Origin of the sequence: Paraburkholderia acidipaludis NBRC 101816 (assembly GCF_000684975.1) — a bacterium.
GTDB classification, from domain to species: domain Bacteria; phylum Pseudomonadota; class Gammaproteobacteria; order Burkholderiales; family Burkholderiaceae; genus Paraburkholderia; species Paraburkholderia acidipaludis.
Genome location: NZ_BAXZ01000019.1, coordinates 114,675 through 171,684 on the forward strand (window position 1 = coordinate 114,675; position 57,010 = coordinate 171,684).

The 57,010-nt window shown below is 65.7% G+C and carries 51 protein-coding genes, 2 tRNA genes and 1 pseudogene (2 of these 54 only partly in view); 34 read left to right on the plus strand and 20 right to left on the minus strand.

The features are described 5' to 3' along the window. The 10 genes in view from BAC01S_RS21000 to BAC01S_RS21045 are tightly spaced (at most 48 nt apart) and all read left to right on the plus strand, a layout consistent with a single transcriptional unit that may run on beyond the window. Positions 1-806, plus strand: the 3' portion of a protein-coding gene (locus BAC01S_RS21000; protein WP_027796530.1) for a type II and III secretion system protein family protein. 577 nt of this gene lie to the left of the window's left edge; the window shows 806 of its 1,383 coding nt (coding positions 578-1,383); the start codon falls outside the window, past its left edge; it ends in the stop codon at positions 804-806. Positions 807-854: 48 nt separating this feature from the next. Beyond that, entirely contained in the window at positions 855-2,081 is a 1,227-nt protein-coding gene (locus BAC01S_RS21005) for a fimbrial protein (protein ID WP_027796531.1), read from the plus strand. 3 nt (positions 2,082-2,084) lie between these two features. After that, positions 2,085-3,419, plus strand: a complete 1,335-nt coding sequence (locus BAC01S_RS21010) for a CpaF family protein (RefSeq protein WP_027796532.1) — start codon at positions 2,085-2,087, stop codon at positions 3,417-3,419. After that, a complete protein-coding gene (locus BAC01S_RS21015; RefSeq protein ID WP_027796533.1) occupies positions 3,412-4,428 on the plus strand; it encodes a type II secretion system F family protein in 1,017 nt (338 codons plus the stop codon). The genes BAC01S_RS21010 and BAC01S_RS21015 overlap by 8 nt, the downstream gene beginning before the upstream one ends. Beyond that, complete coding sequence (locus BAC01S_RS21020) at positions 4,425-5,558, plus strand: type II secretion system F family protein (protein WP_027796534.1); 1,134 nt, start codon at positions 4,425-4,427, stop codon at positions 5,556-5,558. Before BAC01S_RS21015 ends, BAC01S_RS21020 begins: the two co-directional genes overlap by 4 nt. Positions 5,559-5,591: 33 nt before the next feature. Further along, positions 5,592-6,461: a tetratricopeptide repeat protein gene (locus tag BAC01S_RS21025; RefSeq protein WP_027796535.1), complete on the plus strand. Its 870-nt coding sequence runs from the start codon at positions 5,592-5,594 to the stop codon at positions 6,459-6,461. Positions 6,462-6,503: 42 nt separating this feature from the next. Then, positions 6,504-6,848 carry a DUF3613 domain-containing protein gene (locus BAC01S_RS32100; RefSeq protein WP_043203111.1) on the plus strand — a complete coding sequence of 115 codons (345 nt, stop codon included), beginning with the start codon at positions 6,504-6,506 and terminating at the stop codon, positions 6,846-6,848. A 1-nt stretch (position 6,849) separates the two neighbouring features. Beyond that, positions 6,850-8,685 carry a pilus assembly protein TadG-related protein gene (locus BAC01S_RS32105; protein WP_043203072.1) on the plus strand — a complete coding sequence of 612 codons (1,836 nt, stop codon included), beginning with the start codon at positions 6,850-6,852 and terminating at the stop codon, positions 8,683-8,685. Positions 8,686-8,694: 9 nt separating this feature from the next. Then, positions 8,695-10,083, plus strand: a complete 1,389-nt coding sequence (locus BAC01S_RS21040; protein WP_027796536.1) for a sigma 54-interacting transcriptional regulator — start codon at positions 8,695-8,697, stop codon at positions 10,081-10,083. 48 nt (positions 10,084-10,131) lie between these two features. Next, entirely contained in the window at positions 10,132-10,869 is a 738-nt protein-coding gene (locus BAC01S_RS21045; RefSeq protein WP_027796537.1) for a DUF2968 domain-containing protein, read from the plus strand. Between the two features lie 189 nt (positions 10,870-11,058). Here the strand turns inward: BAC01S_RS21045 and BAC01S_RS21050 are convergent, their stop codons facing one another. The 3 genes from BAC01S_RS21050 to hfq form a co-directional block, all read right to left on the minus strand. Further along, complete coding sequence (locus BAC01S_RS21050) at positions 11,059-12,252, minus strand: low temperature requirement protein A (RefSeq protein ID WP_027796538.1); 1,194 nt, start codon at positions 12,250-12,252, stop codon at positions 11,059-11,061. A 98-nt stretch (positions 12,253-12,350) separates the two neighbouring features. Further along, complete coding sequence (locus tag BAC01S_RS21055) at positions 12,351-12,542, minus strand: hypothetical protein (RefSeq protein ID WP_027796539.1); 192 nt, start codon at positions 12,540-12,542, stop codon at positions 12,351-12,353. Positions 12,543-12,711: 169 nt separating this feature from the next. After that, a complete protein-coding gene (gene hfq / locus BAC01S_RS21060) occupies positions 12,712-13,188 on the minus strand; it encodes an RNA chaperone Hfq (protein ID WP_027796540.1) in 477 nt (158 codons plus the stop codon). 483 nt (positions 13,189-13,671) lie between these two features. Here hfq and BAC01S_RS34780 point away from each other — a divergent pair, with 483 nt between their 5' ends. After that, positions 13,672-13,815, plus strand: a complete 144-nt coding sequence (locus tag BAC01S_RS34780; protein WP_156954490.1) for a hypothetical protein — start codon at positions 13,672-13,674, stop codon at positions 13,813-13,815. 25 nt (positions 13,816-13,840) lie between these two features. Here the strand turns inward: BAC01S_RS34780 and BAC01S_RS21070 are convergent, their stop codons facing one another. After that, on the minus strand, positions 13,841-15,643 hold the full coding sequence (locus BAC01S_RS21070) for an AMP-binding protein (protein ID WP_027796541.1): 1,803 nt from the start codon (positions 15,641-15,643) through the stop codon (positions 13,841-13,843). A 218-nt stretch (positions 15,644-15,861) separates the two neighbouring features. Continuing rightward, positions 15,862-17,079, minus strand: a complete 1,218-nt coding sequence (locus BAC01S_RS21075) for an MFS transporter (RefSeq protein ID WP_027796542.1) — start codon at positions 17,077-17,079, stop codon at positions 15,862-15,864. A 383-nt stretch (positions 17,080-17,462) separates the two neighbouring features. Here BAC01S_RS21075 and BAC01S_RS21080 point away from each other — a divergent pair, with 383 nt between their 5' ends. After that, a complete protein-coding gene (locus BAC01S_RS21080; RefSeq protein ID WP_027796543.1) occupies positions 17,463-18,236 on the plus strand; it encodes an SDR family oxidoreductase in 774 nt (257 codons plus the stop codon). Between the two features lie 171 nt (positions 18,237-18,407). Continuing rightward, positions 18,408-20,090: a long-chain fatty acid--CoA ligase gene (locus BAC01S_RS21085; RefSeq protein WP_245616639.1), complete on the plus strand. Its 1,683-nt coding sequence runs from the start codon at positions 18,408-18,410 to the stop codon at positions 20,088-20,090. Between the two features lie 22 nt (positions 20,091-20,112). Here the strand turns inward: BAC01S_RS21085 and BAC01S_RS21090 are convergent, their stop codons facing one another. Continuing rightward, complete coding sequence (locus tag BAC01S_RS21090; protein WP_027796545.1) at positions 20,113-20,502, minus strand: hypothetical protein; 390 nt, start codon at positions 20,500-20,502, stop codon at positions 20,113-20,115. Between the two features lie 402 nt (positions 20,503-20,904). On the opposite strand from BAC01S_RS21090, the gene oxc reads away from it, so the two are divergent. From oxc to oxlT, 4 genes are all read left to right on the plus strand, one after another. After that, the gene (gene oxc / locus BAC01S_RS21095; protein WP_027796546.1) at positions 20,905-22,650 is read left to right on the plus strand and encodes an oxalyl-CoA decarboxylase; all 1,746 of its coding nucleotides are present in this window, start codon (positions 20,905-20,907) and stop codon (positions 22,648-22,650) included. A gap of 47 nt (positions 22,651-22,697) precedes the next feature. Next, positions 22,698-23,948 (plus strand): formyl-CoA transferase, encoded by a 1,251-nt coding sequence (frc, locus tag BAC01S_RS21100; protein WP_027796547.1) that lies wholly within the window; start codon positions 22,698-22,700, stop codon positions 23,946-23,948. 137 nt (positions 23,949-24,085) lie between these two features. Continuing rightward, entirely contained in the window at positions 24,086-24,520 is a 435-nt protein-coding gene (locus BAC01S_RS21105) for a PAS domain-containing protein (protein WP_027796548.1), read from the plus strand. A 67-nt stretch (positions 24,521-24,587) separates the two neighbouring features. Continuing rightward, a complete protein-coding gene (gene oxlT / locus BAC01S_RS32110) occupies positions 24,588-25,895 on the plus strand; it encodes an oxalate/formate MFS antiporter (protein WP_156954493.1) in 1,308 nt (435 codons plus the stop codon). Between the two features lie 25 nt (positions 25,896-25,920). Here the strand turns inward: oxlT and BAC01S_RS32115 are convergent, their stop codons facing one another. Continuing rightward, a complete protein-coding gene (locus BAC01S_RS32115; protein ID WP_052408803.1) occupies positions 25,921-26,709 on the minus strand; it encodes an alpha/beta fold hydrolase in 789 nt (262 codons plus the stop codon). A gap of 256 nt (positions 26,710-26,965) precedes the next feature. Between BAC01S_RS32115 and BAC01S_RS21120 the strand changes: the two genes are divergently transcribed. The 7 genes from BAC01S_RS21120 to BAC01S_RS21150 all read left to right on the plus strand — a co-directional run bounded on the left by BAC01S_RS21120 (position 26,966) and on the right by BAC01S_RS21150 (position 35,005). Then, positions 26,966-27,643, plus strand: coding sequence for a heavy metal response regulator transcription factor (locus BAC01S_RS21120; protein ID WP_027796549.1), 678 nt, complete (start codon positions 26,966-26,968; stop codon positions 27,641-27,643). After that, complete coding sequence (locus tag BAC01S_RS21125; RefSeq protein ID WP_027796550.1) at positions 27,640-29,028, plus strand: heavy metal sensor histidine kinase; 1,389 nt, start codon at positions 27,640-27,642, stop codon at positions 29,026-29,028. The genes BAC01S_RS21120 and BAC01S_RS21125 overlap by 4 nt, the downstream gene beginning before the upstream one ends. A 172-nt stretch (positions 29,029-29,200) precedes the next feature. Then, a complete protein-coding gene (locus BAC01S_RS21130) occupies positions 29,201-29,989 on the plus strand; it encodes an alpha/beta hydrolase (RefSeq protein ID WP_027796551.1) in 789 nt (262 codons plus the stop codon). Between the two features lie 149 nt (positions 29,990-30,138). Next, on the plus strand, positions 30,139-30,426 hold the full coding sequence (locus BAC01S_RS21135; RefSeq protein ID WP_027796552.1) for a hypothetical protein: 288 nt from the start codon (positions 30,139-30,141) through the stop codon (positions 30,424-30,426). Between the two features lies 1 nt (position 30,427). Further along, positions 30,428-31,480: a multidrug transporter subunit MdtN gene (gene mdtN / locus BAC01S_RS21140; protein ID WP_027796553.1), complete on the plus strand. Its 1,053-nt coding sequence runs from the start codon at positions 30,428-30,430 to the stop codon at positions 31,478-31,480. Continuing rightward, positions 31,461-33,455 carry an FUSC family protein gene (locus BAC01S_RS32120; RefSeq protein WP_043203076.1) on the plus strand — a complete coding sequence of 665 codons (1,995 nt, stop codon included), beginning with the start codon at positions 31,461-31,463 and terminating at the stop codon, positions 33,453-33,455. Before mdtN ends, BAC01S_RS32120 begins: the two co-directional genes overlap by 20 nt. Next, positions 33,446-35,005 (plus strand): TolC family protein, encoded by a 1,560-nt coding sequence (locus tag BAC01S_RS21150; RefSeq protein ID WP_027796554.1) that lies wholly within the window; start codon positions 33,446-33,448, stop codon positions 35,003-35,005. The genes BAC01S_RS32120 and BAC01S_RS21150 overlap by 10 nt, the downstream gene beginning before the upstream one ends. 137 nt (positions 35,006-35,142) lie before the next feature. Here BAC01S_RS21150 and BAC01S_RS21155 read toward each other — a convergent pair. From BAC01S_RS21155 to BAC01S_RS21160, 3 genes are all read right to left on the minus strand, one after another. Then, positions 35,143-35,229: transfer RNA gene (locus BAC01S_RS21155), tRNA-Leu, on the minus strand. Between the two features lie 45 nt (positions 35,230-35,274). Continuing rightward, complete coding sequence (locus tag BAC01S_RS34785; RefSeq protein ID WP_156954491.1) at positions 35,275-35,454, minus strand: hypothetical protein; 180 nt, start codon at positions 35,452-35,454, stop codon at positions 35,275-35,277. Continuing rightward, positions 35,445-35,531, minus strand: a tRNA-Leu gene (locus tag BAC01S_RS21160). The genes BAC01S_RS34785 and BAC01S_RS21160 overlap by 10 nt, the downstream gene beginning before the upstream one ends. A 396-nt stretch (positions 35,532-35,927) precedes the next feature. Here BAC01S_RS21160 and rnr point away from each other — a divergent pair. The 3 genes from rnr to rpiA all read left to right on the plus strand — a co-directional run bounded on the left by rnr (position 35,928) and on the right by rpiA (position 40,141). Continuing rightward, positions 35,928-38,396 carry a ribonuclease R gene (gene rnr / locus BAC01S_RS21165; RefSeq protein ID WP_027796555.1) on the plus strand — a complete coding sequence of 823 codons (2,469 nt, stop codon included), beginning with the start codon at positions 35,928-35,930 and terminating at the stop codon, positions 38,394-38,396. A 164-nt stretch (positions 38,397-38,560) separates the two neighbouring features. Continuing rightward, positions 38,561-39,304: a 23S rRNA (guanosine(2251)-2'-O)-methyltransferase RlmB gene (gene rlmB / locus BAC01S_RS21170; RefSeq protein ID WP_027796556.1), complete on the plus strand. Its 744-nt coding sequence runs from the start codon at positions 38,561-38,563 to the stop codon at positions 39,302-39,304. A 141-nt stretch (positions 39,305-39,445) separates the two neighbouring features. Further along, positions 39,446-40,141, plus strand: a complete 696-nt coding sequence (gene rpiA, locus BAC01S_RS21175) for a ribose-5-phosphate isomerase RpiA (protein WP_027796557.1) — start codon at positions 39,446-39,448, stop codon at positions 40,139-40,141. A gap of 82 nt (positions 40,142-40,223) precedes the next feature. Here the strand turns inward: rpiA and BAC01S_RS21180 are convergent, their stop codons facing one another. Continuing rightward, positions 40,224-40,958, minus strand: a complete 735-nt coding sequence (locus tag BAC01S_RS21180; RefSeq protein ID WP_027796558.1) for a Crp/Fnr family transcriptional regulator — start codon at positions 40,956-40,958, stop codon at positions 40,224-40,226. Between the two features lie 709 nt (positions 40,959-41,667). Between BAC01S_RS21180 and BAC01S_RS21185 the strand changes: the two genes are divergently transcribed. The 3 genes from BAC01S_RS21185 to BAC01S_RS21195 all read left to right on the plus strand — a co-directional run bounded on the left by BAC01S_RS21185 (position 41,668) and on the right by BAC01S_RS21195 (position 45,410). Next, positions 41,668-43,236 (plus strand): mannose-1-phosphate guanylyltransferase/mannose-6-phosphate isomerase, encoded by a 1,569-nt coding sequence (locus BAC01S_RS21185; RefSeq protein ID WP_027796559.1) that lies wholly within the window; start codon positions 41,668-41,670, stop codon positions 43,234-43,236. A gap of 328 nt (positions 43,237-43,564) precedes the next feature. Beyond that, complete coding sequence (locus tag BAC01S_RS21190) at positions 43,565-44,293, plus strand: FadR/GntR family transcriptional regulator (RefSeq protein ID WP_027796560.1); 729 nt, start codon at positions 43,565-43,567, stop codon at positions 44,291-44,293. Positions 44,294-44,432: 139 nt separating this feature from the next. Then, positions 44,433-45,410, plus strand: coding sequence for a Gfo/Idh/MocA family protein (locus BAC01S_RS21195; protein ID WP_027796561.1), 978 nt, complete (start codon positions 44,433-44,435; stop codon positions 45,408-45,410). Between the two features lie 41 nt (positions 45,411-45,451). Here BAC01S_RS21195 and BAC01S_RS21200 read toward each other — a convergent pair whose 3' ends face one another. The 6 genes from BAC01S_RS21200 to BAC01S_RS21225 all read right to left on the minus strand — a co-directional run bounded on the left by BAC01S_RS21200 (position 45,452) and on the right by BAC01S_RS21225 (position 50,562). Continuing rightward, positions 45,452-46,111, minus strand: a complete 660-nt coding sequence (locus BAC01S_RS21200; RefSeq protein WP_027796562.1) for an amino acid ABC transporter permease — start codon at positions 46,109-46,111, stop codon at positions 45,452-45,454. Positions 46,112-46,248: 137 nt separating this feature from the next. Beyond that, complete coding sequence (locus BAC01S_RS21205) at positions 46,249-47,046, minus strand: transporter substrate-binding domain-containing protein (protein WP_027796563.1); 798 nt, start codon at positions 47,044-47,046, stop codon at positions 46,249-46,251. Positions 47,047-47,128: 82 nt separating this feature from the next. Further along, positions 47,129-48,163 carry a quinone-dependent dihydroorotate dehydrogenase gene (locus tag BAC01S_RS21210; RefSeq protein ID WP_027796564.1) on the minus strand — a complete coding sequence of 345 codons (1,035 nt, stop codon included), beginning with the start codon at positions 48,161-48,163 and terminating at the stop codon, positions 47,129-47,131. 132 nt (positions 48,164-48,295) lie between these two features. Then, positions 48,296-49,072 (minus strand): arginyltransferase, encoded by a 777-nt coding sequence (locus BAC01S_RS32125; RefSeq protein WP_043203080.1) that lies wholly within the window; start codon positions 49,070-49,072, stop codon positions 48,296-48,298. 179 nt (positions 49,073-49,251) lie between these two features. Then, positions 49,252-50,004, minus strand: coding sequence for a leucyl/phenylalanyl-tRNA--protein transferase (gene aat, locus BAC01S_RS21220; protein ID WP_027796565.1), 753 nt, complete (start codon positions 50,002-50,004; stop codon positions 49,252-49,254). 12 nt (positions 50,005-50,016) lie between these two features. Continuing rightward, positions 50,017-50,562 carry an NUDIX hydrolase gene (locus tag BAC01S_RS21225; RefSeq protein WP_027796566.1) on the minus strand — a complete coding sequence of 182 codons (546 nt, stop codon included), beginning with the start codon at positions 50,560-50,562 and terminating at the stop codon, positions 50,017-50,019. Between the two features lie 806 nt (positions 50,563-51,368). Here BAC01S_RS21225 and BAC01S_RS21235 point away from each other — a divergent pair. Both BAC01S_RS21235 and BAC01S_RS32130 read left to right on the plus strand, forming a co-directional pair. Beyond that, entirely contained in the window at positions 51,369-52,523 is a 1,155-nt protein-coding gene (locus tag BAC01S_RS21235) for a phage major capsid protein (RefSeq protein ID WP_027796567.1), read from the plus strand. Between the two features lie 204 nt (positions 52,524-52,727). Next, positions 52,728-53,627 carry a DUF2971 domain-containing protein gene (locus BAC01S_RS32130; RefSeq protein ID WP_043203082.1) on the plus strand — a complete coding sequence of 300 codons (900 nt, stop codon included), beginning with the start codon at positions 52,728-52,730 and terminating at the stop codon, positions 53,625-53,627. 134 nt (positions 53,628-53,761) lie between these two features. Here the strand turns inward: BAC01S_RS32130 and BAC01S_RS21245 are convergent, their stop codons facing one another. Then, entirely contained in the window at positions 53,762-54,463 is a 702-nt protein-coding gene (locus BAC01S_RS21245; protein WP_218001739.1) for a hypothetical protein, read from the minus strand. A gap of 906 nt (positions 54,464-55,369) precedes the next feature. Between BAC01S_RS21245 and BAC01S_RS35160 the strand changes: the two genes are divergently transcribed. Continuing rightward, on the plus strand, positions 55,370-55,594 hold the full coding sequence (locus tag BAC01S_RS35160) for a hypothetical protein (RefSeq protein WP_027796569.1): 225 nt from the start codon (positions 55,370-55,372) through the stop codon (positions 55,592-55,594). Between the two features lie 3 nt (positions 55,595-55,597). Next, positions 55,598-55,729: pseudogene (locus BAC01S_RS35830) on the plus strand (AAA family ATPase); the annotation flags it as partial. An 88-nt stretch (positions 55,730-55,817) separates the two neighbouring features. On the opposite strand, the gene BAC01S_RS32135 reads toward BAC01S_RS35830, so the two are convergent. After that, complete coding sequence (locus tag BAC01S_RS32135) at positions 55,818-56,432, minus strand: TubC N-terminal docking domain-related protein (protein WP_169740142.1); 615 nt, start codon at positions 56,430-56,432, stop codon at positions 55,818-55,820. Then, positions 56,429-57,010 carry the 3' portion of an AAA family ATPase gene (locus tag BAC01S_RS32140; protein ID WP_407667945.1) on the minus strand. The gene runs 399 nt beyond the window's last position, so 582 of the gene's 981 nt are visible here — the last part of the coding sequence; the start codon falls outside the window, past its right edge — the gene reads right to left on this strand; its stop codon occupies positions 56,429-56,431. Before BAC01S_RS32140 ends, BAC01S_RS32135 begins: the two co-directional genes overlap by 4 nt.

Sequence of the window (57,010 nt, forward strand, 5' to 3'; positions counted from 1 at the left end):
TCAAGCAGATCGGATTCAACTTTTTCCGCCAGAACAACGGTTTTTCGTTCGGCTCGTTCGGACCTTCGTCGCTGTCGTCGGGCGCGAACAATACGGCAGCGCCCACGGCGCTCACGGGGATCACGCCGATCTCTTCGGCGTTCAATCTCGTGTTCTCGTCGGCGTCGCATGGGCTGTTTTCGGATCTGAGCCTCATGGAGACGAACAATCTCGCGCGTGTGCTGGCCGAGCCGACGCTCGTGGCGCTCTCGGGGCAGAACGCGAGTTTTCTCGCGGGCGGCGAAATTCCCGTGCCGGTGCCGCAGGCGCTCGGCGCGACGTCGATCGAATACAAGCCGTACGGCATCGGGCTCACGCTCACGCCTACCGTGCTTTCGCCGCAGCGCATCGCGCTGAAGGTCGCGCCCGAGGCGAGCCAGCTGGACTACACGAACGCCGTGACGATCAGCGGCGTTTCGGTGCCGGCGATCACGACGCGCCGTGCGGAAACGACCGTCGAGCTGGGTGATGGCGAGAGTTTCGTGATCGGCGGCCTGATCGACCGCGAGACGTCGTCGAATGTGAACAAGGTGCCGCTCCTGGGCGATCTGCCGGTGATCGGCACGTTCTTCAAGCAGCTGCAGTATCAGCAGACCGACAACGAACTGGTCATCATCGTGACGCCGCATCTGGTTTCACCGCTCGCGAAGAACGCCACGCTGCCTGCGACGCCTGGTGAGCAGTCCGAACAGCGCGACGGCCCGGTCTGGCGCGCGTTGCTGGGCGGTGCGGCCTCGCGCGATCCGGTGCCGGGATTTTCGCCGTGAGCGGGCCGGGGATGCCGGCGGCGCAGCAGCAAAAATGGGAGAGCAGTCATGAACGCGAGAGTGCACTTGCAGGCTGACCGTACGGTTGCGGATTCCTTCGTATTCGCGTCGCCGGACGAAGCGCACGCGCGCTGGATCGCACGCTCGATCGGAGCGGCCGGCAAGATCGATGCCGTGGTGCTCGATCCGGCGCAGGTGACGCAGCGCATTGCGATGCACATGCCCTCGCTCCTGCTGGTGGACTTTTCGGAAGGGCGCGGCGCGGCGGCGAGTGCGGTGGCCGCGGCCGCGCACGCGGCATTTCCGGGGCTGCAGGTCATTGCGGTGGGCACGCTTGCCGAACCCGAGAGCGCCCTTGCCGCGCTGCGCGCCGGCGTGCGCGATTTCGTCGATATGGCGGCCGACGGCAGCGACGCGCTGCGTATCGTGCGCCAGGTGCTCGACAACCGCATCGAGCCGGTGAGCCGCCACGGCCATCTCACGGTGCTGCTGGGCGCGCGCGCGGGCATGGGCGTGACGACGCTTGCGGCGAACCTCGGTGCGCTGCTTGCGCACAAGGGCGCGGCGATCAACCGCCACACGGCGCTCCTCGACCTGGGCCTGCCGGCCGGCGACGGCGCGTTGCTGCTGAACGCGGGCAACGGCTTTTCGTTCGTCGACGCCGTGCGCAACTTGCGCCGCTTCGACCAGACCTTCGTGCACACGGCGCTCGCGCGCCACGAGAGCGGGCTGGCGCTGACGACCTTGCCCGCCGATCTCGGCGCGCTGCGCGAGGTCTCGTATCAATCCTCGGCAGCGCTGCTCACGCGGCTGCGCGCGTTCTTCGACCAGCAGCTGGTCGATCTCGGCGGCTTCTCGAACACGGAGTTCATCGCCCATGTCGTGCAGGCCGCCGACGATACGTGGCTCGTCTGCGACCAGAGCGTCGCCTCGATCGTTTCGGCGGCGCGCCAGCTCGATGCGCTGCGCGAGGGCGGTGTGGACCTGGCTCACGTGCAGCTCGTGCTCAACCAGTACGAGGCGGAGCTCGACCTCTCCGCCGCGCAGATCGCTTCGCGCCTTGGCATCGAACTTGCGGGAGTGTTGCCGTCGCGACGCGTGGCGCTGTGCCAGGCGGCCAACCGCGGCAAGCTGCTCGCCGAGGCGGCGCCGCGCGATCCCTATGTGCGCGCGCTGGAGGCGCTCGCCGCGCAGCTCGACGGTCAGCGGCCGCGCGCGGCGAGAAAGCTCGAGGCGCTGCGCCGCTTTCTCCCACACTCTTCGAAGCGGTCGTAGATCATGGCGGATAACATCGAATTTGCCGACGACTCCCCTCTGTTCGCGCAGAGCCAGCAGTTTCAGGACATCAAGAACGCGGCTCACGAGCATCTGCTCACACGCATCGAGGAGCTGGGCGCCGAGTTCGGCCGCTGGTCGCGCCACGCGATCAATCAGTTCGTCGATCTGGAAATGGACAGCTTCGTGCGGCTGCGCCATATCCCGATCAACGAGAGCGAGGTGCGGACCATCGCCGAGGCGCTGACGAAGGAGCTCGCGGGCTTCGGGCCGATTGAGGACCTGCTTGCCGATCCCGCCGTCGAAGACATTCTCGTGAACGGCTATAGCGATGTCTACGTGTCGCGTCACGGCATCCTCGCGAAAATTCCGGTGCGTTTCTCGGACAACGCGCATCTGCTGCGTATCGTGCGCCGCATTCTCGCGCCGATCGGGCGGCGTCTCGACGAATCGAATCCCATGGTCGATGCGCGCCTGCCCGACGGCGGGCGCATCAACGTCGTGATCGAGCCGCTCTCGCTGGCGGGTCCGATCGTCTCCATCCGCAAGTTCCGCAAGGATCCGCTGCGGCCCGACGATCTGCTCGGCAACGGCACGTTCGGCGTGGAGATCGGCGCGCTCTTCGAAGCGGCGGTGCAGGCCCGCTGCAACATACTCGTCTCGGGCGGCACGAGTTCCGGCAAGACCTCGCTGCTCAATGCGCTGGCGTTTCACATCCCCGACGTGGAGCGCGTGGTGACGATCGAAGACACCGCGGAGCTTTCGCTGAACCACCCCCACGTGGTGCGGCTGGAGAGCCGGCCGGGCGGCTTCGACGGGGCTGGCGTCGTGACCATTCGCGATCTGTTGCGCAACACGCTGCGCATGCGGCCCGATCGCATCATCGTCGGCGAAGTGCGCGGCGGCGAGGTGCTGGAAATGCTGCAGGCGATGAACACGGGCCACGACGGCTCGATGGCGACCGTGCACGCGAGTTCGCCGCGCGAGTGCCTGTATCGCCTTGAGATGCTCGCGGGCTTCGCGGGATTTCAGGGCACCGAATCGAGCCTGCGCCGGCAGATCGCGAATGCGGTCGATTTCATCGTGCAGATCGGCCGGCTGTCGAACGGGCGCCGGAGGATTCTTTCGGTTACCGAAGTAACGGGTCTGTCCGACAATGTCATCGCGACTCAGGAGCTGTACCGCTACGAGCCGGTGACTACGCCCGAGGGCGAGGAGATCGACCGCTGGGACTCGCTCGGCATCCATCCGCATTCGCCCAAGCTCGCGCGTTTCCGTCAGGCCTTGAGCGCGGCTGCCTTCGGCATGGGCGGGCGCGACGGGGGCTTCAATGTCTAGCGGGCTCGCCGTCGTCGCGGCGCTTGCGCTGCTGTTCGCGGCGTTGGGGCTCATGCTCTGGCACCGCGCGCAGACGCGTGTCGCGCGCGAGCGCGTGACACGCTTCGTCGAAAGCCGGGTAGCGGCGGCGGGCTATGGCGCTGCCGCGTCCGTGCCGAACGCACCCAATGCACCCAAAGCGCACAATGCACACAGCGCAGCCAGTGCGTCGAACGCTCAGACGCCCGCCCGCGCGGCGGCCGACCCGGATAGCTGGCGCATGCGCGCCGCGACCGCTTTCGAACACGCGATGAGCCGCGCGGGAATTGCCAATGCACGCAAGCCTGCCTTGCTCATTGCGTTCGTGACGCTGACCGCATGCCTGTGGGCAGGGCTGCTCGGCGGCGTGCTCGCCGCGCTAACCGTCATGGCGATGGTCAGCGTGCTCGTGGCGTTCGTTCTTTCGTTGCGCATGCAACGGCGGCGCGCGAGGCTGGTCGCGCAGTTGCCTTCATTTCTCGACGGTATCGTGCGTCTCGTGGTGCTCGGCAACAGCGTGCCGGCAGCGTTCCAGGCCGCACTGCAAACCACCGAGATGCCGTTGCGCGAGTGTCTCGATCGCGTCTCGCGCATGCTGCGTACCGGCGTCGAGATCGACCGCGCGCTGCATCAGGTCGCCCAGGTCTATCACGCGAACGAACTCGATCTGGTGGGCGCGGTGTTGCGCCTGTCGGTGCGCTACGGCGGGCGCGCCGACGTCATGCTCGAACGCATGGCGACCTTCATGCGCGATCTCGATCAGGCGCAGCGCGAACTCGTGGCGATGTCCGCGGAAACGCGCATGTCCGCCTGGGTGCTGGCCCTGCTGCCCGTCGGCATCGTCGGCTTTCTCATCCTCGTCAATCCGAAGTATTTTGCGGCGATGTGGTACGACGACGGCGGCCGTCACCTGGTCTACGGTGCGCTCGTGCTGCAGGTAGTGGGCGCGTATCTGCTGTATCGGCTCACGCGGTTGAGGAGCACGTTATGAATGCGGAACGGCTCGGCGTGCTCGCGCTCCTGCTGGCGGCGCTGGGTTTTGCGCTGCTGGCAGGGCAGGTGCTGAGCCGCATCGCCGCCGCCCGGCGCAGCGCGCGTACGCTCGAGCAGCGCTTCGCGAGTTACGGCGCCGAAGCGGTTGTGGCCGACGCGCGCGCGGCGGCGTCGAGCCGGGCCGACGCCGGTAGTGGTGCAGGCGGCACGACAGGCAGCGCGAAGGCCGGCCTCGGCGCGGCGGCACAAGGAGGGGCGGCGAGTGTTAGTGCGGTATCCCAGGCAAGTGCGGCGGGCGCCTCCGCGGAGGCGGCAAGCCGGCCGGCAAGCTTGCCGCCGCCGGCGCGTGCAACGGGGCTCAAGGGTTTTGTCGAAGCGTTCGCCGAGCTGGGCGCGCGCTGGCTCGATACGCCGGCGGGCCGGCTCATCGTGGCCGAAGAAGACCGGCGCGTGCTGGACCGCTGCGGCTATGTCGATGCGCGCTCGCGCGGGCTCTTTCTCGTTGCACGCGTTGCCTGCGCGACGGGGGGCGGCGCCCTCGGCGCGTGGCTCGCCGCGTTGCACGACCCGGCCGGCCATTCGCTCGTGTTCATGGGCCTGGGCGCGGTTGCGGGCGTCATGCTGCCCAAGCTCTGGTTGGCGAGGCGCGTACGTGCGCGAATCGAATCCGTCGCGAACGAGCTGCCCATGTTCGTCGATCTGCTGCGCCTGCTGCAGGGTGTGGGCCTCTCGCTCGACCAAAGCCTGCAGGTCATGGTGAACGAATTCCGCCGCGTGCTGCCGGTGCTCGCGGGCGAGATGGAGATCGCGCAGCGCCAGTTCGTCGCGGGCCGGACGCGCGAGCAATCGCTGCATCGTATGGCGTCGATCTACGAGAACGAGGACCTGCGTGCCGTGATCCGTTTGATCATTCAGGTGGACCGGCACGGCGGCGCGGTTCAGGAGCCGCTCAGGCAATTCGGCGAGCGCCTGCGCGACGTGCGCCGCGCGTCGCTGCGCGAGCGGATCGGTCGGCTCACCGTCAAGATGACCGGCGTGATGGTGCTTACGCTTTTGCCCGCGCTGCTGATCGTCACGGCGGGGCCCGGCTTGATCTCGGTGATGCGCGCGCTTGCGTCGCATCGTTGAGAGCCGGTCATGAAACACGCACACGGGGACATCATGAATCACATCGTTACGCGTCATGCGCCGGCTCTGCGCGGCGCGCTTGCCGCGGCGGCATGCATGACGCTCGTGGCGCTCGCTGCCTGTGCGTCGAAGGAGCAGGGCTACGGCGTGGGGCCGCAGGCCCAGGCGGAGATGCAGATGCGCGAGGCCACGCGCGACCCGGCGCCCGATACGCCGGGCATGTACCTGGGGCTCATCCAGCGCATGCAGGCCGACGGGCTTTATTACGCTTCGCTCGCGCATATCGACGAGTACGAGCATCAATACGGCGCGAGCCCGGAGTCGATCGTGCTGCGCGCCGATGCGTTGCGCGCGACGGGGCAGACGGCGGCGAGCGCCACGGCCTACACACAGCTGCTGACGACGCCGTTCGCGGCGCGCGGCCATCGCGGTCTTGGTCTGCTTGCAGGCGCGGCGGGCGATTTTCCGAAAGCGGCCAGCGAATTGGCGGAGGCATCGCGGCTCGAGCCCACCGACGCCACGACGCTCTCCGATCTCGGCTATGCATTGCTGCGCGAGGGCGAGGTGGCGGCGGCGCGCGTGCCGCTGCTGAAGGCCGTCGAGCTCGACACGCATAACCCGAAGATCGTCGCCAACGTCGCGCTGTATTTCGTGGCGAGCGGCGATACGGCAAGCGCGCAGGCCCTGATGGCGCAGGAGGGTCTCACGCCGGCGGCGCGCGCAGTGATCGAGCGCGACGCGCAGAACGTCGCGCAGGCTCGGCACGCGCGCGAGATGACGCACGCCCGCGCGGCGTTGGCGAGCGCGGCGGTGCCCGCGCCAACGGCGGCGATGGCAAGCGCACAGGCGAGCTGGCCGGGTGGGGAGGCGCAGCCGCGGCTCGTCGAGCGCTTGGCTCAATGACGTGCAATGACGCGCCAGGGCAGGCGGAACACGGGGAGCGATATGAAGACGACGAATAACGACAATGAAAACAACGGTGCGCGCGGCCGGCTCGCGGCGCTCGCGCTTTGCGTGTTGCTTGCGCCACAGGCTCACGCGCAGGCGAGCGATGCCGTGCCGAACAGCGAAATTGGCCATTCGGCGAGTGCGTGGCTCGATCTCCAGCGCAGCAACGCTCAGGCCGCTCCGGCGCTGCCTATGCTGGGCGCGGAAGCGGGCCTCGCCTGGCGGCGCTACCTGAAGTCGTTCGATACGGAGATTCCGGTCTCGTTCGGCTCGTCCGTCGACACGGGGCAGAGTCAGGCCAATATGGCCAATGCGCCGGCGGCTTCGGGCAGCCCGAACTGAGATGGATGCGCGCAAGCCCCAGCCGGTACGCACCGGCGCGGACGCGAGGCGCTCGCTGTTGCGGCGGCGCGCTCGCGCGCGTTTGCCTGCGCGGCGGGCGCGCGGCTCGATTGCGAGCATCGCGGCGCTCGCGCTCGTCGTGGCGGTGGCGGCGCTCGGGGTGCTCGATGTCGCCAATTACTATCTCGCGCGCCGTTCGCTGCAGAACGTCGCGGACCTTGCCGCGCTGGCCGCCGTGCAGCAGATGGATGACGCGTGCGAGCAGCCGCCCGTCACGGCATTGGCGAATGCGGCGAGCAACGGATTCACCGTTTCGTCCACGCAGACGCTGTCGACCGTTTGCGGACGGTGGGATTCGAGCGGGAGCGGCATGGCGTTCACGCAGGCTTCCAGTCCGCCGACCACTGCGGAATTGCCGCTCAACGGCGTGATCGTCACGGTGTCGGAACTCGTGCCGTATTTCTTCGTGGGGCCGGCGCGCCCGCTGCAGGTTACGTCGACAGCGAAGGCCACCGTGGTCGACTCGTTCTCGCTCGCCACCTCGCTGGCCCAGGTCAATCTGCTCAACGGGCTGTTGGGTTCGCTGCTGGGCACGAACGTCAATCTCAGTCTTGTGTCGTGGAACGGTATTGCGAATGCCAATGTCACGCTCGGCCAACTCGCCGCGGTCGCGACAAGCGCGGGGACGGTGACCGGGCTGCTCAATACGAGCGTGAGCGTGAGCGGGCTCGCGCAGCTGATGATCAACGCGCTGCAGAGCGGCGGCAGCGTGGTGTCGGCCGATGCGGCGGCGAGTATCGCGGGACTGCAGGCCATTGCGTCGGCGAGTGCGCTCAGCAATGTACAGATTCCGATCGGGGCGACGAGTTCGTCGCCAGGGCTGCTTTCGGTGGGGCTCGCCGACGCGGAGTCGGCCGCGAACGTGTCGCTCAATGCGTTGCAGGCGCTGGTCGTGGCGGCGGAGATTGCGCAGAGCGGGCAGTCGCCAGTGGGCGTGAATCTGGACCTGAGCGGATTGCCCGTCACGAGCGGGCTGTTGAACGTGAGCGTTCAGCTCAGTGTCAACGTGCTCTCTCCGCCTTCGATCGCGGTTGGCGAGGCGGGCGCCAATCCGAATCCACCGCCCCCCTGGCGCACGTATGCGCACAACGCGCAGGTCACGGTGCTGCTCGACATCGCGGGGTCGGCCGGCATCAAGGGTATTGCTACGGCATCCGTCAACGTACCGCTCTATGTCGAGGCAGCCTACGCGACGGCGGGACTCGTTTCGGCGCAATGCGGGCCGACTGCCGCAACGAGCAGTTCGGAAATCGAAGTTCAGCCGGGGCTTGTCAATCTGTGTATCGGCACGCCGCCCACTACCGCATCCGGATGGGCGACGAACAGCTGCGGTGGATCGGGCGCGCCGATCGCCGCCTTGTCGGTGCTTGGCGGGTTGTTTGGTAACTTGACCACCGCCGCCGTGGACGCCAACCTTCAACTGAATCTCCAGAACTCGCTCAGCACTCCGACCTATCTCACCTACGACGGCAACGGCGTGCAAACCGGCGTCAGCGGACCGGCCAATACCAACGACGTCGGCACCATGCTGGCGAATGGACTGACCGGTCTCGGCACCCAGCTCGGCAGCGGCAGCGGCCTGTCGCTGGAACTCGGCAGCGCCTCCGTGTCTCTGGGCGATGTCGGCACCATGCTCGCCGGCTTCCTTTCGCCGATCCTGACTTCACTCGACGCGCTGCTCCTCGAGCCATTGCTCCAACTCCTCGGCGTCCAGCTTGGCGTCGCCTCGGTCACCGACTTCCCCCTGAGCTGCGGCGTCGCGCAACTCGTCAAATAGAGCCACACGATGCGAACCACCACCCCCATCGAGGAACTCGATCTCTACGTCTGGGAGGGCAAAGCCGACATCGTCGAGCGCGTCGCGCGCTGCATGGCCAGTCTCGACGTCGACGTGATCCGCGCCGACGACACGGCCATTTCCGCGCAGCGCCTCGCCGCGCGCGCCTCCATTGCCGTGGTCAGCGTGAGCGTGATCGACACCGGCGCGCTCGTGCTGCGCGACTGGCAGGCCACGCACGGCATGCCCGTGATCTGGGTGGGCGCGGCACCGCGCGACAACGACCCGGCCATGTACCCGGCCGAATACTCCTACATTCTGCCGCTCGACTTCACCTGCGCCGAGCTGCGCGGGCTCGTCTCGAAGCTCGTGATGCAGCTGCGCGCGCATTCGGCCCAGACGGCGGGCGCCGACGTGCTCGTCGCCGAATCGGAATCGATGCACGCGCTCATGAAGGAGATCGAGACCTTCGCCGACTGCGAGACGAGCGTGCTCGTACACGGCGAGACCGGTACGGGCAAGGAGCGCGTGGCCGAACTGCTGCACCGCAAGAATGCGCGCTACGGCCAGGGTCCGTTCGTCGCCGTGAACTGCGGCGCGATTCCCGACGGTCTTTTCGAGTCGCTCTTTTTCGGCCACGCAAAAGGCTCGTTTACGGGCGCGGCGGTCGCGCACAAGGGTTATTTCGAGCAGGCCGACGGCGGCACGCTCTTTCTCGACGAGATCGGCGACCTGCCGCTCTACCAGCAGGTCAAGCTGCTGCGCGTGCTGGAGGACGGCACGGTCACGCGCATCGGTTCGGCCACACCGGTGAAAGTGGATTTTCGGCTCGTCGCGGCCACCAACCGGCAGTTGCCGAATCTCGTGAAGGAGGGGACATTCCGCGCCGATCTGTACTACCGGCTCGCGGTGATCGAACTGATCGTGCCGTCGCTCGAGGAGCGGGGCGCCGTCGACAAGATTGCGCTCTTCAAGGCGTTCGTGGCGATCGTGGTGGGCGAGGAGCGGCTTGCCACGCTGCCCGAGCTGCCGTACTGGCTGGCCGATTCGGTTGCGGCAATGCGCTTTCCGGGCAACGTGCGCGAGTTGCGCAACCTGGCCGAGCGCATCGGGGTGACGGTGCGCCAGACGGGCAGCTGGGACGCCCCGCGCCTGCGCCGGCTGCTGGCGGGCTCGCTCGGGGTACAGCCGGCCACGGCGGAGGCCGGGCTGCCGGTGATCGACCGCAGCAAATGGGACATGGCCGAGCGCAGCCGGCTGCTGGCGGCGCTGGACCAGAACGGCTGGCGGCGCAAGGATACGGCCCAGTTCCTCGGCATCAGCCGCAAGGTGTTGTGGGAAAAGATACGCAAGTACCAAATTTTCGACGAGGAGCCCGAAACGCGGGAAAGTGAGTAATAATTAGACGGTTTTGCCAAAACTAGAACTGTTCAAAGCAGGAACTACATGGACTACAAGTGGAGAGTTCGACAGGCGGCACTGGCAGTCATGGTGCTGTTCGGGGGTATCGAGGCCGGCTGCGCGCAAGCGTTGCCGCAAGGCAATGGGGCGACCACCCAGCCGGCGGTTCAGGCCGCGCCCGCCGCTACCGAGGCGTTGCCGGCAGCGGCGCCCGCTTCTGAAGCGGCGGCCCAAAGCCAAACGATTGCGCTGACGCCGGACGAGGCGCAGCAGAACGCGGCGGGCAATGTGGCCGAGCTGCAGCAGATGATTCGCGGGTCGGATCTGAACGAGCTGCGCACGACCTACAACGGCACGTATGGCGCGAGTCTGCTGTTTTACGGCAAGGAGATGATCTACTACGTCGCGCTGTTCCAGAACAAGACGTTCTGGCGCGTCATCAAGACCAGCGACGAGACGCGCGCCGAGGCGATTTACCGCGATTTCGCGCAAAAGTCCCAGCAACTCGCCGAAGTGGAGATCCGCCGGATCCGCCTCTCGGCGCAGAAGGCCTTTACCGACCGCATGATCGCCCTGACCCAGGATCACGCGAACCGCCTTCAGGCGGATCTCGCGATCGCGCGTCAGCAACAGGCGGTCGTGGCCGACCAGCAGAAGCAGACGCGCGACCAGGCGAATTCACTGCAGGTCGAGAAGGCGGCGGCTCAGGACCAGCTGCGTGCCGCGCAGCGTCAGGTTCGCGAACTGCAGCGCCAGGTGGATGGCGGCTTGCCGGCGCAGTGAGCGTTGTGCCGCCCTCGCGGGTGGCATGACGCAGAGGCGAGGCGGAAAAGCCGGGCTGGTGCGCTGGCCCGGTATGCCGCTTAGCACGGCTTAGCGCCGTTTCGCTCGCGTAGTTTATTCAATGCGGCGCTCCACCATGGGGCGCCGTTTTCATTCGTGCCGGTGTTCTGGCTCCGCGCGGGCGGTGCGCTACGGTACGCTCAGTCGACGGGCCTCCGCGCCGCTGCGGCGCGACACGCTTTCCCAGATCGCCACGACGATCATCACGCCGGTCGTCAGCGTGCCGGCCATCAGCAGGTCGGTGTGCAGCGCGAGCGGCGCCGCGAGCGCAAAGAGCGCAAGCCCGATCCAGTGCGAGAGCGGGAACCCGCCATAGACCACGCGCTTGTAGAGGCCGTTGCCGACGACGTAGAGCGCGGGGCCGCCGATCAGCAGCGAGGCCTCGGTCATGCCGACGCGCGTTGCCGGATGCAGGATGACGAGATCGTCGCCGGCCGCGGCCGCGATCATGCCGGCAATCAGCACCGCGTGGACATAGTGGAAGGCCGCGGCCATCAGGCCCGGTTCAGACGCTTCCTCGATCGCCCGGCTGCCCGCGCGGCTGCTCGTGTCGAAGTACACCCACCACATGGCGATGCTGCCTGCGAAGCAGACCGCGAATGCGATCGCGACGGGGACGCTCCATTGCGCGATGTCGGAAAAGGTGCCGCCCGTGACCACCACCGACTCGCCGAGCGCGAGGATCACGAAGCCCTGGCAGCGTTCGGCGATATGGCCGCCTGCCGCGGTGCGCCAGTCGGCGCCCGTCGAGCGGCCGAGCAGGGGAAGCGCGAAGCCGAACATCGGCGAGAGGTATTCGCACAGCACGGCCGCGCTCCACCAGACGAGGCGCGCATAACCGTCGGCGAAACCGCCGGCGATCCACAGGCAGCCCGAAATGGCGAGCCAGCCCGCAATGCGGCGGAAATTCGCGGTGAGCGCGTGGCGCGAGCCGAGGAACACCAGCACGACGAGGCTGCGCCCCAGCTGCAGCACGACATAGCTTGCGGCGAACATGAGCCCGCGTGTGCCGAACGCGAGCGGCAGGCTTGCGGCCATCACCATGCCGACGAGCATTGCCACGAAGAGCAGCAGCCGCACGGGAATGCGATCGGGGTCGAACCAGTTCGTGACCCAGCACGTGTACTGCCAGCCCAGCCAGACGGCGAACCAGAGCACGAGCGTCTGCACGGCGCCGACGATCGACAGATCGTGGACGAGCCGATGGGAAAGTTGTGTGACGGCGAAGGCGTAAATGAGGTCGAAGAACAGTTCGACGTAGGTCACGGCGGCATGGGCGCCGTCGCGCTCGCGCAGGAAATGGGCGTTACGGGCGGCGCTCATGCGGGCGAGGAGAAAGGGTCACGAAAAGACGCACAAAAAAGACGCACCAAAAGCCGCACGGGCCTCACGCCCGCGCGATGCTTGCGCCTCATCCGGGGTCAGTGCTTGCCGCCGTGGTGGCCGCCATCGTGATGCTTTTTCTTGCCGTCCCTGGCGTCCTCGCCGGACTCGCGGTTGCCGCGCTCGGGCCCCACGGCGATGGGGTCGCTGGCCGGAAAGGTTTCCTCGAGGGCTTCGTCGAGCGGATCTTCCGGCGCGGGTGCAGGGGCTTTCGGCTTCGATGCGCTCATGACGTTCTCCGTGGAGGGATCATGCGTACCAGCATATCGCAACCGGTAAAACCATGAGCGCGATCGGGTCGCAGCCCGCTACGGCAGTCCGTGCCTGCCCGGGGGAGAGGCGAGGGAAGAAGCAGGAGAGCAGGGCAGACGCATGCCTGCCCTGCGCGAGCAAAAAGGATCAGGCGTTGCCCGAGCCGTCGCCGCCGTTGTTGCCGCCGTTATTGACGGTGCCGTAGAGCCGCCGGCGGCGCGTGACGACGACCGGGCCGTCCTGCGGCGCGCGCTCGCCGCCGGCGGGCGCGGGCGAGGACCACGATTCGCGCGGTTCGCGCGGCTCTCTGGGCTCGCGCGGTTCGCGTGGTTCACGCGGACCGTGGCCCCCGTGCGGGCCGCGGCTCGTGTGCTCGCCGCCGTGCGCGGGGCGCGCCGGACGCGGACCGGGCCGCGTGCCCGTGTCGAGCTGGATCGTGGAGATGGCTCGCTTGTAGATGCCTTGCAGGCCGACGGGCGTGCGCAGCATTACCAGATACTGATCGAACGACTCGATGCAGCCGGTCAGGCGAATGCCGTTGACCAGATAGATTTCTACGCGCTTTCGTTCCTTGCGCGCGGCGTTCATGAAGTCGTTTTGCGGATGCGATTCTGCGGAAGCCATGGACGAATTTTTGACCTGGCGGCTCGATGCCGCATTCAGTTGGAAACGTTTGCTCGCCGGGATTTTACCCTGTGTCGACGAGCGGCGCGAAAGTGAACATACATTACTGCAGCACTATACCGGCTTGGAACCGGCTTCGCAGTTCGGTTGCGGGTGGGCATCGCTGTGTCCCCTCTCGTCGGGCAAGGCGGTCAGGGCTTCCCGCGGACGGCCTGCGCGCGCTGTAACGTCGCCTCGCGATGCACGGCGCTCGCGCCTACACTGTAATAGTACGCTGTGACAGTACGCCGCATTTACTGCGCGCGTTTTCATAGCGTAGTGCAAAGCAGCCGTGCATGCGCGAGTTGCATTCAACCCGATTGTCGCGTTGCGTACCTCATTTCTTCCGTGCGCCGGCTCACATGGGGTGTGCTCTCGTTGCACAGGGGCATGGCGAGGTATCCCAGGCAAACCGGCCGGATGTGTTTCGAGCAGGAGGCGACGATGAGACGGTTGCGCATATTTCTTGCGTGGCTGATGCTGGCCACGATTTCCGCCGCAGGGCTCGCCGCGTGCAGCGGCATGGGGTCGAGCAGCGGTTCGTCGGGAAGCTCGGGCAGCAGTAGTTCGGGCGGCAGCAGCTACTGACGGGCTGGTGTCGGCCGCCCGGATTTCAGACGGCGGACGAGCCCGCCGTCTGCTTGCGTATTGCTTCGTCGCGCAGTTCGCGCCGCAGGATCTTGCCGATGTTCGATTGCGGGAGCGTGTCGCGAAATTCGACGAGGCGCGGCACCTTGTAGCCCGTGAGCTGCTGGCGGCAGAAGTGAATGAGCGCCTCTTCGGTGAGCGCCGGGTCGCGCTTCACGACGAACACCTTGATGCGTTCGCCCTGCACGGGGTCGGGCACGCCGACTGCTGCGACCTCGCGCACGCCCGGATGGGCGGCGAGCACGTCCTCGATCTCGTTCGGGTACACGTTGAAGCCGGAGACGAGGATCATGTCCTTCTTGCGGTCGATGAGACGCACGTAACCTTGCGCGTCCATCACGCCGATGTCGCCCGTGGCGAGCCAGCCTTGCGCGTCGAGCACCTTGGCCGTTTCGTCGGGGCGGTTCCAGTAGCCCTGCATGACCTGCGGACCTTTTACGCATAGTTCGCCGGCTTCGCCGACGTTGGCCCAGCTGCCGTCGTCGCGCCGGAAGCGCACGAGCGTGGAGGGCGCGGGCAGGCCCACCAGTCCTTCGAAGTCCTGCAGATGTTCGATATCGACCGGGGTCATCGTCACGATCGGGGAGCATTCGGTCAGGCCGTAGCCCTCGACGATCGGCTTGCCCGTCACGGCCTTGAAGCGTTCGGCCACGGCCTTCTGGGTGGCCATGCCGCCCGCCATCGCGAGCTTGAGGCCCGAGAAGTCGCGCTGGCGGAACTCCTCGTTTTCGAGCATCGCGTTGTAGAGCGTATTGACCGCCGACATGCAGCTGAAGGTCTCGTGGCGGATCGTCTTCATGACGCGCTTGAGATCGCGCGGATTCGCAATGAGGATGTTGCGTCCGCCGAGCGCCATGAAGATCATCGCGTTCACGGTGAGCGAATAGATGTGATAGAGCGGCAGCGGCGTGAGGACGGTTTCCTGGTGATCTTCGCCGGCGTCGAACTGGCCGCCGGTCCATGCTTTGGCTTGCAGCAGGTTGGCGATCATGTTGCCGTGCGTGAGCATCGCGCCTTTGGCGACGCCCGTGGTGCCGCCCGTGTATTGCAGGAAGGCGAGATCGTCGAACTTGACGTTCACGGGCGCCACGGGGCGGCGCGCGCCCTGTGCGAGCGCTTCGAGGAGCGGCACGGCTTGCGGCAGACGATAGGCAGGGACCATCTTCTTCACGTGCCGCAGCATGAAGTTGATGAAGCGCCCCTTGAGGTTGAAGCCCTCGCCGAGCAGATCACCGAGGCCCGTCAAGACGATGTGCTTTACGCGCGTGCCGGGCAGTGCTTCTTCGAGAACCTTGGCGAAGTTTTCGAACACGATGATGGTTTCGGCGCCGCTGTCCTTTAGCTGGTGGGCAAGCTCACGCGGCGTGTAGAGCGGATTCACGTTGACCACGACGGCGCCGGCCTTGAGGGCGCCGAAGAGCGCCACCGGGTATTGCAGCGTGTTGGGCAGCATGATGGCGACGCGCTCGCCGGGCTTCACGCCCTGGCCTTGCAGCCACGAGGCGAACGCGGTGGCGCGGCGCGCGAGCGCGGCATAGGTCATCGGCGAGCCGGCGCTCACATAGGCCACGCGATCGCCGAAGCGCGCCGTGCAGTGGTCGAAGAACTGCGCGAGCGAGCTGTATTGACGCACGTTCACGTCGCGCGGCACGTCGGCCGGATACGACGCGTACCAGGCGCCGTCCGTGTCGGGCGCGTCATGCGCCGCTGTCTGGGCTGTGCCCGGAATGGCTGCGGCGGCCGTGGGCGTGCGGGGCGTGTCGGTCATGAGGTCTCTCCGGAGCGTCTAATAGTTGGGGTGCGCCGCGCGCACCGCTGCAGTCAGCCCGAATCGTGCCACGGCATGGCGTGACGCGAAAGCGCGCGGCGGGCCCGCGGTGTGCCCGCAATGTGCCGACACGCAAAAACAAAAGCCGCGCGGGGCGAAACCCGGCGCGGCTTCAGATGGCCGGGCAGCGGAGCAAACGCTGCGCCCGCGCACGCAGGTCAGGCGCTCGACACCGCTTTGGCCGACTGCGTCATGTCGATGCCTCGACGTTCGCGGCTGAACAGGATCAGCACGGCGATCAGCACGGCCACAGTGCCGGCCACGGCGGCCATTGCCAGCGCGTAGTTGTTGTCGTGAGTCGCGGCGAACGACGCCTGCATCGTTGCGTTGACCGATGCAAGCAGGTTGCCGAGCTGGTAGACGAGACCCGGGAACGTGGCGCGGATTTCGTCGGGCGAGATTTCGTTCAAATGCACGGGAATCACGCCCCAGGCGCCTTGCACGGAAATCTGCATGAGGAATGCGCCAAGCGCGAGCAGCAGCGGCCCGCTCGAAAAGGCCCACAGCGGCAGCACCGGCAGCGCGATCAGCGCGGCGATGCAGATGGCCTTGCGGCGGCCGATCCTCTCGGAGATCGACCCGAAGAACAAGCCGCCCACGATCGCGCCGATGTTCAGCACGTCGGTAATATAAGAGACGGTGTGTGGATCGAAGTGATGCTGCTCACGCAGGAAGGTCGGATAAAGATCCTGGGTGCCGTGCGAGAAAAAGTTGAAACAGGTCATCAGAACAATTGCATAGATCGACAGTCCGATGTTGTGCTTGAACGTGGCGAGCAGACTCGGGCGCACGCGTTTTTCCAATTGCTTGAATGCCGGCGACTCCGGTACATGGGCACGGACATAGAGCACGAGCAGCGCGGGCAGCACGCCCACGAAGAACATGCCACGCCAACCGATATGTTCGTACAGGATGCCGAAGACTATCGAGGCGAGCAGATAACCGCTTGGATAGCCGGCCTGCAAAACGCCCGAGACCCAGCCGCGCGCCTTGGGCGGAATGGTTTCCATCGTCAGAGCGGAGCCCACGCCCCATTCACCGCCCATCGCGATGCCGAAGAGCGCGCGCAGCACGAGGAAGGTGGTGAGATTGGGCGAGAAGCCGGTGAGCAGTTCCAGCAGGGAGTAGCACGCGATATTGACCATCAGCGTAGGGCGTCGGCCGAACTTGTCGGCGAGCCGGCCGAAGATCAGCGCGCCGAGTGGGCGCATGATCAGCGTGAGCGTAAGCGCGAATGCGACTGCGGGAATCTTGGTGTTGAATTCGTTGGCAATGTCTTTCAGTACAAAGACCGTCAGAAAGAAATCGAACGCGTCGAGTGTCCAGCCCAGGTAGGCGGCGATCGTCACGTTTCTCTGTTCCCGCGTCCAGCTCATTGATTGTTCTCCTGATATGCCTTTACGGCGCCGTCTGCAGCGGCGATGTCTCCTGCGGTCCGCGACACCCCCGGCGGCGGACTTGCCGCGAGTGTACGCCCGGCATTAAACATTTGCATGGTTGCGGGCGCCAACCTCGGGCTAATCCCTGGAGTCGTTCGTTACGAATCGTTGCCCTATGATGTGCCGATCATCGCGACGTAATAAAAATGAAAGTGTCAGGGCTGATGCGTTCTTGCGGTCCGCGCAATAAATTCTTTAATGAACGACCGTGCTTTTCCCGATTTACCGAGCCGGATTGCCTCGCTAGAATCGTTCGTCAGTTCATGAGTGCCGCGTAGCGGAGTGCTCGCGGCCCGGAAAACATCAAGGAGACGAAAGACATGCAGGTCAGAGACATGTTCGAGCTGGGCGGGCAGGTCGCCCTCGTCACCGGCGGCTCGCGCGGCCTCGGGTTGCAGATGGCGCAGGCGCTGGGCGAGATGGGCTGCCGCGTGGTCATCACCGCGCGCAAGGCCGACGAGCTTGCGGAGGCGCAGCGGCACCTGCAGGGACTCGGGATCGAGGCGACGACGGTGGTGAGCGATCTGCAGCACGCGGCGAGCGTCGCGCCGCTCGTGGACGCGGCGCTGGCTGCCTGCGGCACGATCGACATTCTCGTGAACAACGCGGGCGCCACCTGGGGGGCGCCGGCCGAGGACTATCCCGACGAGGCCTGGCACAAGGTCATGAACCTGAACGTCACCGCGCCGTTCTTTCTCGCGCGCGAAGTGGGCAAGCGCTGCATGATTCCCCGCAAGAGCGGCAAGATCATCAACATCGCGTCGATCGCGGGGCTCAAGGGTGCGCTCGGACCCATGCAGGCTATCGCGTACAACACGTCCAAGGCGGCGGCCATCAACTTCACGCGGGCGCTGGCCGCCGAGTGGGGCAAGTACGGCATCAACGTGAATGCGATCTGCCCGGGTTTCTTTCCCTCGAAGATGTCGGCAGGACTGCTCGACAAACTTGGCCAGGCCGTTATCGATCACACGCCGCTGCACCGCCTTGGGGACGACGACGACCTCAAGGGCGCCGTCGTGTTCCTCGCGAGCGCCGCGGCCCGCCACATCACGGGCCAGTATCTGGCCGTCGACGGCGGCTCAAGCGTTGTCTGATGCTCCTTCCCCGTTCGCGCGCGGAACCTCGCGCGCGAACCGGTGGCACGATCGATCGGCGCGTCGCGCTCGCGGCGCGCTTTCAACGAGACGGAATTGCCCATGTCCACATCAGCCTCGCCGCAGTCCGCATCCCAGTCGTCTACTTCCGTCGCAGGGCAACAAGCAGCGGTGCAAGCAGGATCGCACCTGCCGTCGCCGTTCTGGCCGCCGCATCTTTCGCCGCATCTGACGATTCCGGCCACGAACCTGTTCTATAACGCCGAGGTTTCGGCGGCGCGCTATCCCGACAAGCCTTTCATCGTTTTCTACGACACGCCCGTGACCTTCGGGCAGTTCAAGGACGAGGCCGAGCGGGTGGCAGGCTGGCTGCAGCAGCGCTGCGGCGTGAAGGCGGGCGACCGTGTGCTGCTCTACATGCAGAACAGCCCGCAGTGGGTGCTCGCGTACTACGGCATCCTGCGCGCGAACGCGGTGGTCGTGCCGGTCAACCCGATGAATCTGACCGACGAACTCGCGCATTACGTGGAGGACAGCGGCGCGACCACGGCCTTCGTTTCGCAGGAACTCCATGCGCGCATCGCGCCGCACCTGAGCGAGGGCGAGGGGCCGGGGCTGCATCATCTGATCGTCGCGACCTATTCGGACTACGTGAAGGGCGAGCCTTCGTCGCCGCCGCCCGAGTTCGTGAGCGCGCCGCGTCACGTCGAGGGCCCCGGCGTGACGCACTGGGCCGATGTGCTCGAGGCGCGCTGCGCGCCGGGCCCGCTGACCGCCGGCGCGGACGATCTGTGCGTGATGCCCTATACGTCGGGCACGACCGGCAAGCCGAAGGGATGCATGCACACGCATCGCAGCGTGATGAGCACGGCCGTGGGCGGCTGCAACTGGTTCGGCAGCAATCAGGATGCCGTACAACTTTCGGTGCTGCCGTTCTTTCACGTCACCGGCATGCAGGGCGGCATGAACAGCCCGATCTACAACGGCTCGACGATCGTGATTCTGCCGCGCTGGGATCGCGACGCCGCGGCGCGCGCGATCGAGCACTACCGCATCAACGGCTGGCAGGCGATCTCGACAATGGTGGTCGATTTCATTTCGAACCCGCGCATCGGCGAATACGATCTGTCGAGCCTCTCCTGGATGCGCGGCGGCGGCGCGACGATGCCCGACGCCGTCGTCAAGAAGCTGCGCGACCTGACGGGGCTCGAGTTCGTCGAAGGCTACGGCATGTCCGAAACCATGGCGGGCACGCACATCAATCCGCCGCAGCGTCCGAAGCGGCAGTGCCTCGGCATTCCCGTGTTCGACGTGGAGTCGCGCGTGATCGATCCGATCACGCTGGAGGAAGTGCCGGACGGCGAGTCGGGCGAGCTGATCATGCATGCGCCGCAGGTGATGCAGGGCTACTGGCGCAATCCGGAGGCGACGCGCGAGGCCTTCATCGAGCGCGACGGCAAACGCTTCCTGCGCACGGGCGATCTCGTGCGGCGCGACGAGGAAGGCTATTACTTCATCACCGACCGTCTGAAGCGCATGATCAATGCCGCGGGTTTCAAGGTATGGCCGGCCGAAGTCGAGGCGCTGATGTACCGCCATCCCGCGATCAAGGAGGTGTGCGTCATCGGCACGCAGGACGAACGGCGCGGCGAGACGGTCAAGGCCTATGTCGTGCTCGACCCGAAGCAGGTGGGCGCCGTGAGCGCGGACGACATCATCGCCTGGGCGCACGACAACATGGCGGCCTACAAGGCGCCGCGCGTCGTCCAGTTCGTCGAGACGCTGCCCAAGTCGGGCAGCGGCAAGATCCTGTGGCGCAAGCTGCAGGAGGACGAGGCGAACGCGGCGCGCTAGCCGCGCGCCGTCCCTACGTCGCTCAGGCGCCCGCCAGCGCGGGCAAGCCTGAGCCCGCGTCGCCCCAGCCCCGCTCCGCGCCGGCCTCTTTGGCCGGCGTTTCTTTTGCCACGCCCGGCAACACCACGCGCCCCGCGAGCCATTCGCCGGGCGCGCGAGCGTGCTTGAGCGCGAGGATGGCGTCGCTCAGGAAATCGATGCTGTAAGCGTGCAGAAGATGGGGGTGATGCGCACCAATATAGGCGGCAAGGCGTGCGCGCTCGCCCTCGATCGTCGCAAGCGAGCGCAGCGTTTGCGCATCCCAGCGAAAGCGCAGGCCCAGTTCCGCAAACGCGGAATTGAACGCGCTCAGGTGCGCGTGCAGCTGGGTGTCGTGTTCGGCGGCGAGCCGGTTGGGGATTGGCTGGCTCATGACAGTCTCCTGAATGTCCATTGGCGTGAACGAAGGGTAGGAGCGCCGATGAATAAACGACAGTTAAAGATTCTTCTGATTGGTATTCGCTATTGCTTATCGACAGACGGATCTGCCGGGCGGGGCGCGCTGCGATTCCTGCCCGATTGCGCATGAAACGCGTGCATCGATAAATTCCCGGTCTGAATCGCAGCGCGCCAAAACGGGGAAATCAGTATGGAGTCCGTAATGTATGCGGCGCCGCGCAACCCATGTCATGGGCCGGCAGGGCCGTGGCACAAGGGATCCGGCGTGCTTCGCCGCGTGCTCCCTCTCGAACGGGCAAAAAGCCGCTTGACTAATATGGTGTGTGAAATATTGTATATCACAGCTTACCCCACGCCCCGCCCAAGAGGAGACGTCATGGCAGAAGCAGGCATCAACGAGGCGCAGACGGCCGCTGCGCCGCCCGCGCAGGACACGACCGATGGCTTTCATCTCGTCATCGAAGCGCTGAAACTCAACGATATCGACACGATCTTCGGGCTCGTCGGCATTCCCATTACGGATCTCGCCCGTCTTGCCCAGGCCGAGGGCATGCGCTTCATCGGCTTTCGCCACGAGCAGAATGCGGGCAACGCCGCCGCCGTCGCGGGCTATATGACGAAAAAGCCCGGCGTTTGCCTCACCGTCTCCGCGCCAGGCTTTCTCAATGGCCTCACGGCACTCGCCAACGCCACGACCAACTGCTTTCCGATGATCCTCATCAGCGGTTCGAGCGAGCGCGAGATCGTCGATCTGCAGCAGGGCGATTACGAGGAGATGGATCAGCTGAATGCCGCGAAGCCTTATGCCAAGGCGGCCTATCGCGTGCTGCATGCCGAGGACATTGGCATTGGCATCGCGCGCGCGATTCGCGCGGCCGTGTCGGGCCGCCCCGGCGGCGTCTATCTCGACCTGCCGGCCAGGCTGCTCGCGCAGACCATCGAGGCCGCGAAAGGCAGGCAGTCGCTCGTGAAGGTCGTGGATGCGGCGCCGCGCCAGATTCCCGCGCCGGACACGGTGGAGCGCGCGCTCGATGTGCTAAGAACTGCGAAACGTCCGCTGATCCTGCTCGGCAAAGGGGCGGCCTACGCCCAAGCCGACGCGCCGATCCGCGCGCTGATCGAGAAGACCGGCATTCCGTATCTGCCGATGTCGATGGCCAAGGGGCTCTTGCCCGATACGCACGAACAGTCGGCTTCGGCGGCGCGCTCGTTTGTGCTTGCCGAGTCCGACGCCGTGCTGCTGATCGGCGCGCGCCTGAACTGGCTGCTCTCGCACGGCAAGGGCAAAACCTGGGGGGCGCCGGCACGCAAGCGTTTCATCCAGGTCGATATCGCGCCTACCGAGATCGACAGCAACGTCGCGATCGAAGCGCCTGTGATCGGCGATATTGGCTCATGCGTCGAGGCGCTGCTTGAGGGTCTCGGCAGCGATTTTCCGAAGCCGCCGGCCGAATGGCTCGACGCCATCGCCCAGCGCAAGGCGCAGAACCTCTCGAAGATGGCCGCGACGCTGGCGAAGAATCCGGCGCCGATGAACTTCCACAGCGCGCTGCGCGCCATTCGCGACGTGCTGAAGACGCGGCCCGAGGTCAACGTCGTCAACGAAGGCGCGAACACGCTCGACTACGCGCGCAGCATCATCGACATGGCCCAGCCGCGCAAGCGTTTCGATTCGGGCACGTGGGGAATCATGGGCATCGGCATGGGCTTCGCCATCGGCGCGGCCGTGACGAGCGGCACACAGGTGGTCGCCATCGAAGGCGACAGCGCGTTCGGCTTCAGCGGCATGGAGCTGGAGACCATCTGCCGCTACGACCTGCCGGTCTGCACGATCGTTTTCAACAACAACGGCGTCTATCGCGGCACCGATGTCAATCCCACGGGCGGCCCCGACGTGGCGCCCACCGTCTTCGTCAAGAACGCGCGCTACGACCGGATGATGGAAGCATTCGGCGGGACAGGCCGCCACGCCACCACGCCCGAGGAACTCACGGCGGCGCTTGCCGAGGCGATTGCGTCCGGTAAGCCGACGCTCATCAATGCCGTCATCGACGAATCCGCCGGCACGGAAAGCGGGCGCCTCACGAATCTGAATCCGCAAAGCGCGGCCACGAAAAAATGAGTTCAACTGAAAAGGACGCATCGGTCCAGGAACCAGGAGATAAGGCAATGAGCAAACCCCTCGACGGCATCAAGATCATCGACTTCACGCACGTACAGGCGGGTCCTGCCTGTACGCAGATGCTTGCGTGGTTCGGTGCGGACGTGATCAAGGTGGAGCGTCCGGGTGCGGGCGACGTCACGCGCAGCCAGTTGCGTGACATTCCGGACGTCGATGCGCTGTACTTCACGATGCTCAACAGCAACAAGCGTTCGCTGACGCTCGACACCAAAAAGTCTGAAGGCAAGGAGGTGCTGGAGAAGCTGATTCGCGAATCGGATGTGATGGTGGAGAACTTCGGCCCCGGCGCGCTCGACCGCATGGGCTTCACCTGGGAGCGCATCAAGGAGCTCAATCCGAAGATGATCGTCGCTTCCGTGAAGGGCTTCAGCGAGGGACATCATTACGACGACCTCAAGGTCTACGAGAACGTGGCGCAATGCGCGGGCGGCGCCGCCTCGACAACGGGCTTCTGGGACGGCCCCCCGACGGTGAGCGCGGCCGCGCTCGGCGACAGCAACACGGGCATGCACCTCGCGATCGGCATTCTCACGGCGCTGATCGGCCGCGACAAGACGGGCGAAGGGCAGAAGGTGGCCGTTTCGATGCAGGACAGCGTGATCAACCTCTGCCGCGTGAAGTTGCGCGACCAGCAGCGCCTCGACCGCGTGGGCTACCTCGAGGAGTATCCGCAGTACCCGCACGGCAGCTTCAGCGACGTCGTGCCGCGCGGCGGCAATGCGGGCGGCGGCGGCCAGCCGGGCTGGGTGCTCAAGTGCAAGGGCTGGGAAACCGATCCGAACGCCTACATCTACTTCACGATCCAGGGGCATGCGTGGGAACCGATCTGCCGCGCGCTCGGCAGGCCGGAATGGATCGACGACCCGAACTACAGCACGCCGAAAGCGCGGCAGCCGCATATCTTCGAGATCTTCAATACGATCGAGGCGTGGCTGGCCGACAAGACGAAGTTCGAGGCGATCGACATCCTGCGCAAATACGACATTCCCTGTGCGCCGGTTTTGAGCATGAAGGAAATTGCGAACGATCCCTCGTTGCGCGAGAGCGGCACCATCGTCGAAGTGCCGCACAAGGAGCGCGGCACCTACCTGACGGTTGGGAGTCCGATCAAATTCTCGGGTCTCAAGCCGGAGATCAAGGGGTCGCCGCTGCTAGGCGAGCACACCGACGAAGTGCTGGCGGATCTGGGCTACACGCCGCAGCAGATCGCCGCGCTGCACGAGGTGCGCGCGGTGTGAAGACGGCCGGCACGGCGGTGTGCAACGCCGTGCCGGCAAGCTGGTGCCCCTGCGGACAGGACGGCGCGCCGCGACTCCACCGAGGCGGCGCACCCACGATACACGGCAATACGCCGCTCACCGAACGAACCTTTGCCATGCAATCTGCCATCGATTTCGCGCAGCTCGCCGAGGCCATTGGCGACGCCATCGTCATTTCCGACGCGGCCGGCAACATCACGTACTGGAATCGTGCCGCGACCCGCATGTTCGGCTACACCGAGGCCGAGGCGATGGGCGGCACGCTCGACCTGATCATCCCGGAACGCTTGCGCGGGCGGCACTGGGAGGGCTATCACAAGACGATGGAGAGCGGACAGACGCGCTACGGCAACGACGTGCTCCGGGTGCCCGCCGTGGACAAGGCGGGCCGCACGCTGTCGATTGCGTTTACCGTCGCGCTGCTGTGCGCGCCCAACGGGGCGGTGACGGGCATCGTGGCCGTGATTCGCGACGAGACGGCGCGCTTCCAGGAAGAGCGCGGCCTGCGCAAACGGCTCGCGGAACTGGAGGCGCAAGCGCAGCAGGGCTGATTGGGCGAGACGCGAGACAGAAACAGAAACAGAAGCGGAGAGAGACAACGTGGCACACACTGATCGCATGGCAGCCGGTTATACGGCGCGGCGGCACAACCGCTGGGTGCAACTCGTTGCAGGTATCGTCTGCATGGGGCTCGTCGCAAACCTGCAGTACGCATGGACGCTGTTTGTCGTCCCGATGGATGCGCGCCACCATTGGGGCCAGGCGGCGATTCAACTGGCGTTTTCGATCTTCATCGTCACCGAAACGTGGCTCGTGCCCGTAGAGGGCTGGCTCGTCGACCGGTTCGGCCCGCGCCCCGTGGTGATGGGCGGCGCATGCTGCGTCGCGCTGGGCTGGGTGCTCGACGCCTGGGCGCCGGCGCTGCCCATGCTCTACGTTGCCGCGGTGATATCGGGTATCGGGGCAGGCTGTGTCTACGGCACCTGCGTGGGCACCGCGCTCAAATGGTTTCCGGACCGGCGCGGCCTCGCGGCGGGCATGACGGCCGCGGGCTTCGGCGCGGGCGCCGCACTCACCGTGATCCCGATCTCTAACATGATTCAGCATGCGGGCTACGAGCGCGCGTTCGTGTTCTTCGGAGTCCTTCAGGGGGCATGCATCATGGCGCTGGCGACGCTGATGGTCAGGCCGAAGCCGCCGGCGCACGCGGCGGGGAAGAAACGCGTCGTGGCCACCAAAACCGACTACACGACGCGGGAGATGGTGCGCGCGCCGCTGTTCTGGGTGATGTATGCGATGTTCGTGTGCGTGGCGTCGGGCGGCATCATCGCGACCGCGCAGATCGGGCCGATCGCGAAGGCCTACGGTTTCGCGGCGATGCCGGTCACGTTCGCGAGCGTGACGCTGCCGCTGCTCACGATGACGCTATCGATCAACAACCTCTGCAACGGCTTCACGCGGCCGCTGTGCGGTTTCATTTCGGACCGCATCGGCCGGGAAAATACGATGTTCATGACATTCATCGGCGAAGGGCTGGCCTTGCTCGGCTTGCGCTGCTTCGGCCACGATCCGTGGCTTTTCATGCTGTTCTCGGGGCTCGTTTTCCTGTTCTACGGCGACATCTTCTCGAACTTCCCGGCAACCTGTGCCGACACGTTCGGCGCGCGTTACGCGGCCGCCAATGCCGGCACGCTCTATACGGCGAAGGGCACGGCGGCGTTGCTGGTGCCCGTGGCGACCTTGCTCGCATTGCACGGCGGCTGGAACGCCGTGTTCGAGTTCGGGGCGTGCGTGGCGATGGCGGCCGGCGTGTGCGCGAAATTCGTCTTGCAGCCGATGCGGCGGCGCTGGATTTTCCGTTCGGCGGCGCCTGCCGGCGTATCTGAAGGTGTGTTCGGGCCGCCGGTGCTCGGCTCTCAGGAATAGGGAGCCGTTTCGTTCGCGCAGCGGTTTAGCGCATTCGGGAAACGGCATCGATTGCGTCGACGATCGCGCGAGGGTCGTCGCGCTGGACGAAGTGCTCGCTCAACGGCAGGCGCACCCATGTCGCGCGAGACGACATGCGCAACAAGGTTTGTTGCAACCGCTCCCATTCGAGCTGCAGCGCATTGCGCCGTTCCGGCGGAAAGAGCCGTGAATTCTGGTACGACCCGGCCACAAGAACCCTCAGAGGCAGGTTTCCGAGCGATTCAACCGCGCGGACTTCCTGGAAACTCGCCGGAAAATCGATTCGTTCTGCCGTCGAGTTCGGATCGCGCCACGCGCCGCGCCAGAGAGTCTTCATTTGCGTCAGTACAGGAGGGTCCGTTTCCGTGGGTTCGGAAAAGGCCGTGGAGAAGACGTCGAACTGATCCTCATGCATGGCCTCGACCAGCACGAGGCCATGCACCTGCGCCCGATAGCGATGCGCGAAGAGCCGCATGAGCAAGCCGCCGAACGAGTGGCCGACGAGCAGCCAGGGAGGCGGCGTGCCGCTCGCTCGGAGTAGGCGGGCGAGCCGATCGACCATGAGGGCAGCGTCCTGGGGCGCTGTCGCCGGACCGCTTGCGCCTCGTCCTGAGCGATCGTAGCGGAACACGCGAAAGCGGCCTTCGATGCGCGACTGCACGCTTTGCCATTCGGCGCTCTCGGCGCCCAAACCCGTCTCCAGTACCACCGTGGGCGTACCTGTTCCCGACGACCACCATGCGAGACGATGGCCGTCGACGTCGGCAAGTTGCGCGCGCGGCGGTGCGATCATGCGGCCTCCTGGGTCGATGCAGCGGGTTGCCCGGTGGTCGGGCAGGGAAGGCCCGTAGTCGAGCTCGCCCCCGGGTTGCTGCTTCTCGCGATGGCGCGCCATTCGTCATTTTTTTGTAATGATTGGGTAACGGCCGTGTTCGGGCGCCCTTTCTACACTGCAATCACGTCGTACCCGGGCTCCGTGCCACGTTGCCAATCAAGGAGCATCATTAGCCTGGGGTTCGATCGTAGTCACGCAGCGGAGAGTGGAGAGCATGAGAATCCTGGTCATCGAAGACGAAGCCAAGACGGGTGAGTACCTGCAGAGCGGATTGACGGAGGCCGGTTACGTGGTGGATGTGGCCACGAACGGTATCGACGGGCTGCACCTTGCGCAGGAGATGCGCTACGACCTGATCTTGCTCGACGTAATGATGCCGGAGATGGACGGTTGGACCGTCATGAAGAAGCTTGGCGCCCGCACGCATACGCCGGTGCTGTTTCTGAGCGCGCGCGGCACGCTCGAGGACCGGCTGAAGGGACTCGATCTCGGCGCCGACGATTACCTCGTCAAGCCTTTTTCGTTCGCCGAACTGCTGGCGCGCGTTCGCATCATCTTGCGTCGCGGCCAGCCTCAAAAGCAGGAGGAAGAGGTTTTCGAAGTGGGGGATCTGCGTGTGGACGTACCGAAGCGGCGGGTCGAGAGGGGCGGCGTTCGCATCACGCTGACCAACAAGGAATTCAACCTGCTGCAGTTCTTCGTTCAGCATCAGGGGCAGGTGTTGTCCCGGACCGTGATCGCTTCGCGCGTGTGGGACATGAATTTCGACAGCGACAGCAACGTTGTCGACGTCGCGGTGCGCCGCTTGCGGCAGAAGATCGACGATCCTTTCTCCGTTCGCCTGATCCACACGGTACACGGCGTGGGGTACCGGTTCGAGCACGAAGCATGAAGCGCCTTTCGCTCACGACGCGGCTTGCGTTGCTGTATGCCCTGGTTGCGTTTGCCGCAATGGAACTGCTCGGCGCATTCCTGTATCGCGCATTGGAGCAGCAGCTGACGATACGGGACGACGGCGCGCTGGTGACGAGAGTCGACCAGATCCGCACGCTGATGAACGATGTCGACGTGCGCGAACTGATTCGCGACAAGCCGCACCTGTTCGCCAACATGCTCGGCAATACGGAATCCTTATTGGTTGTGCGTTCGCCGGGCGAAACGCCGCTCATCACGGTGAATCCCGGCCACCAGGCCGTGCCCGATACGACGCCGGTGCCGGCAGATGTGCCGCTCACGCTGGGCGCCGTCCAGCATACGCGCGCGGCGGACGGAACGCCGTTTATCTACGTGGCCGCGGCCGTGCGCGACATCGCCGGGCCGCACGACCTGCAGATCGTCTCGGGCCGGATGCTGACCGAGCGCACGCGCTTGTTGCAGGAGTACAGGAACCAGATACTGCTGTGGGCCTCGACGGTGGCATGGATCGTTGCCTTGCTCGCTTTCCTGATTGCGCGTCGCAGCATGCGGCCATTGCGCCTTCTCGCTGCGCAAACGGGAGCCATCGGCATCAATACGCTCTCGACCCGCATCGAGCGGCACGCGGCACCGCCCGAACTCGACGCGCTGATCGCGGCGTTCAATGGCATGCTCGATCGTCTCGAGCGCGGGTTCACGCAGTTGAAACAGGTGTCGGCCGACATGGCGCATGACCTGCGCACGCCGATCGGCAACCTGTTGGGGCAGACCGAAGTCGGGTTGAGCCAGACGCGCGACATTGCGTATTACCAGAGGCTGCTCGGCTCGAACTTCGAGGAACTGCAGCGGCTTTCGAAAATGCTGGACAACATGCTGTTTCTCGCGCGAACCGAGCACGCGGACAACGCTATCGAGCGCAGCAATCTGCTGCTTGCCGACGAGTTCGAACGCATGCAGGAGTACTTCGAAGGTCTCGCGGACGAACGCAATGTCGGCCTCGAGTGGCGCGGCGACGGCTACGTGTCGGCGGATCCGTTGATGCTGCGCCGCGCGCTGGGGAATCTGCTGGCGAATGCCCTGCGGTATGCGGAGCCGGGCACGGCGATCACGACGGTCGCGGAGCAGGGCGCCGATCGAACGACGATCCACGTCGAAAATCGTGGACCGACGATCGAGCCGCATCACCTCGAACGGATCTTCGACCGTTTCTATCGGGCAGATTCGTCGCGACACCGCTCGTCGGAGTCGAGCGGACTTGGGCTCTCGATTGTGCGCGGCATCATGTCGTTGCATGGCGGAACATGCCATGCAACGAGCGGCAATGGCGTGACGCGCTTTACGCTCGTGTTCCCACGGTCCTGACGGGCCGGCTGGTTTCGCCATGAGAGAGACCAGCATAGGGCTTTTCAATCCCCATATGCTTAGTTATACGAATCAATAGAGATGATTTATCCCGCGCCTAGCGGATTAACCCCGGTGCTCTCGTGTTCGCCGGGACGCAACCGGGCCTTTTATGTTCCTCCAGGAGATTCAAATGAACTTTCGACTGCCTTGCGCTGCGCTGGCTGCGCTTTCCTTCACGTTGGCAGGTCATGCCGCGTGGGCTCAAACCGACGCGGCAGCGGCGGCGCCCGCGCCCGTACACAATGTCGTGCTCGTCCATGGCCTGTATGCCGATGGTTCGAGCTGGGGGAAAGTGATTCCCCTGCTGCAGGCCAAAGGTTTGCACGTGACGGCGGTCCAGAATCCGACGACCTCGTTCGACGCGGACGTCGACGCCGTCAAACGGGCACTGGCCCAGCAGGATGGCCCCACGCTGCTGGTGGCGCACTCGTATGGCGGGATGGTGATCAGCCAGGCCGGCGACGATCCCAAGGTTAGCGGCCTCGTGTACATTGCCGCGCGAGCGCCTGACGCCGGCGAGGACTATCCTGCGCTGACCCGCAAGTTCCCGGCCGCGCCGGCGTCGGCCGGAGTGCACTGGTCGTCGGACGGCTACGGCGCGCTCTCCGAGAGCGCGTTCGTGAAGGACTTCGCGGGCGATCTGCCGGCTTCGGAAGCAGAGGCCTACTACGCGGTGCAGCAGCCGGTGGGCAAGGCGATCACGTCGGCGAAGACGACGGTGGCCGCATGGCGCGACAAGCCCACGTGGTACGCCGTATCGACCGAAGACCGCACGATCAACCCGGATCTCGAACGCTTCATGGCCAGTCGGATGAAAGCCCATACGATCGAGATCGATTCCAGCCACGTTTCCTTGATTTCCCATCCTCAGGAAGTCGCTAACCTGATTCTGCAGGCAGCGGGGCAGCAGGCGAAGTGAGATTGCCGGAGTGTTGCGGCGCCGGGAGAGGTCACGCCCGAGGGCGCAACACTCGCAGGCCGGCCTGTATGTGCCGCCGTTGCCGCAAACCGCGTTATGATGGCGTGCCTGGCAGTCGGATACCAGTATTTGTTCCAGTCACGAAAGCGATGAAACAACGTACATGGCCCAGATTCGCCGCCGCATGTTCACCTGTCGCGCTTACGCTGCTTGGGGGTTGCGCTGCCCGCGGCGCGCCGTCCTACGCGCTGTTTGGCGCGTACTTTCCGTTTTGGCTGCTGAGTTCCGTGGCCGGCATCGCGGGCGCTCTCGTCGCCCATCGCGCGTTCGTCGCGACCGGCTGGGTCCGCACGGTGCCTTACCAGCTTTCTGTCTGCACCGCGATCGGCGTTGTCGTCGGGGTGCTCGTCTGGCTATCGGGAACGGGGCAGCTCTGATATGAAAATGGCCGGCGCGAACTCAAGACCCGCATGGAAGGGCCGCGCGATCGCAGCGGTAATCGTCCTGCTCGGGGGCGCGGCGCTCTGGTATGCCTACGATCGGTCGTCGCGCTATCCGTCGACTGACGACGCTTCCATCGACGCGGACGTCGTGCACGTTGCATCGCCCGTCGGCGGCAGAATCGTGCGGGTTGCCGTCGAGGAGAACGAGCACGTCGCGAAGGGCGACGTGCTGTTCGAAATCGATCCTGTGTCTTACCGGCTGGCCGTCGCGCAGGCGCAGGCCGAAGTCGAGCTGGCACGCGCAGCGCTGGCCACGCGCCGCCGCTCGCTGATCGGCGAGACGTCGAATGCCTCGATCGCCGCCGACCAGACCCGCCGCGCGGAGCACAACTACGATCTCGCTACACGCAGCGTCGAACGGCTACGGCCGCTCGTGGCGCAGGGCTACGTGTCGGCCCAGCAGTTCGACCAGGCGGTGGTGGCGCAGCGGGATGCGAGCGTGTCGCTGACGCAGGCCAACGAGCAGCAGCGTTCGTCCGCGCAGACGATCGGCGACGACTCCGACGCCATCGCCACGCTGCACGCGCGCGAAGCTGCGCTGGCGATCGCGCAGCACGCGCTCGACGATACGGTCGTGCGCGCGCCGTTCGACGGCTACGTGACGGGGCTTTCGATCCTCGCGGGCGAGACGGTTGCGCCGAACCAGTCCATCTTCACGCTGATTCACGCGAACGAATGGTTCGCAGTGGCGAATTTCCGCGAGACAGCTCTCGGCACGATCGACGTGGGCGATTGCGCGACGGTGTATTCGATGATCGACCGCACCCAGCCGATGCGCGGCAAGGTTGTCGGTATCGGCGCGGGGATCCTGGATACCGATCGCGTGGACGTGCCGCACGGTTTGCCCTATGTGCAGCAGTCGGTGAACTGGGTGCGGGTTTCGCAGCGCTTCCCGGTGCGGGTGCGGATCGACGCGCCGGCCGCGAAGCTGGTGCGGATCGGTGCAAGCGCGATCGTCGAGGTCCGGCATGGCCAGTCTTGCCGGTGACGTCGGCGTGCCCCGCCTGCGTGAGATCGCGAGGCTGCTCGCGCCGTTTCCGGGGCGTGCTTCGTTCGTCACGCGCATCGCGCTGATGTGCGCACTGACGACGTGGGTCGCGAGTGCATACGGCACCCCCGAAGCCGCGCTTTCGGCTTATCTCGTGTTCTTCTTCAACAAGCCCGACCGCGTGACGAGCATCGTGACGTCGGTCGCGTTGTTCCTGCTCGTGACCGCGATCATCGGGATCGTGATGGTCTTTGCGATCTTTTCGATCGATGTGCCGGCGCTGCGTGTCGGGTGCATGGCGGTGCTTTCCTTCGGGCTCCTGTTCGTCGCGTCGGCGAGCAAGCTGCGGCCCGTCGGCGCGACCGTCGCCATGATCGTCGGCTATGGTCTGGATGAACTCGGCCTTGCGCCGGTCGGCGAAGCCGCCACGCGTGGTCTGCTGTACGCCTGGCTCTTCGTCTCGATTCCGATTGGCGTCTCGATAGTCGTGAATCTGCTGTTCGCGCCGTCGCCGCGCCGGCTCGCCGGTGCGCAGCTCGCGAAGCGCCTGAGGCTCGCCGCGCGCCGGCTGATGGGCGCCGCGACCGACGCCGAGCGGGCCGGATTCGACGCGTGCCTGCGCGAGGGCGAGCACCAGATCCTGGCGTGGCTCAAGTTCTCGAAGCTCGAGGGCACTTCGACCGCAGCCGACTTTGCGGCGCTGCGCGCGGCGGCTGCCGCAACGACCGCCATCCTGCTCGCGGCGGATCTCGCCGCAAGCGAACCCGGCGCACGGCTGCCCGACGCCTGCGTGGCGCGGCTTGCACAGACGATGGATCAGATGGCCGCGATACTCGACGCCGGCGGCTATCCGGTGGACGTCGTGGTCGATCCGCAAGATCTGCCCGAGGCGGCCACGTTGCCGCCGCTCGCCGCGCTCGTGCTGGCCGACCTGCGCGCGGCGCTGGAGGGCTTCGCGGTGCCGGCTTCGGAAGAGCCGTCGCCGGCCGCTGCTTCGGCTGCGGCGCCCGAGCGCGGCGGTTTCTTCGACGCGGACGCGTTCACGAATCCCGATCACGTCCGCTACGCATTGAAGACCACGGTGGCGGCGATGTTCTGCTACCTGTTGTACCAGCAGCTCGACTGGCAGGGCATTCATACCTGCTTCCTCACCTGCTATATCGTCTCGCTCGGCACGACGGCCGAATCCGTCGAAAAACTGACCCTGCGGATTGCCGGCTGCCTCATCGGCGCGCTGGCCGGCACGGCGGCCATCGTGTTCGTGACGCCGGCGCTGACGTCGATCGGCGAACTGATGGCGCTGGTGTTCGCGGGCGCGTGGCTGTCCGGCTGGATTGCGGCGGGGTCGCCGCGAATCGCGTATATCGGCTTTCAGGTCTCCTTCGCATTCTTCCTCTGCGTGATCCAGGGCGCGGCCCCCGCGTTCGACCTGACGATCGCACGCGATCGCGCGATCGGCATTTTGATCGGCAATGCCGTGGCATACCTCGTGTTCACGCGCGTGTGGCCGCTCAGTATTGCGAAGCGAATCGACAAGGCGCTGGACGGGCTGGTTGCGCAGTGGGGCCGGGTCGCGCGCGCGGCCGACGCGGGCACGCGCCGCACGCTTGCCGCGGGGGCGCTCGCGCAGTATGGCGCGCTATACGGGGATCTGGGCTTGATTCACTACGAGCCTTCCTGGGTGCGTCCCGCGCCCGAATGGATCGCGAGCCGAAGGCGCGCGCTTGCCGAACTCGGCGCGCTGGAGGGGCCGCTCTTTCTTTCGGCTGGCCGCGCAGGCGCCGCGGCCGATGCCCGGTTGAGCGAGGTCGCCGCACGGATGGAGCCGGGCGGGGGTGCGAACCGGGAAGCCGGCCGTGGCGGCCCCGGCGACCGTGACGTGAACGCGCTTCTGAACGTGATCGATGCGCGCTTCGGCGAGATCGCCGAAGCCGTGCGCAGCCCAACCGAAGGAGACGACGACCGATGCGCGTGACCGCATTTGCCATCGCATGGGCCGCCGCATTGGCAGTCTCGGGACTCGCGGGATGTGCGACGTCCTCGCTGGATCTCGCGCCCCCCGAGCCGGATCGTCCCTGGCAGCCGCAGACCGACACGGCTGGCAATATCGTGCCGGGACCGCCGCGTAGCGCCGTCGACGCGGCGCGCGAGGGCTACACCTTGCCGCGCAGCGCCGGCCTGGCGTCGATCGAACCGGCGGCGGCGCTCGACGCCAACCATCCGTACACGCTGCCCGAGCTGATCGATCTCGCGGAATCGGCGAATCCGCTCACGCGGATCGCCTGGAACGACGCGCGCAATGCGGCGCTCGCGGCGGGCATCGCAAAGACCGCGTATCTGCCGCAGCTCACCGCGACCGCGATGGGGGGCTACCAGGCCGCGAGCGGCTCGTCGTCGACGCTGCTCGGCAACGTCTCGACCAATTCGGATATCCACGGCACGGTGTCGGTGCTTGCGCTGCAATGGCTGCTGTTCGACTTCGGCGGCCGCCGCGCGCGCGTGGATGCGGCCACGCAGCTCTCGGTCGCCGCGAACGTCACGTTCACGGCCGTGCATCAGCACGTGATCCACGACGTGAGCGTGACGTATTACATGTACGATGCCGCGCGTGAACGGGCGAGCACCGCGCAGCAGTCGCTCGACAACGCGGACGGCATCCTCGCCGCCGCGCGCGCACGGTACGGGCGGGGCGTGGGCACGGTCGTCGAGGTGGCGCAGGCCACCCAGAACCAGGCACAGGCGCATCTCGTCAAGGTCCAGGCTGACGGCGCGCTGAGCGACAGCTATCTGAGCCTCGTATCCGCGCTCGGCATCTCGCCGCTGTCGAAGCCGAGCATCGCCCCGTTGCCGCCGCGCGTGCTTTCGCCGGCGCTGCACCAGTCGGTGGACCAGATCGTCGCCGACGCGATTGCACGGCGGCCCGACGTGCAGGGCGCCTATGCGCTCGAGCAGGCGAACCAGGCGAAGATCCGCGCCGCCGAGGCTTCTTTCATGCCGAAGGTGTTCTTGTCCGCGGCGGCCGCGTATGGCACCGGTTCGACGGCGATCACGGCGATCCCGCCGGTCGGCGATCAGGCGGCCACCGTCAACCTGACCGGCAGCCGCCGCAGCGGCAGCGTGTTCCTTGGCGTGACGATCCCGCTGTACGACGGCGGGTTGCGCTCCGCCGTGCTGATGCAGGCGCGCAACGACGCGGACAGCGCCTCCGAGCAGTTGACCCGCACGAAGGACGAAGCCGTCCGGCAGATCGTTGCCGCGCAGAACGCGCTCTCCACGAGCCTCGCATCGAACGCCGCCGCGAAGGCGCTGGTCGCCGCCGCGCAGACGACCTACGACGCGGCGTTCTCCGCGTACCGGCACGGGGTTGGCTCGATCACCGACGCGCTGCTCGCGCAGAATCAGCTACTCGCGGCGCAGAACGCCTATGCGGACAGCTACAGCGCCGCGCTTTCCGCCGCCGCGTCGCTCGCGCTCGCCACGGGGGAGATCGGCACGGCTACGCCGGACGGCGAGCCGGCCTGGTAGGGCGGGGGCTTCGGTTTCTGGAGGTGTCTGTCTGGACTGCTTATTTTGGCTACTTGTTCGGACTGTTTAAGGTCCGGCGGGTTTTTTGAACCAGAAATGCAAAAAGGCCGGCTATGCCGACCTTTTCCACAAATCTCTGGTGCCCAGGAGAGGACTCGAACCTCCACAGTGTTGCCACCGCCAGGACCTGAACCTGGTGCGTCTACCAATTCCGCCACCTGGGCACATCTTCAAGCTAGGCCGCAATTATAGCGGTCCGGCGCAAGCTGTCAACGCACGTTTGAAAAAATTTCGCCGCTAACGCGGGCGGTTGTGAAATCCTGTTGCGCAATCCGTGCGCCTTGGACATAGAGATGCGCCAAAACGCGCAATCCACGGCCATTTTGTTTTCCGGCCCGGAAATGAAAAAAGCCAGCTGAGAGCTGGCTTTTTTTGAATCTGGTGCCCAAGAGAGGACTCGAACCTCCACAGTGTTGCCACCGCCAGGACCTGAACCTGGTGCGTCTACCAATTCCGCCACCTGGGCAAGGTGTCGCTTACTGCCATTGCTGTTCGATGCGTCGTGCAGCAAAGACCGCTATTCTAGCGTGTCCGCGGAGCTTGTCAAGCGTTTCATCAAAAAGCGCGGCAGCGTGTTTTCGGTCCGCCGCCATGGCGTTTGCCAACGGCGTTGCCCACTGTGCTGCCCGCTGCGTTACCTCTTGCGCGCCCGGCCCGCGCGGCCTCTGCCGCGTACGATGCGGGTGTTAGAATGCCTCGCAGCAGTGGCGCCGGTGGGCGAGTGGTGCACGGAAGCTCGCCGGCCGGCATGCTGAATGACGCACTCGAAGACCGGGCGCCGCCCGAGTTTCGTCGTTGAATGAAATTCGGGCGCCGCGACAGATCCGACATCGACGCAACGAGAACAACCATCGACAAGCCCTTGAGCAAATATCCGTATCCGATTCCCAGCCGCGAAGAGATTCTCGGCGTGCTGCGGACCAGCGAAACGCCCTGCACCGCGAACGATATCGCCGAGGCGCTCGCCATCAAGCGCCAGGAGCGCGAAGGGTTCTTCAGGCGGCTCGCCGCGATGGAGCGCGACGGGCAGATCCGGCTCGATTCGCGCGGCCACTATCAACTGGCGCATCCGTCCAGCTTCGTTGCGGGCCGCGTGCAGGGCCATCGCGACGGCTACGGCTTTCTCGTGCGCGACGACGGCCAGGACGATCTGTTCCTGCCGCAGGGCGAGATGCAGAAGGTCATGCACAACGACCGCGTGCTCGCACGCATCGTCGGTTACGACCGGCGCGGCCGCCCCGAAGGGCATATCGTCGAGGTCACCGACCGCGCGAATACGCGCGTGATCGGGCGGCTCCTGAACGAGAACGGCGCGCTGATCGTCGCGCCCGAAGACAAGCGCATCGGCCACGACATTCTGGTGACGCAGAACGCGAAGAAGGCGAAGGTCGGGCAGGTGGTGGTGGTCGAACTCACCGACTTCCCGAGCCGCCATTCGCAGCCGCTCGGCCGCGTGGCCGAGGTGCTCGGCGACATCGACGATCCCGGCATGGAGATCGAGATCGCCGTGCGCAAGTACGGCGTGCCGCACGAATTCGGCAAAGCCGCGCTCGACGAGGCGGCGAGGCTGCCCGACGCCGTGCGCCCCACGGACATCCGCTACCGCGTGGACCTGCGCGACGTGCCGCTCGTGACGATCGACGGCGAAGACGCGCGCGACTTCGACGACGCGGTCTATTGCGAACCCACGCAGGTTGGCCGCGGCGAGGGCTTCCGCCTGGTCGTCGCGATCGCGGACGTTTCGCACTACGTGCTGCCGGGCAGCGGCCTCGACGTCGACGCGATCGAGCGCAGCACGTCGGTGTACTTTCCGCGCCGCGTGATTCCGATGCTGCCGGAGAAGCTCTCGAACGGCCTGTGCTCGCTCAATCCGCACGTGGACCGCTGCGTGCTGGTGTGCGACATGGTCATCACCGCGCGCGGCGAGATCAAGGCTTACCAGTTCTATCCGGGCGTGATGCACTCGGCGGCGCGGCTGACTTATACCGAAGTTGCCGCAGTGCTCAAGAACACCAAGGGACCGGAGGCGATGCGGCGCGCGGCCTTGCTGCCGCATCTGCAGAATCTCTACGGCGTGTACAAGGCGCTTTTCGCCGCACGCCAGAAGCGCGGCGCCATCGACTTCGACACGACCGAGACGTATATCGTCTGCAACGCGCAGGGCAAGATCGAGCAGATCGTGCCGCGCCAGCGCAACGACGCGCACAAGCTGATCGAAGAGTGCATGCTCGCGGCCAACGTCTGCGCCGCGGACTTCATGAAGCGCAACAAGCACCCGGGCCTCTACCGCGTGCACGCGGGCCCGAGCGCCGAGAAGCTCGAGAACCTGCGCACCTTCCTGCGCGGCATGGGCCTTTCGCTCGGCGGCGGCGACACGCCCCACGCGAGCGACTATGCGGCGCTGATGGCGCACATCCGCGACCGGCCCGACGCGCAGATGCTGCAGACGATGCTGCTGCGCTCGATGCAGCAGGCCGTCTACAGCCCGGACAACATCGGGCACTTCGGTCTCGCATACGAGGCCTACGCGCACTTCACGAGCCCGATCCGCCGCTATCCGGACCTGCTCACGCACCGCGCGATCTACGCGATCCTGCAGGGCAAGAAGTATCAGCCTGCGGCGCCGCATGGCGTCGAGCTCAATACGGCGCTCTCGCCGCGCGCCCGCGCGCTGCAGGCCGAGGACGAGGAAAAGCGCGGCAAGCGCGCACGTGGCGGCAATACGGCGATCTGGGAAGAACTCGGCCTGCATTGCTCGGCCAACGAGCGCCGTGCCGACGAAGCCTCGCGCGACGTCGAAGCCTGGCTCAAGTGCTACTTCATGCGCGACAAGCTCGGCGAAGAGTACGGCGGCATGGTGAGCGGCGTGACGTCGTTCGGCATTTTCGTGCAGCTCGACTCGCTCTTCATCGAAGGTCTCGTTCACGTGACGGAACTGGGTTCGGACTACTTCCAGTACGACGAGATCAAGAACGAGCTGCGCGGCGAACGCACGGGCATCCGCTACCGGCTTTCGGACCGCGTGCGCGTGCAGGTGAGCCGTGTCGATCTGGACGCGCGCAAGATCGATTTCCGCCTCGTGCGCGACACGCCCGTCAAGTCCGCAGCCGGCCGTGCGGCACCGGCGGACAAGGGCATGGGCATGGGTGATAGCGGCCCGCGTGTGCGCGCGCTGCAGGACGGCGACGCACCGCGCCGCAAGAAGGCCGCGAGCGCGCCGGGCGCTTCGGTGAAGGAAGCGCGCGCCGCCCGCGGCGCGGCGAAGACCGCAAAGAAGCGCGCCGCCGCCAAGGCCGCGACGAAGAAGCCGGCACCGCGCAAGAAGCGCTGAGTGCCGCAGGCGCGGCGCTCGCCCCCAGCTTGCATGAGAGGGGCGGGCGCCGCGATACCCGGCGCGTGCCGGCGGCCGGAAGAGTTACAGTCGTTCGTCAGGCGCGCGATGCAGTCCCTGCAGGCGCCGCGTGGCGGACCGTTCATCAGGGGTTGTCTCAAGTCATGTCACGTCTCAAGGTTCTTTACGGGTTTCATGCGGTGACCGCGCGTTTGCGGCACGACGCGTCGACGGTCGAGGATGTCTATTACGATCCGACGCGGCGCGACCGCCGCATGCAGGACTTCCTGCATGCCGCAAAGGACGCCGGCGTGCGCGTGATCGCATCCGACGAAACACGGCTTTGGGGGCTCGCGCATACGGAGCGCCATCAGGGTGTCGTCGCGCGCGTGCACGACCTGCCGCTTGCGCAGAATCTGGCCGAGCTGCTCGACGGCATTGCGGGTGCGCCGCTCCTGCTCGTGCTGGACGGCGTGACCGATCCGCACAATCTCGGCGCCTGCCTGCGGGTGGCCGATGCGGCCGGTGCGCATGCCGTCATCGCGCCGCGCGACCGCGCGGTGGGCCTGAACGCCACGGCTGCGAAAGTGGCGAGCGGCGCGGCCGACACGGTGCCCTATATCACCGTGACGAACCTGGCCCGCGCGCTGCGCGAACTCAAGGAGGCGGGCGTGTGGGTGGTGGGCACGGCGGGCGACGCGAGCGCGAGCCTCTATCAGACGAAGCTCGAAGGCCCGGTCGCCCTCGTGATGGGCGCGGAAGGCGAGGGCATGCGCCGGCTCACGCGCGAGACCTGCGACGAGGTCATGCACATTCCGATGGCGGGCACGGTGGAGAGCCTGAACGTTTCGGTGGCGAGCGGCGTGTGCCTGTTCGAGGCCGTCCGGCAGCGCGGCGTCGCGGGCTGAGTCTTGCATGGAACCCGGAGTAAGCGCTAAAGCGCTAACTCCGGTCCACCGCTTTGCATGGGACCGGAATCGGCCGGCTGGCCCGGCCAACTCCGGTAAACTAGGCGCCTTCCGCTTTTTCCCTCTCGCGCAGTGATTCCCATGACTCAAGACGAACTCAAGCAACTGGTCGGCAAGGCCGCCGCCGACTACGTGAACGCGAACGTGCCCGAGGGCGCCGTGATCGGCGTCGGCACCGGCTCGACCGCAAATTGTTTCATCGACGCACTGGCCGCCGGCAAGGACCGCTACCGCGGCGCGGTGTCGAGCTCCGTGGCGACCACGGCGCGCCTGCAGTCGCATGGCTTTCGCATCTTCGACCTCAACGACATCGAAGGGCTGCCCGTGTACGTCGACGGCGCCGACGAGATCGACGCGCAGGGCGCGATGATCAAGGGCGGCGGCGGCGCGCTCACGCGCGAGAAGATCGTGGCGTCCGTGGCCGACGTGTTCGTCTGCATCGCGGACGCAAGCAAGCGCGTCGACGTGCTCGGCCAGTTCCCGCTGCCCATCGAGGTGGTGCCGATGGCGCGCACGGCTATCGGCCGCCGCGTGAGCGCGCTGGGCGGCGTGCCCGTGCTGCGCGTGCAGCAGGACGGCGCGCCTTTTGTCACCGACAACGGCAACGAGATTCTCGACGTGAAAGGCCTCGCCATCAGCGACCCGTGCGCGTTCGAGGCGCTCGTCAACGCATGGCCCGGTGTCGTGACCGTGGGTCTTTTCGCGGCGCGCGGCGCTGACCTCTGCCTGCTGGGCGCCGCAACGGGCGTCGAGCGCATCGACTACGCGAAGCGCTGAGGCAAAGGCGGCGGGCCGCGCCGTGCGGCCCGCCACAAAGTCCGCGCGGAGCCTGTCCCGCGCGGCGTCCCTCCACTTACGCTCACTCCACCGTTTCCGCCTGGCGCAGACGCGGCAGCAGGCGGTCGAACTCGCGCCGCACGAGCCCATAGCATTCGCAGGCGCGGGCTTCCAGACCCTCGCGATCCAGCACGCGAATGCGGCCGCGGCTGTGATGGATCAGGCCTTCGTCGTGCAGCTTGCCGGCCGCCTCCGTGATGCCTTCGCGGCGCACGCCGAGCATGTCGGCGATCAACTGCTGCGTGACCGTCAGGTCGTTCGAGGCCACGCGGTCCACTTCGATCAGCAGCCAGCGGCACAGCTGCCTGCTGAGCGAATGATGGCGGTTGCACGCGGCCGTCTGGGCCACCTGCGTGAGCAGGGCGTGCATGTAGAGCAGCATCAGACGGCGCAGGAAGTCCGAGCGGGCAAACTGCTGCTTGAGACTCTGCGCGCTCATGCGATACGCGAAGCCCGCACATTGCACCTGCACGCGGTTCGGCATCGTTTCGCCGCCGGTGAGAACAGGCACGCCGGTCATGCCTTCGCGGCCAACCGCGGCGATTTCGACCGAGCTGCCGTCTTCCATGGTCGAGAGCATGGAGATGATGGCCGTGGTCGGAAAGTACACGTGATGAATGCGCTGGCCGGAATCGCACAGCAATTGTTCGGTACGCAGATGAACGAGTTCGAGATGGGGGGCGAGCGCCTGCCACTCATGCGACGGCAGGGCGCCAAGCAGGTGGTTGCCGTGCAGATCGGATTGAAGGGTCAACATGATTGGTCCTCATGCGAGGCTGCTTGCGAGCAAGCGCTGCCTCGTTGTTATTCGTTCCGGCCCGCGAATCCGTAGTTGTGTGCCGTTTCCCGTTCGGCTATCCGTTCGTCGTGCCAGCCCCATAGCCCCGTCTGCGTAGCCGGTCTGATCCCGGCGCTTATCGCTAGTGTGGCGACGTGTCATTAGCAGGGTGTGTGCCAGAAAGGCGCGCACCGCGGTCACACGCGTCTTTACGGGCGTTGCGCCCGATGCCGCGCCGGGGAAGTCGGCCTTTTTGTTTCACTTCTGCACGATGAATTTCGCCACCTGGCTTCTTGCCGGATGAATTTTTGTTTATCTAAACCGTTGATTTGATGTGAATATTCGCGGTTATGCGAGAGGTTTCCAAAAATGACTCCAGACTGAAACACACCCCGCGCGCGTCGAGCGTCACGACCCGGCTATCTAAAAGGACACCGCCGAAAACGATACAGAGCTGACACATTGGGGCGGCGCACGCGAAAGCGTTCGGTCCTGAAACATCGTTGCGTAACGTCGTGTCACGTTACGCGGACGAACGGCGCCTTCTTGAGACGGCGGGCGATCAGTGTGTGTATGCGCACAGAGCGGTGCCGCGAGGTTTGTTCCAATGATGGCCAGGACGGCAGGCGGCGATGCTGCGCAGTGTGCGGCAAAGCGCGGCCTGCCAGGATCATTCAGGGGGCAGCGCATGAACCAGGTGGTGCCATACGCCAGCCTGACGGCAAGGGCGAACGAAATTGAACCGGCGCTCGTCGTCCAGCCTGTCGTGCTGGCGGGCGGATCGGGCACGCGCCTGTGGCCGCTCTCGCGCGAGCATTGCCCCAAGCAGTTGATCGAGCTGCTCGACGGCGAATCGCTGCTCGAGGCCACCGTGCGGCGCTTCGACGGCGTATTCGCGCCCGCGGACGGCGCCGGCCCGGCAGCGGCCTGCAAAGCCGCGCCGCTCGTCGTGAGCAGCGAGGAATTGCAGTTCCTCACGGTCGACCGTCTGGCCCGCAGCGGCATGGCCGCGCGCGTGGTGCTCGAGCCGGTGGCGCGCAATACGGCGCCTGCGCTGACCGTGGCGGCGCTTGCGGCGCAAGCCGCCCAGCCGCCGACCCTCCCGGCCGACGGCGATCCTGTGCTGGTCGCCATGCCCGCCGACCACCTGATTGCCGACCGAATCGCGTTCGCCCGCGCGCTCGAGCGTGCCGTCGAGCATGCGGCGTGCGGCGCGATCGTGACGCTCGGCGTGCCGCCGCAGCGCGCGGAGACCGGTTACGGCTATATCGGCGCGGGCCGGGTGCTCGATGCGCACGGCGCGCGCGTCATCGAACGTTTCGTCGAAAAGCCGGATGCCGAACTCGCGGCGCGTTATATCGCTTCCGGCGACTTCTGGTGGAACAGCGGCATCTTCGTCGTCCGGGCCTCCGTGTGGCTTGCCGCCATTGCGCAGGCCCGTCCGGCGATCGCCATGCGCTGCGCCGAAGCCTTCGAGCGCGCGAAGCGCGACGCGGATGGCAGCGTGCACCTCGACGCCGCCGCACTGGCCGAGTGCCCGTCCGATTCGATCGACTACGCGGTCATGGAATCGATCGGCTCCGGGGCGGGTCTTGCGGGCGTGGTCGTGCCGCTGGTCGCGGGCTGGTCCGACGTCGGCGCCTGGGACGCCGTCTGGCAGGTCTCGCACAAGGACGCGAGCGGCAATGTCGCGCGCGGGCGCGTGCTGTTCGAAGACGTGAGCGATACGTTCGCGCACTCGGACGGGCGTCTCGTGGCCTGTGTCGGCGTGCGCGGCGTGGTGGTGGTGGAGACCGCGGATGCGGTGCTGGTCGCCGCGAAGGACCGTGTCCAGGACGTGAAAGCAATTGTCGGGAAACTGAAAGAACAGAGCGGCGACGAAGCGCGGCACCATCGGCGCGTGGAGCGCCCGTGGGGCTGCTACGACTCGCTCGATCGGGGCGAGCGCTTTCAGGTCAAGCGGATCGTCGTGAAGCCAGGCGGCCGGCTTTCGCTGCAGATGCATCACCATCGCGCGGAGCATTGGGTCGTTGTGCGCGGAACGGCCCGCGTCACCCGCGGCGACGACGTATTTTTGCTATCCGAGAACGAATCCACTTATATTCCATTGGGCGTGAAGCACCGTCTGGAGAACCCGGGAATCACGCCGCTCGAAATCATCGAGGTGCAATCGGGCGGTTATCTGGGCGAAGACGACATCGTGCGTTTCGACGATCAATACGGTCGCGCACCGCTGCCCGACAGGGGGAAGGCATGATGCCGCACCGCGCAGGAGAGGCGCGGTGGCGCCGCAGCACTGCATATGCACAGCCGGCGGGAGCCGGCCAGGGATAAATAGGCATTCCATACAGTTGACCGGCCCGCAGGACAACCAGGAAAAGTGGCCGGCCCAGGTACCAGGTTGAGGCTCGACAGGATGACGTCGTGCGGACTGCACATCGGTTTCACCGCGACACGTCAGGAGATATCCTGGCTGGCGGGATATGCGATTCGCATGCAACGTACAACACAGCGTTCGACGACGCACGAGGGGCCCGCAGTGTCTGGCAATGAGGGGCGATAACGCCGATTCGGGGGGGAGTGTCATGGAACTCGGGAACAAGGAACGCTCGCTGGTGAGCAAGGTCATGGATGGCCTGATCGCCGGCATTGTGGAAGAGCGCTACGGCGCGGTGCTGCCGCCGCAGGATGTGCTGTCGAAGGAATTCGACGTGAGCCGCACGGTGATGCGCGAAGCGCTTTCCATGCTGCTTGCGCGGCATATGCTAGACGTGCGGCCGAAAATCGGCACACGCATACGGCCCATGCGCGACTGGCGCATGATCGACGAAGACGTTGTGAGCTGGCGTTTTCGCGCGAAGCCGGACAAGACGTTCCTGCGAGACGTTATCGAATTTCGCGCGCTGATCGAGCCCGCCGCGTGCGGTCTCGCGGCGACGCGCGCCACGGCGGCGGACATCGCCGGCATTCGCGACGCGTACGAGGCACTGCGCGAGACGAGTCCGGGCGACAACGGCTGCCAGGCGGCCGACGCGCTTTTGCACACGCGCATACTCGCGGCAAGCGGCAATCAGTTCTACCAGCAGATGGCGGCCATCATCCGCGGCGCGCTTTCGCTCGTGAATCCGATTCTCAACGGGCGCGCGGACGGCTGGGCGAATATCGTGCGTGCGCACGGCAGCATCGTCGAGGCGATCGAGCGGCGTCAGCCGCAAGAGGCCCAGGCTGCTGCGGCGGCGATGATCGAATCGACCGCCGGGGAGCTGCAGCGCGCGCTGGCGCCGGAGGCGTCCGAGGCGCTTGCGCAGCGTTAGCCGGGCTCGCGAGGTTTTCGTTCGCGCGTCATGTGCGGGACGCGGCCGCGCCGTTGCGGTGCGCCGCGCGTTTCGGGTATCGTGCGTGTCTTTGGTCTGCCGCGTCGTCGGCGCGGCGCATAGCCGGAGCACGCAGCACATGAGCGGAACAGATACGATTCGTTGGGGCATCGTCGGCGCGGGCCGCATCGCGCGGCGCTTCGCGCAGGGCGTGGCGCATGTGGAGGGCGCGCGCGTCGGCGCAGTCTGGTCGAGGCGCGCGGAGCCGTCGGCAGCGCTGGCGCAGGAGCATGGCGCGGGCGCATGCGCGAGCTTCGAGGCACTCCTTGGCAGCGGCGTCGACGCCGTTTATATCGCCACGCTGCAAGACAGTCACGCCGACTACGTCATTGCCGCGCTGGAGGCCGGCTTGCCGGTGCTCTGCGAGAAACCCGCCACCGTGAACGCCGCCCAGCTCGAGCGCGTGCTCGAGGCCGCGCGCGGCGCGCAGCGTCTCTTCATGGAGGCGATGAAGCCGCCGTTCTATCCGCTCTACCGCGCGTTGCGCGCTCACCTCGCCGCCGATCCCATCGGCCCGGTGGGGCTCGTGCGCGCAGGATGCTCGGTGGCGAACGTGAGCCCCGATCATTCTTCGTTCTCCTATGAACATGCGGGCGGAGCGTTGCTCGACATCGGCGTGTACGAGATGTTTCTGGCGGTGGACTGGCTTGGCGCGCCGCTCGACGTACAGACTTTCGGCCGGCTCGGCCCGACCGGCGTGGACACTTTCGCGAGCCTCAACTGCCAGCATGAGCACGGCATCGCGCAACTTTTCTGCGGTCTCGACCTGCATGGGAAAGGCGATGCGCTGCTCGCGGGACCGCTCGGCCATGTGACGATCCACGAGAACTGGTGGAACCCGGCGCGTGCGACGATCCGCTATGTCGACGGCCGCGCGGTGGACCTCGACGAGCCCTTCGAAGGCGGCGGCCTCAACTACGAGACCGCGCACTTCTGCGAGCTGCTGCGTACGGGCGCGCTGGAGAGCCCGGTGATGACGCACGCGCACTCGCGCCACATGATCGCGATGGCCGATGCGGCGCGCGCCGCGCTCGGCCTGCGCTTTGCCTGCGAGTGAGCGAGGCCGCCTTGGTGGTGCCCAGTGACGCTCAGTGCTGCTTAATGGCGCGAGGGTAGCGCGAGACGCTTTTCAAACCAGTGCTGGACCCACTCCAGCACCTGGCAAAGCACCCAGTAAACCGCGGCGGCGGCGAGATAGAGCGGCAGCGGCTGGAAGGTCGAGGCGATGATTTCCTGCGCGCTGCGCAGTAGCTCCGTCACGGTAATGACCGAGACGAGCGAGGTGTCCTTGATCAGGCTGATCAGGCTGTTCGAGAGGCTCGGCACGGCGATGCGCAGCGCCTGCGGCGCGATCACGTAACGCAGCGTCTGACGCCGCGAGAGTCCGAGGCTGTAGGCCGCGAGCCACTGGCCGCGATCGATGCCGAGTATCGCGCCGCGCATGCTTTCGGACAGGTAGGCGGCAACGTTGGCGGACAGCGCGATCACGCCGGCCGGCGTCGGGTCGAGCGAAATGCCGACGCTCGGGAGTCCGTAGTAGATGACGAAGATCTGCACGAGCAGCGGCGTGCCGCGCATGAGGCTGATATACACGCGCGCGATTTTCGGCAGGACGCGATTCGTGCTGATGCCCATCAGCGCGAGCACGGCGCCGCCGACAAGGCCGAAAATCATCGAGAGCACGGCGAACTTGACCGTCAGCACCGCGCCCTGCGCGAGCACCGGCAGCGACTGGATGAGGAGCGTAGTGATGGGCATGGGCGAAGCGCGGGGTTGGGTTCAGAGGGGTTCACGAAGCCCGCGAGCCGCGCGGGCCGTGCAAAAAGCCAAGGGGCGGCATCGCATCGCGCGACGCCGCCCCGGCATATCAGGCTTTTATGGGGCCCACGGCAAGCTTACTGCGAGATGGGCTTGCTCACGTCGATGCCGAACCACTTCTCCGAGATCTTCGTGAACGTGCCGTCGGCTTCGAGTTGCGTCATGGCGTCGTCGATCGCCTTCGCGAACTTCGGATTACCCTTCTTGAACGGGATCGCCGACGGGTTGCCGTTGCCGACGATCGCACCCGTGCGCAGCGGCAGCTGCGAGTTCTTCATCAGGTACGCGAGCATGAGGCGGTCGTTGAGCGCCGCGTCGAGGCGGCCGGCGGCGAGGTCGCGCAGATACTCGGGCGCGCCCGGGTAGGTCACCACGTCGATGCCGGGCACGGCCTTCGCCATGTCCATGTAGTTGGTGCCGAGGCCGACGCCGAGCTTCTTGCCCTTGAGGTCGTCGAGCGACTTGAACTCGCGCGTGTCGTCCTTGCGCTGGATGAGCTGCGCGGCCGAGTAGGTGTACGCCGGCGAGAAGTCGAGCACGGCCTTGCGCTGGTCGGTCACGCCCACCTGGTTGACGATCACGTCGAACTTGCCGGCCTGCAGGCCGGCAATGATGCCGCTCCATTCGGTGGTGACGAACTCGGGCTTCAGGCCGAGCTTCGCGGCGACGGCCTTCGCGATGTCCACGTCGTAGCCGACGAGCTGGCCGTCGGGCGCCTTCGAATCGAACGGCGGGAAGGTGCCTTCAAGGCCGATGCGCAGCGTGCCGCGTGCCTTCACCTGGTCGAGCAGGTCGTCGGCGTGGGCGCTGGCCGAAACGAACGCGGCTCCGATCAGCGTGGCCGCAAGGAGTTTTTTCAGCAGGGCGAGTTTCATCGTTTTTCCTCTTGTAATGCTGCGAATGCTGCGAATGCTGCGAATGCTGCGGGTGACCCGTGACTAGTGTGAAACTATAGCTTCAGGTGCGGCTCGCGGCCAGTGCGCGCGCACATTCGGCGACGAGCGCGGGGCCCTGGTAGATGAAGCCGGTGTAGAGCTGCACGAGCGAGGCGCCGGCCGCGATCTTCGCGCGTGCGTCCTCGCCCGAGAAGATGCCGCCCACGCCGATGATCGGCACGTCGGTGCCGAGCTCGGCACGCAGCTTGCGGATCACCGCGTTCGACGCCTCGAATACCGGGCGCCCCGAGAGGCCGCCGGTTTCGTCGGCGTTCGGCTGGCCCTGCACGGCGGCGCGAGAGAGCGTGGTATTGGTCGCGATCACGCCTTCGAACTGGTGGCGCAGCACGGTGTCGGCGATTTCCTTGATTTGCTCGTCGTCGAGGTCCGGGGCGATCTTCAGCGCGAGCGGCACGAGCTTGCCGTGCAGGTCGGCGAGGCGCTGCTGCTTGTCCTTGAGCGCCGCGAGCAGCGCGTCGAGCTCGCCCGCGCCCTGCAGCTGGCGCAGGTTCTTCGTGTTCGGCGACGAGATGTTGATCGTCACGTAGCTCGCGAACGGGTAGACGCGCTCGAGACAGAACAGATAGTCGTCGGCGGCGCGCTCGATGGGCGTATCGGCATTCTTGCCGATGTTCAGGCCGAGGATGCCGCGATAGCGCGCGGCCTGCACGTTCTTCACGAACTGCTCGACGCCGTGGTTGTTGAAGCCCATGCGGTTGATGATGCCGCCCGCCTGCGGCAGCCGGAAGATGCGCGGGCGCGGATTGCCGGGCTGAGGGCGCGGCGTGACGGTGCCCACTTCGATGAAGCCGAAACCGAGCGCCGCGAAGCCGTCGATGGCGGCGCCTTCCTTGTCGAGCCCCGCCGCGAGGCCTACCGGATTGCGGAACGCGAGGCCCATTACGGTGCGCGGCGAGTCGGGCACGTGCGAGCCCAGCAGGCCCGCCATGCCGGTGCGGCCGGCGGCGCCGATGGCGCGCAGCGTCAGATGGTGGACGTCTTCCGCGTCGAAGCGAAAGAGCTGGTCGCGCAGAAACGGGTAGAGGGAGCTGAACACGGGGCGAGGGCGCGGATGCCGAAAAATGGGAACCCGCTATTTTACCGGCTTCGGGCCCCGGCGAGGACGCCCGGGGTTCTGCGGCCCGTTGCGCCTCGGCCCCGCCGCCGCTTTGGGTAGCGGGAGGGCGCCTTACGCGCGGGCGGCGAGTGCCTCGTCGAGCGTCGCCCAGACGCCGTCGAAAAGGCCCTCGAGCGGCCGGAAGCGCGCCTTGTAAGCCATTTTCGGGCTCTCGCGGATCCAGTAGCCGAGGTACACGTAAGGCAGTTGCAGGCTGCGCGCCTGCTCGATCTGCCACAGGATGTTGTAGGTGCCGTAGCTCGTGTGCGGCGCGTCGGGCTCGAAGAAGGTGTAGACCGACGAGAGCCCGTCGCCGAGGATGTCGATCATGCTCACCATGCGCAGCATGCCGCTGCCTTCGGGATCCTGCGGATCGCGCTCGCGGAACTCGACGAGACGCGAATTGATGCGGCTTTGCAGGAGGAACTGCTCGTACTGGTCCCGGCTGTCGCGGTCCATGCCGCCGCCGGCGTGGCGGGCCGACTGGTAACGCATGTAGAGCGCGTAGTGCGTTTCGTCGTAGTGCAGGGGGGCGACCGTCGCGACGAGCTCGCCGTGCTGCTTCCAGGCGCGGCGCTGCGTGCGGTTGGGCGTGAAGCGCGTGACCGGCACGCGCACCGGCACGCACGCGCGGCAGCCGTCGCAGTAGGGGCGGTAGGTGAACACGCCCGAGCGCCGGAAACCCGCCTTGACTAGTTCCGTGTAGACGTCGGAGTTGATCAGGTGGCTGGGCGTGGCAACCTGCGAGCGCGCGATACGCCCCTCCAGATAGCTGCAGGGGTAGGGCGCCGTTGCATAGAATTGCAGCGCGGAAAGCGGTGAAAGCGGCAGCTCGTTGGGATGCGTCACGTTGGCAGCTCTCGTAGCAGTTCGGATCGTCGCGCTCGCGGCGCGCGGGCAGCGGCCGCAGCCGCGCGGGCGACATGTTCTCTCTTCAGTCTAACATCGAGCCCGAAGCGGAATCCATCGAATTGCGCGGCACCGCGAGAACCTCGCCACGCCCGCCGGGCGGCCCGCTCAGGTCGTGCTCAAGCCGCCGGCGCCGTGTCCGGGCGCTTGACGTGGTCGGCGAGAACCGCTTTGTCGAAGCGCCATGGAATGCGTGGCGCATCGACCGTCGCGCGCACGTGCGCGATGAAAACCTTGCGCGCAATCTCGTGCCCGCCGAGCGACGCGAGGTGCGAGGTGTTCTGCTGGCAGTCGATCAAGGCCACGCCGTGGCGCCGCAGGTGCGCGACGAGGGCGGCGAGCGCGATCTTGGAGGCGTCGGTGACCGAGGCGAACATCGATTCGCCGAAGAACATCGTGCCGAGCGACACGCCGTAGAGGCCGCCCACGCGTTCGCCGTCGTGCCAGGCCTCGATGCTGTGCGCGTCGCCGATGCGGTGCAGGGCCGAGTAGGCGTCGATCACGTCGCCGGTGATCCAGGTGCCGCGCTGGCCGTGGCGTGGCGCGTTCGCGCAGGCGCGCATCACGGTCGCGAAGTCGTCGTCGACGCGAATCTCCCACGCGTCGTCGCGCAGCACGCGCTTGAGCGTTTTCTTCAGCGAGGGCGAGACCTTGAACGCATCGGGCCGCAGGATCATGCGCGGGTCGGGGCTCCACCAGAGCACGGGCTGGCCGTCCGAATACCACGGGAAGATGCCGTGCCGATAGGCGTCGATGAGGCGCGAGGGCAGCAGGTCGGCGCTCGCGGCAAGGAGGCCGGGCGCGCCGCTGCCGGCGCCGAGCGCGCGCTCGACGCTGGGAAACGGGTCTTCGGGCCCGAGCCAGGGAACCATCGGGAGTCGGGGTCAGCCGTCGCGCAGCGAGCGCAGCACGTCGCCGGTGTGCAGGCCGTAGGTGCCTGACTGGCGGTCGGCGAAGAAAAAGCGCAGCGTCTGCCCGACCGTGGGGAACGCAATGTCGTCCCAGGGAATTTCGTGCTCTTCGAAGAGACGCACTTCAAGGCTTTCCTCGCCGGCCGCGACGTCGATGTCGAGCAGGCGCGCGAGATAGAACAGATGGACCTGATGCACGCGCGGCACGTTCAGCAGCGAGAAGAGATTCTGCACCTCGACGCGCGCGCCGGCTTCCTCGAGCGTTTCGCGCGCCGCGGCCTCGGCGGTGGTTTCTCCCATCTCCATGAAACCGGCGGGCAAGGTCCAGTAACCGTAGCGCGGCTCGATGGCGCGCCGGCACAGCAACACCTTGTCCTCCCAGACGGGGACGGTGCCGACCACGTTGCGCGGATTCTGATAATGCACGGTGCCGCAGGCCGAGCAGACATAGCGTTCGCGGTTGTCTCCGGGGGGCATGAGCAGGCTGACCGCCTGACCGCAAGTCGAGCAGAATTTCATGGGCACGATTGGGGGAAGAGTGATGCGAGTGTATCACCGCGCGGCGAGGAGCCGTGAGGGTGGCCGCGGTGCTAGACATGCGGGTCCGCGTGCTCTCCGCACGTCCGAGTGGTGTTCGATTGGTGCCAGATTGCCGGGCAACATGACACGGCTGCGCGTCCTGATGTTTTCCGGTTTCCCTGGATGTTGATGCGCGACAAGCGGTTTGCGGTGCACCCGGATTAATCTGGGCATTTCATCAACGACGAATAGCACCGCATGGCGACCGCTCACTCGCACTCACACCGGCCGATCAAGGTACGCAAGCACGGCTGATTTACGGTCGCTATCGTTCGGCACACGCCGCCAAAGGGCCTATCGATTTTGCAGGGCATTACACCCTTGCTGCGTGGGGATGCGGGGCTGGTTGCGTGATGGCGGCGGTAATCGACCAGAAAACCGGGCGCACGACTTCGTTACCGTTCACAGTTTCGGATTGGCCACTAGATGTAACCGAACCGCTCGAACACCACGCGGATAGTTGCTTGCTCATTGTGCGCGGTAGTCGCAACGAGAGCGACGAACACGGCACGTATTACTACGCGTTCGATGGCAAGACATTCCGGCGTCGTGCGGCCGACGTCGAACCGAAGCACTAGGCCAGGTGCGAAACAAGCGCACGCGGGGCGCGTGACTCGCGCGCCTTTGAGGTTGTGCCCGCGTCGCCATACGGCTCGGCGGCGCGTTCCATAAGCAGGGGAAGGACGCTCAGTGCCCTGCGGCAACCGGCGCGTGTGCGCGGGCCGCATCTCACGTAGAGGACCATCATGCCGATCACGATTGAAGAAGTGAGGGCCGCACTCGCGGAGCGCGATGCGGGTGTCGAAGCACTCCTGACGAAGGCGAACGCTGACATCGCGGCGCTCGCCGAGAAGGTCAACGGGCAGAACGTTAACATCCTCGATCTGGGCCAGAAGTTCGCAGGCCTCTCCGAACACGGCTTCAGCAGAGGTGCCAGTGGTGCAGGCCGTGCCTCGCTCGGCGCGCTGCTCGCGAAGTCGGACCTGCTCACTCGGTGGAACCACGGCAACGGCCCGAAGTCGGTGCGCGTGGCACTCGAAGGCGTGAACATCAAGGCCGACACCATCACCTCAAGCGGCTTCCCGGTGCAGCCGCAGCAGGAACTGGTGCAGCCGATCGTGCTGCCGCGCTTCTGGAACAGCCTGTTCTCGCTGCCCATCACCACCGACTCCATCCAGACCGTTGACGGTGACCTTGAGAACAACGCCGCGCCGCAGCAGGGCGAAGGCGCACTCAAGGCCCAGAGCAGCACCACCTTCACGCCGACGCTGTGGCCTGCACAGACCATCGCGCACTGGCAGCTTGCCAGCCGTCAGGTGCTCGATGACGTGGGCGCGCTGGGCGAGTTCATGGACCTCTCGATGCGCGAAGGCCTGCAAGCCGCAGTTGATCAGCAGGTCATCACTGGTAGCGGCACAGGCTACGACCTGAAGGGCGTCATGACCGGCGGCACGCAGATGGACGGCACGTCGGCCACCGCGCTCGACAGCATCATCATGGCGGTGGCGAACCTCCAGTCGCAGGGCGCAACGCGTGTGGTGTGCGGCTTGAGTCCGCTGGACATCGCAGCCATGCGCATTGCCAAGTCCTCGGGCAGCGGCACGTACCTGCTCGATCCGCTGGCGTCACTCAACGGCGTGCCGGGGGCGGTGTTCGTGCCTGTGGCTGCCATCCCTCAGGGCCAGTACTGTGCGGTAGCGACACCGCAGGGTGCCTATATCGGCCTGCGTCAAGGGGTGACTGTGGAAGTGAGCCGCGAGGACCGCGACAACTTTGTTAAGAACCTCGTCACGGTGTTGGTTGAATGCAGGCTTGCGCTTGTGCTTCAACGTCCCTCGATGTGCCTGTACGGCGCGCTCGTTGCGCCGGCTGGAACCGGCAGCACGAAGGCGAAGGCATAAGCAGGGCTACGCTCACACGACGGAGACATTGGGGCGGTGGGTTCCCGAAGAACAGCCGCCATTGACACGGACAGGCAAGCTCGCGCCGCGGCCGGCTCTCTTGCCGGTGCGGCGTTCCTTTCTCGAATCTTCGCAAACTACCGGAAAACGTGTCGTTGTGTAATGCGATACTCTCCCGAATCGTCACCTGCCTTGCGAGGCAACATGAATTACAACGACCGTCAGCACTTCTTCAAGTACACAACTTCCGAGACAGCCAAGTTGATCGTTGGCTCACGCAAGCTACGTTGGAGTTCGCCGTTACTTTTCAACGATCCTTTCGACCACCAAACTGGGTTCGCTTTTCCGTTCACCGGCAAGGAGTTCTCCGAGGCATTCTTGGAAACTAGCCTACGGGTTGTTTACGGCGATGCGCCATTTGAACCACCGCATCAAACCAAGTACTGCAACATGTTGCGCATCGCACGGGCGAATAGGGATCGGTGGCCGCGTGAGAAGTTTGAGGCAGACATGCGGGCGGCAGCAGCAGAAATGGCAGGCATCTTCCCCGGTTTATCGGAAGAACTAAATGCGAATCTCACCGAGCGATTGACGCGATCGCGAGTGCTCTGCTTGACCGAGCGAGGCGACAATTTGGTCATGTGGTCGCACTATGCGAATTCCCATCGCGGTGTCGCGTTCAAGTTCAGACGACTTGAACAACTTGATCATCGATTTCTGATAGCGCAACCTGTTCAGTATAGTGACGAAGCTGTCAGTTTTCTTGGCGTGCGGGAATACATCAATAAGCTCTTTGGGCTGGCGGAACACGACCTCGTTCCCCGCATCTGGGACCTGGCTTTTCGAAAGCACGCTGATTGGAAATACGAACAGGAGTGGCGTGTTCACGTCGCCCTGTTAGCAGATAACGATGTTGGCCCCGGATATTCCGACGACGAGGAACCTCCCGAGCTATTCGAAGCAATTTACTTGGGATGTCGTATGGATCAAGCGTGCGCCGCAGAGCTTGTCCAGTTGATTCGAGAAAGGCTGCCACAAACAACTATCTTCCAAGCGCAGAAGCGCACAGCTGGGATCGGTCTAGACTTTGTGGCCTTGGGATGATGAGGAGAGGGTGAAGCGACCACAGCGCACTTGAAAGGTGCGCTCGGGGAGGGTCGCGCAGAAGCTTGTCAGTTGTCGCGAGGAACACCCTCCCCTTCCTTTCTTTCGCAAAAAGTCGACTTTTTGCATGGGGGTCAATGCGGCGACGCGTGTTGCCTTAATACTGGCGGTCCTGCCGCAACCGCGGCGCCTGCCACTGCTTTTGCTCCGTCACTTAGCGTCTCGAAATAGCGCTTGGTGTTGCACGCTGCTTCCAATACTACCGATTGCCGCTTTGCTATGGGGTTGTCTCCAGTGATGAAGAAGTCGAGCTTTGGGTCGGGCCGCATGAGTAGTGCAACGGATTTAACACAGTTCGACAGCGTGAGCAGCCTTTCAAGTGCCGTGACTCCATCCTTCTGCGTGCATTCCAGCATGTATTCTTTTGAGTTCGGATCACGTTTCGGCCGGTTGCTGGCGATGCAGTCGTTCACCAACCCAGTGGCAACTTTCATGTCCTCCGTGACGCTGAGGGCGCCGTAGTCTCCGGTAGCATTTTCATGAAGTGTTGCGATGGTCGGAGAGTCAGCTGCGAGCCGCTCCAGCCATTTTTCGCTCGCGGCATCAAACGCCTTTCGCGCCTCAACAATATCGGCGGCACCAGCGTCCCTTTGCTGAAGCGTTATCAACGCCGCCCCGCGATAGTAGTAGTCAGCGAAACCTACCGATAGGTCGTCGTAGGCCGCACGAAGCTCGTTCATGCTCTTCACGATGGATTCGCGCTGGCGTTGTCGATGTTCCTGCAAGGCAACCAGCCCATTGCCAATTAGGCCGGTGAAGATGAAGCCCACCACCACCAGTACCGCCGGATGCTTGGAAGCCTGATTGAGTATCCTGCGCCGTCTTCGGGCTTCCCGTGGTTCCGGCGCTAGCACAAACCCCCTACGTGTCAACGTACGCCACCTGATCGAAATGAGCCTTCGCTCCATCGTCGCTTTCAGGTAGTTCCAGAGGAATTCAAGCAAGCAGAGCAGGAGCCAGACGGCTACGACCGTGAGCAACCACTGAGGCGTCGCCATTGTCGTCAGGAGCGTCTTTAGTCTTTCTGGCATCGCTAGGGGTTGCAGTGGGGGCCAGTGCGTAGATTAGTCTGAGCGAGCCGTCGAGGGAAGGATCACTCCGCTGTTTGTGCATGAGACGCGGTGCGGCTCAGGAATGGAGACCCATTGCGGTCGAAATTCGGGTCGTGGGCAGGCTGGAGGGGCGAGGCCGGCATTAGGGGAAGCATACGGGCGGGAGGCTCTCAAAGGCCCAGAAATGCAAAAACCCGCCTAAGCGGGTTTCTCGTTGCTGACTGTTTGCTGCCGAATTCTTGCCAGTTTTGCCCACCTATTGCCCAAATTTGGGAAAAGGAGGAATCACCCAAAACTTCAGAATTCCTGCAAAGCCTTACCAGGCTTTGGTTGCGGGGGTAGGATTTGAACCTACGACCTTCGGGTTATGAGTCCCAAGGTTTTCGAATTTCCGGGCGCTGATCGCCACTCCACATTTCCCGTAAAATCATTGGTAGTCAATGCTTTAGGCGATTTTCATGTCACCTCGCGCGTTGACGCAAATGGACCGGAATCGCTGTTTCCGGGTTACATGGTGGTTACATGGGATTGAGGTGTTGATGGCGACGGTCAGATTGACGGCGGGCCGCGTGGCGTCGTTCGTGTGCGAGCCGGCGCGGAGTCAGTCGTTTCTGTGGGACGGGGGCAGCTATGAGCAATCACTATTGCCGTGCGACGTTCGCGGAAATCGTTGCAACCGACGAAGCCGCAAGACAGCAACGTGCCGGGCGCGAAGCGGTTCAGGCCGCGCGTGAGGCGTTCTGGAGTCGCGGGAGTGACGCGACGCACGCGGCGAACGACGCGCCCGAGGCCGACCCTTGCGAGCCGCCAGCCGAAACCGTGCTGGTGCAGTGCGCGGCGAACGTGAAGCCGTAGCCGGTGACGTGGCTGTGGCCGGACTGGCTCCCGGCGGGCAAGCTCGCGGTGCTGGCGGGCGCTGCGGGAACCGGCAAGACGACCCTCGCACTCAATCTCGCAGCGGTGGCGCGCGGTGGCGAGTGGCCGGACGGAACGGTCGCCGTATCGATCATGCGGCAGTCTGAGCACCTTCGGATCGGGTCGCGCTGCCGTCGCCGCCGGTTTCTTCTTCGTCGCCACGTCACGCCCTCCGCCTGCAACTCCGGTTCGTCCCCACACAGGAGCCATCGCAGCCGGGGCACCAGTGCCGTTTATCGAAGCCTTCGAGCCGCCACGAACGCGCCGCCAGCAGCTCACGCGCCTCGGCCTCCGCGCGGCGCTCGATCACCTTCGCATTGAAGTATTCGATGTTCGGCAGCAAATCCGACAATGGGCCGTTCACGGCGCGCTCCATCGTGTCGGCGTGGCGCTCGCGCGTCCAGCCCTCGGCGCGTGCCAGCTCGTCCACCATCGCGAAGAGTTCGGCGCGCAGCCGCCGTACGTTGTCCTCTGCGAGATACGGACCCCACGGCAGGTAGGGGCCGCCGTCCGGGTCGGTCAGCGCCCCGGCGCAATCGTCAGGGGCGGCTGGCGGATCGTTGGCGGCTTGGCCGGCTGGCAGATTACCGCCGCAGGGTGCGTCCGCGTTTTTCTCTTGTTCCAGCAGGTACGCGATCACCTCCGGCTTGCGCGCGGCAAGCTCCGGCTTGATCGACGCCACACCGCGCGTTGGTCCTTCGATGCTGATGCGTTCGCCCTCGACCCACAGCAAGACGCCCAGGGCGGCGGCACGCTCCACGATATCGGCGGCACTCATACCGAATCCCTCACGCGCTCGTCGTCAGGCGGCTCTTTTTTTGCCGAAGATTCCAACTCACGCGGCGTGTCCCCTTCGGCGGAACCGTCCAAAGGGGCAGACCGCAAAGCCACGCCGGAGCCGAAGGGGACAGCAGACCCCGAAGGGGACATCGTTCTGAGTTCGGTCCTCTTCGTGTCCTCTTCGGAATGTGTCCTCTTCGGCAGCGCCCATTCCCAGCCTTCCTTCATGCCGATCTTGCGCTTCTCGACGCCGAGGCGAGTCGCCGCGCGTTGCATGGTCTTCCAGTTGAACCCCGCGCCATCTGCATCCGCTTTCAGTTCGCGCGCACGCAGCGGGCCGTCTGCCAGCAAGTCCCGCAAGAGCGCTTCGGCCCCGGCCTGCTCGGTTTGCGCTTCGTCGTCGTCCTGCTCGACCTCGCCCAGGATATCGCGCGCGCTGCCCTCGATGCGCTCCAGCGCGTAGGCGAAGCCGCCGTCATCGGGCGCGATGTTGGACTTCGCGCGCGCCAGAATCCGCCGCTCCGCGCCTTCCTCCTTCACCGTGACCAGCACCATGCGCGCGAGCGCGCCGAACGC

Coding starts and splice junctions, on each gene's coding strand:
- BAC01S_RS21005 (WP_027796531.1), top strand. CDS start 855: ATGAACGCGAGAGTGCACTTGCAGGCTGACCGTACGGTTGCGGATTCC.
- BAC01S_RS21010 (WP_027796532.1), top strand. CDS start 2,085: ATGGCGGATAACATCGAATTTGCCGACGACTCCCCTCTGTTCGCGCAG.
- BAC01S_RS21015 (WP_027796533.1), top strand. CDS start 3,412: ATGTCTAGCGGGCTCGCCGTCGTCGCGGCGCTTGCGCTGCTGTTCGCG.
- BAC01S_RS21020 (WP_027796534.1), top strand. CDS start 4,425: ATGAATGCGGAACGGCTCGGCGTGCTCGCGCTCCTGCTGGCGGCGCTG.
- BAC01S_RS21025 (WP_027796535.1), top strand. CDS start 5,592: ATGAATCACATCGTTACGCGTCATGCGCCGGCTCTGCGCGGCGCGCTT.
- BAC01S_RS32100 (WP_043203111.1), top strand. CDS start 6,504: ATGAAGACGACGAATAACGACAATGAAAACAACGGTGCGCGCGGCCGG.
- BAC01S_RS32105 (WP_043203072.1), top strand. CDS start 6,850: ATGGATGCGCGCAAGCCCCAGCCGGTACGCACCGGCGCGGACGCGAGG.
- BAC01S_RS21040 (WP_027796536.1), top strand. CDS start 8,695: ATGCGAACCACCACCCCCATCGAGGAACTCGATCTCTACGTCTGGGAG.
- BAC01S_RS21045 (WP_027796537.1), top strand. CDS start 10,132: ATGGACTACAAGTGGAGAGTTCGACAGGCGGCACTGGCAGTCATGGTG.
- BAC01S_RS21050 (WP_027796538.1), bottom strand. CDS start 12,252: ATGAGCGCCGCCCGTAACGCCCATTTCCTGCGCGAGCGCGACGGCGCC.
- BAC01S_RS21055 (WP_027796539.1), bottom strand. CDS start 12,542: ATGAGCGCATCGAAGCCGAAAGCCCCTGCACCCGCGCCGGAAGATCCG.
- hfq (WP_027796540.1), bottom strand. CDS start 13,188: ATGGCTTCCGCAGAATCGCATCCGCAAAACGACTTCATGAACGCCGCG.
- BAC01S_RS34780 (WP_156954490.1), top strand. CDS start 13,672: ATGAGACGGTTGCGCATATTTCTTGCGTGGCTGATGCTGGCCACGATT.
- BAC01S_RS21070 (WP_027796541.1), bottom strand. CDS start 15,643: ATGACCGACACGCCCCGCACGCCCACGGCCGCCGCAGCCATTCCGGGC.
- BAC01S_RS21075 (WP_027796542.1), bottom strand. CDS start 17,079: ATGAGCTGGACGCGGGAACAGAGAAACGTGACGATCGCCGCCTACCTG.
- BAC01S_RS21080 (WP_027796543.1), top strand. CDS start 17,463: ATGCAGGTCAGAGACATGTTCGAGCTGGGCGGGCAGGTCGCCCTCGTC.
- BAC01S_RS21090 (WP_027796545.1), bottom strand. CDS start 20,502: ATGAGCCAGCCAATCCCCAACCGGCTCGCCGCCGAACACGACACCCAG.
- oxc (WP_027796546.1), top strand. CDS start 20,905: ATGGCAGAAGCAGGCATCAACGAGGCGCAGACGGCCGCTGCGCCGCCC.
- frc (WP_027796547.1), top strand. CDS start 22,698: ATGAGCAAACCCCTCGACGGCATCAAGATCATCGACTTCACGCACGTA.
- BAC01S_RS21105 (WP_027796548.1), top strand. CDS start 24,086: ATGCAATCTGCCATCGATTTCGCGCAGCTCGCCGAGGCCATTGGCGAC.
- oxlT (WP_156954493.1), top strand. CDS start 24,588: ATGGCAGCCGGTTATACGGCGCGGCGGCACAACCGCTGGGTGCAACTC.
- BAC01S_RS32115 (WP_052408803.1), bottom strand. CDS start 26,709: ATGATCGCACCGCCGCGCGCGCAACTTGCCGACGTCGACGGCCATCGT.
- BAC01S_RS21120 (WP_027796549.1), top strand. CDS start 26,966: ATGAGAATCCTGGTCATCGAAGACGAAGCCAAGACGGGTGAGTACCTG.
- BAC01S_RS21125 (WP_027796550.1), top strand. CDS start 27,640: ATGAAGCGCCTTTCGCTCACGACGCGGCTTGCGTTGCTGTATGCCCTG.
- BAC01S_RS21130 (WP_027796551.1), top strand. CDS start 29,201: ATGAACTTTCGACTGCCTTGCGCTGCGCTGGCTGCGCTTTCCTTCACG.
- BAC01S_RS21135 (WP_027796552.1), top strand. CDS start 30,139: ATGAAACAACGTACATGGCCCAGATTCGCCGCCGCATGTTCACCTGTC.
- mdtN (WP_027796553.1), top strand. CDS start 30,428: ATGAAAATGGCCGGCGCGAACTCAAGACCCGCATGGAAGGGCCGCGCG.
- BAC01S_RS32120 (WP_043203076.1), top strand. CDS start 31,461: ATGGCCAGTCTTGCCGGTGACGTCGGCGTGCCCCGCCTGCGTGAGATC.
- BAC01S_RS21150 (WP_027796554.1), top strand. CDS start 33,446: ATGCGCGTGACCGCATTTGCCATCGCATGGGCCGCCGCATTGGCAGTC.
- rlmB (WP_027796556.1), top strand. CDS start 38,561: ATGTCACGTCTCAAGGTTCTTTACGGGTTTCATGCGGTGACCGCGCGT.
- rpiA (WP_027796557.1), top strand. CDS start 39,446: ATGACTCAAGACGAACTCAAGCAACTGGTCGGCAAGGCCGCCGCCGAC.
- BAC01S_RS21180 (WP_027796558.1), bottom strand. CDS start 40,958: ATGTTGACCCTTCAATCCGATCTGCACGGCAACCACCTGCTTGGCGCC.
- BAC01S_RS21185 (WP_027796559.1), top strand. CDS start 41,668: ATGAACCAGGTGGTGCCATACGCCAGCCTGACGGCAAGGGCGAACGAA.
- BAC01S_RS21190 (WP_027796560.1), top strand. CDS start 43,565: ATGGAACTCGGGAACAAGGAACGCTCGCTGGTGAGCAAGGTCATGGAT.
- BAC01S_RS21195 (WP_027796561.1), top strand. CDS start 44,433: ATGAGCGGAACAGATACGATTCGTTGGGGCATCGTCGGCGCGGGCCGC.
- BAC01S_RS21200 (WP_027796562.1), bottom strand. CDS start 46,111: ATGCCCATCACTACGCTCCTCATCCAGTCGCTGCCGGTGCTCGCGCAG.
- BAC01S_RS21205 (WP_027796563.1), bottom strand. CDS start 47,046: ATGAAACTCGCCCTGCTGAAAAAACTCCTTGCGGCCACGCTGATCGGA.
- aat (WP_027796565.1), bottom strand. CDS start 50,004: ATGGTTCCCTGGCTCGGGCCCGAAGACCCGTTTCCCAGCGTCGAGCGC.
- BAC01S_RS21225 (WP_027796566.1), bottom strand. CDS start 50,562: ATGAAATTCTGCTCGACTTGCGGTCAGGCGGTCAGCCTGCTCATGCCC.
- BAC01S_RS21235 (WP_027796567.1), top strand. CDS start 51,369: ATGCCGATCACGATTGAAGAAGTGAGGGCCGCACTCGCGGAGCGCGAT.
- BAC01S_RS32130 (WP_043203082.1), top strand. CDS start 52,728: ATGAATTACAACGACCGTCAGCACTTCTTCAAGTACACAACTTCCGAG.
- BAC01S_RS35160 (WP_027796569.1), top strand. CDS start 55,370: ATGAGCAATCACTATTGCCGTGCGACGTTCGCGGAAATCGTTGCAACC.
- BAC01S_RS32135 (WP_169740142.1), bottom strand. CDS start 56,432: ATGAGTGCCGCCGATATCGTGGAGCGTGCCGCCGCCCTGGGCGTCTTG.